The 55,330-nt window shown below is 72.1% G+C and carries 55 protein-coding genes and 1 tRNA gene (1 of these 56 running past the window's edge); 36 read left to right on the top strand and 20 right to left on the bottom strand.

Annotation, left to right across the window (positions count from 1 at the left end; genetic code table 11):
- From AB4Y83_RS04795 to AB4Y83_RS04770, 6 genes are all read left to right on the top strand, one after another.
- Nucleotides 1-602, top strand: partial view of an N-acetylglucosamine-6-phosphate deacetylase gene (locus AB4Y83_RS04795; RefSeq protein WP_442275317.1) — the 3' portion only. The gene continues 577 nt to the left of window position 1, outside the view; only the last 602 of its 1,179 coding nucleotides appear in the window; its start codon lies off the left edge, out of view; the stop codon is at nucleotides 600-602.
- Between the two features lie 9 nt (nucleotides 603-611).
- On the top strand, nucleotides 612-1,259 hold the full coding sequence (locus tag AB4Y83_RS04790; protein WP_442296161.1) for an HAD family hydrolase: 648 nt from the start codon (nucleotides 612-614) through the stop codon (nucleotides 1,257-1,259).
- Between the two features lie 71 nt (nucleotides 1,260-1,330).
- Nucleotides 1,331-2,692 (top strand): pyridoxal phosphate-dependent decarboxylase family protein, encoded by a 1,362-nt coding sequence (locus tag AB4Y83_RS04785; RefSeq protein WP_442296160.1) that lies wholly within the window; start codon nucleotides 1,331-1,333, stop codon nucleotides 2,690-2,692.
- A 272-nt stretch (nucleotides 2,693-2,964) separates the two neighbouring features.
- Nucleotides 2,965-3,264 carry a DUF3263 domain-containing protein gene (locus AB4Y83_RS04780; RefSeq protein ID WP_056771452.1) on the top strand — a complete coding sequence of 100 codons (300 nt, stop codon included), beginning with the start codon at nucleotides 2,965-2,967 and terminating at the stop codon, nucleotides 3,262-3,264.
- A 94-nt stretch (nucleotides 3,265-3,358) separates the two neighbouring features.
- Nucleotides 3,359-3,823: a GNAT family N-acetyltransferase gene (locus AB4Y83_RS04775; RefSeq protein ID WP_020143393.1), complete on the top strand. Its 465-nt coding sequence runs from the start codon at nucleotides 3,359-3,361 to the stop codon at nucleotides 3,821-3,823.
- On the top strand, nucleotides 3,820-4,890 hold the full coding sequence (locus AB4Y83_RS04770; protein ID WP_442296159.1) for a P1 family peptidase: 1,071 nt from the start codon (nucleotides 3,820-3,822) through the stop codon (nucleotides 4,888-4,890). Before AB4Y83_RS04775 ends, AB4Y83_RS04770 begins: the two co-directional genes overlap by 4 nt.
- A 497-nt stretch (nucleotides 4,891-5,387) precedes the next feature.
- Here AB4Y83_RS04770 and AB4Y83_RS04765 read toward each other — a convergent pair whose 3' ends face one another.
- Nucleotides 5,388-5,903 (bottom strand): hypothetical protein, encoded by a 516-nt coding sequence (locus AB4Y83_RS04765; protein ID WP_442296158.1) that lies wholly within the window; start codon nucleotides 5,901-5,903, stop codon nucleotides 5,388-5,390.
- A gap of 322 nt (nucleotides 5,904-6,225) precedes the next feature.
- Nucleotides 6,226-7,119 carry an MBL fold metallo-hydrolase gene (locus AB4Y83_RS04760; protein WP_442296157.1) on the bottom strand — a complete coding sequence of 298 codons (894 nt, stop codon included), beginning with the start codon at nucleotides 7,117-7,119 and terminating at the stop codon, nucleotides 6,226-6,228.
- Nucleotides 7,120-7,223: 104 nt separating this feature from the next.
- Between AB4Y83_RS04760 and AB4Y83_RS04755 the strand changes: the two genes are divergently transcribed.
- The 3 genes from AB4Y83_RS04755 to groL all read left to right on the top strand — a co-directional run bounded on the left by AB4Y83_RS04755 (nucleotide 7,224) and on the right by groL (nucleotide 10,136).
- The gene (locus AB4Y83_RS04755) at nucleotides 7,224-7,793 is read left to right on the top strand and encodes a hypothetical protein (RefSeq protein WP_442296156.1); all 570 of its coding nucleotides are present in this window, start codon (nucleotides 7,224-7,226) and stop codon (nucleotides 7,791-7,793) included.
- 64 nt (nucleotides 7,794-7,857) lie between these two features.
- Nucleotides 7,858-8,283 carry an HIT family protein gene (locus AB4Y83_RS04750; protein ID WP_056771440.1) on the top strand — a complete coding sequence of 142 codons (426 nt, stop codon included), beginning with the start codon at nucleotides 7,858-7,860 and terminating at the stop codon, nucleotides 8,281-8,283.
- A 221-nt stretch (nucleotides 8,284-8,504) separates the two neighbouring features.
- Nucleotides 8,505-10,136, top strand: a complete 1,632-nt coding sequence (gene groL / locus AB4Y83_RS04745) for a chaperonin GroEL (protein WP_056771437.1) — start codon at nucleotides 8,505-8,507, stop codon at nucleotides 10,134-10,136.
- Nucleotides 10,137-10,267: 131 nt separating this feature from the next.
- Here groL and AB4Y83_RS04740 read toward each other — a convergent pair whose 3' ends face one another.
- The gene (locus AB4Y83_RS04740; RefSeq protein WP_057587463.1) at nucleotides 10,268-10,558 is read right to left on the bottom strand and encodes a WXG100 family type VII secretion target; all 291 of its coding nucleotides are present in this window, start codon (nucleotides 10,556-10,558) and stop codon (nucleotides 10,268-10,270) included.
- Nucleotides 10,559-10,697: 139 nt separating this feature from the next.
- On the opposite strand from AB4Y83_RS04740, the gene AB4Y83_RS04735 reads away from it, so the two are divergent.
- Nucleotides 10,698-11,486: a DUF4031 domain-containing protein gene (locus AB4Y83_RS04735; protein WP_442296155.1), complete on the top strand. Its 789-nt coding sequence runs from the start codon at nucleotides 10,698-10,700 to the stop codon at nucleotides 11,484-11,486.
- Between the two features lie 85 nt (nucleotides 11,487-11,571).
- Here the strand turns inward: AB4Y83_RS04735 and AB4Y83_RS04730 are convergent, their stop codons facing one another.
- Nucleotides 11,572-12,066 (bottom strand): YajQ family cyclic di-GMP-binding protein, encoded by a 495-nt coding sequence (locus AB4Y83_RS04730; protein WP_256794589.1) that lies wholly within the window; start codon nucleotides 12,064-12,066, stop codon nucleotides 11,572-11,574.
- A gap of 136 nt (nucleotides 12,067-12,202) precedes the next feature.
- On the opposite strand from AB4Y83_RS04730, the gene AB4Y83_RS04725 reads away from it, so the two are divergent.
- Nucleotides 12,203-12,283 (top strand) — tRNA-Tyr (locus AB4Y83_RS04725).
- Nucleotides 12,284-12,788: 505 nt separating this feature from the next.
- Nucleotides 12,789-13,850, top strand: a complete 1,062-nt coding sequence (locus AB4Y83_RS04720) for an ANTAR domain-containing protein (RefSeq protein WP_442296154.1) — start codon at nucleotides 12,789-12,791, stop codon at nucleotides 13,848-13,850.
- Nucleotides 13,851-13,932: 82 nt separating this feature from the next.
- On the opposite strand, the gene AB4Y83_RS04715 is transcribed toward AB4Y83_RS04720, so the two are convergent.
- The gene (locus AB4Y83_RS04715; protein WP_442275306.1) at nucleotides 13,933-14,217 is read right to left on the bottom strand and encodes a hypothetical protein; all 285 of its coding nucleotides are present in this window, start codon (nucleotides 14,215-14,217) and stop codon (nucleotides 13,933-13,935) included.
- 267 nt (nucleotides 14,218-14,484) lie between these two features.
- Between AB4Y83_RS04715 and AB4Y83_RS04710 the strand changes: the two genes are divergently transcribed.
- Nucleotides 14,485-14,928, top strand: coding sequence for an Hsp20/alpha crystallin family protein (locus tag AB4Y83_RS04710; protein ID WP_442275391.1), 444 nt, complete (start codon nucleotides 14,485-14,487; stop codon nucleotides 14,926-14,928).
- Nucleotides 14,929-14,942: 14 nt separating this feature from the next.
- Nucleotides 14,943-15,212, top strand: a complete 270-nt coding sequence (locus tag AB4Y83_RS04705; protein ID WP_442296153.1) for a hypothetical protein — start codon at nucleotides 14,943-14,945, stop codon at nucleotides 15,210-15,212.
- Between the two features lie 196 nt (nucleotides 15,213-15,408).
- On the opposite strand, the gene AB4Y83_RS04700 is transcribed toward AB4Y83_RS04705, so the two are convergent.
- Nucleotides 15,409-16,461 (bottom strand): LacI family DNA-binding transcriptional regulator, encoded by a 1,053-nt coding sequence (locus AB4Y83_RS04700; protein ID WP_442296152.1) that lies wholly within the window; start codon nucleotides 16,459-16,461, stop codon nucleotides 15,409-15,411.
- 162 nt (nucleotides 16,462-16,623) lie between these two features.
- On the opposite strand from AB4Y83_RS04700, the gene AB4Y83_RS04695 reads away from it, so the two are divergent.
- A complete protein-coding gene (locus tag AB4Y83_RS04695) occupies nucleotides 16,624-17,805 on the top strand; it encodes a phytanoyl-CoA dioxygenase family protein (RefSeq protein WP_442296151.1) in 1,182 nt (393 codons plus the stop codon).
- A gap of 69 nt (nucleotides 17,806-17,874) precedes the next feature.
- Entirely contained in the window at nucleotides 17,875-18,090 is a 216-nt protein-coding gene (locus AB4Y83_RS04690; protein ID WP_056771396.1) for a hypothetical protein, read from the top strand.
- Nucleotides 18,091-18,146: 56 nt separating this feature from the next.
- Here the strand turns inward: AB4Y83_RS04690 and AB4Y83_RS04685 are convergent, their stop codons facing one another.
- Entirely contained in the window at nucleotides 18,147-18,491 is a 345-nt protein-coding gene (locus tag AB4Y83_RS04685) for a histone-like nucleoid-structuring protein Lsr2 (protein ID WP_442296150.1), read from the bottom strand.
- Between the two features lie 132 nt (nucleotides 18,492-18,623).
- Here AB4Y83_RS04685 and AB4Y83_RS04680 point away from each other — a divergent pair, with 132 nt between their 5' ends.
- The 3 genes from AB4Y83_RS04680 to AB4Y83_RS04670 are packed head-to-tail and all read left to right on the top strand — an operon-like array spanning nucleotide 18,624 to nucleotide 22,448.
- Nucleotides 18,624-19,661, top strand: coding sequence for an iron ABC transporter substrate-binding protein (locus tag AB4Y83_RS04680; RefSeq protein ID WP_442296149.1), 1,038 nt, complete (start codon nucleotides 18,624-18,626; stop codon nucleotides 19,659-19,661).
- A gap of 7 nt (nucleotides 19,662-19,668) precedes the next feature.
- Nucleotides 19,669-21,285, top strand: coding sequence for an ABC transporter permease (locus AB4Y83_RS04675; RefSeq protein ID WP_442296148.1), 1,617 nt, complete (start codon nucleotides 19,669-19,671; stop codon nucleotides 21,283-21,285).
- On the top strand, nucleotides 21,282-22,448 hold the full coding sequence (locus AB4Y83_RS04670; protein WP_442275298.1) for an ABC transporter ATP-binding protein: 1,167 nt from the start codon (nucleotides 21,282-21,284) through the stop codon (nucleotides 22,446-22,448). The genes AB4Y83_RS04675 and AB4Y83_RS04670 overlap by 4 nt, the downstream gene beginning before the upstream one ends.
- A 36-nt stretch (nucleotides 22,449-22,484) precedes the next feature.
- Here the strand turns inward: AB4Y83_RS04670 and AB4Y83_RS04665 are convergent, their stop codons facing one another.
- Nucleotides 22,485-23,918 carry an ATP-binding protein gene (locus AB4Y83_RS04665; RefSeq protein WP_442296147.1) on the bottom strand — a complete coding sequence of 478 codons (1,434 nt, stop codon included), beginning with the start codon at nucleotides 23,916-23,918 and terminating at the stop codon, nucleotides 22,485-22,487.
- A gap of 178 nt (nucleotides 23,919-24,096) precedes the next feature.
- On the opposite strand from AB4Y83_RS04665, the gene AB4Y83_RS04660 reads away from it, so the two are divergent.
- A complete protein-coding gene (locus AB4Y83_RS04660; protein ID WP_442296146.1) occupies nucleotides 24,097-26,064 on the top strand; it encodes an alpha/beta-hydrolase family protein in 1,968 nt (655 codons plus the stop codon).
- 68 nt (nucleotides 26,065-26,132) lie between these two features.
- Nucleotides 26,133-26,552 (top strand): DUF7144 family membrane protein, encoded by a 420-nt coding sequence (locus AB4Y83_RS04655; protein ID WP_442275295.1) that lies wholly within the window; start codon nucleotides 26,133-26,135, stop codon nucleotides 26,550-26,552.
- A gap of 10 nt (nucleotides 26,553-26,562) precedes the next feature.
- Here the strand turns inward: AB4Y83_RS04655 and AB4Y83_RS04650 are convergent, their stop codons facing one another.
- Entirely contained in the window at nucleotides 26,563-27,123 is a 561-nt protein-coding gene (locus AB4Y83_RS04650) for a TetR/AcrR family transcriptional regulator (protein ID WP_056771379.1), read from the bottom strand.
- A 211-nt stretch (nucleotides 27,124-27,334) separates the two neighbouring features.
- Here AB4Y83_RS04650 and AB4Y83_RS04645 point away from each other — a divergent pair, with 211 nt between their 5' ends.
- The gene (locus AB4Y83_RS04645) at nucleotides 27,335-29,542 is read left to right on the top strand and encodes an MMPL family transporter (protein WP_442296145.1); all 2,208 of its coding nucleotides are present in this window, start codon (nucleotides 27,335-27,337) and stop codon (nucleotides 29,540-29,542) included.
- Nucleotides 29,543-29,594: 52 nt separating this feature from the next.
- Here the strand turns inward: AB4Y83_RS04645 and AB4Y83_RS04640 are convergent, their stop codons facing one another.
- From AB4Y83_RS04640 to AB4Y83_RS04630, 3 genes are all read right to left on the bottom strand, one after another.
- On the bottom strand, nucleotides 29,595-29,936 hold the full coding sequence (locus tag AB4Y83_RS04640) for a DUF202 domain-containing protein (protein ID WP_442296144.1): 342 nt from the start codon (nucleotides 29,934-29,936) through the stop codon (nucleotides 29,595-29,597).
- Entirely contained in the window at nucleotides 29,933-30,298 is a 366-nt protein-coding gene (locus AB4Y83_RS04635) for a YidH family protein (protein ID WP_056771370.1), read from the bottom strand. Before AB4Y83_RS04635 ends, AB4Y83_RS04640 begins: the two co-directional genes overlap by 4 nt.
- Nucleotides 30,299-30,445: 147 nt before the next feature.
- Nucleotides 30,446-30,940: an SRPBCC family protein gene (locus AB4Y83_RS04630; protein ID WP_442296143.1), complete on the bottom strand. Its 495-nt coding sequence runs from the start codon at nucleotides 30,938-30,940 to the stop codon at nucleotides 30,446-30,448.
- 114 nt (nucleotides 30,941-31,054) lie between these two features.
- Between AB4Y83_RS04630 and AB4Y83_RS04625 the strand changes: the two genes are divergently transcribed.
- The 3 genes from AB4Y83_RS04625 (at nucleotide 31,055) to AB4Y83_RS04615 (ending at nucleotide 33,498) form a co-directional block, all read left to right on the top strand.
- A complete protein-coding gene (locus AB4Y83_RS04625; RefSeq protein ID WP_442275291.1) occupies nucleotides 31,055-31,543 on the top strand; it encodes a winged helix-turn-helix transcriptional regulator in 489 nt (162 codons plus the stop codon).
- 235 nt (nucleotides 31,544-31,778) lie between these two features.
- Complete coding sequence (locus AB4Y83_RS04620; protein ID WP_442296142.1) at nucleotides 31,779-32,588, top strand: SDR family NAD(P)-dependent oxidoreductase; 810 nt, start codon at nucleotides 31,779-31,781, stop codon at nucleotides 32,586-32,588.
- A gap of 70 nt (nucleotides 32,589-32,658) precedes the next feature.
- Entirely contained in the window at nucleotides 32,659-33,498 is an 840-nt protein-coding gene (locus AB4Y83_RS04615; protein WP_442275289.1) for an aldo/keto reductase, read from the top strand.
- Between the two features lie 16 nt (nucleotides 33,499-33,514).
- Here AB4Y83_RS04615 and AB4Y83_RS04610 read toward each other — a convergent pair whose 3' ends face one another.
- Complete coding sequence (locus AB4Y83_RS04610; protein WP_442275288.1) at nucleotides 33,515-33,859, bottom strand: ArsR/SmtB family transcription factor; 345 nt, start codon at nucleotides 33,857-33,859, stop codon at nucleotides 33,515-33,517.
- Between the two features lie 130 nt (nucleotides 33,860-33,989).
- Between AB4Y83_RS04610 and arsB the strand changes: the two genes are divergently transcribed.
- From arsB to AB4Y83_RS04590, 4 genes are all read left to right on the top strand, one after another.
- On the top strand, nucleotides 33,990-35,132 hold the full coding sequence (gene arsB / locus AB4Y83_RS04605; protein WP_442296141.1) for an ACR3 family arsenite efflux transporter: 1,143 nt from the start codon (nucleotides 33,990-33,992) through the stop codon (nucleotides 35,130-35,132).
- A gap of 30 nt (nucleotides 35,133-35,162) precedes the next feature.
- Entirely contained in the window at nucleotides 35,163-36,965 is a 1,803-nt protein-coding gene (gene arsA / locus AB4Y83_RS04600; RefSeq protein ID WP_442296197.1) for an arsenical pump-driving ATPase, read from the top strand.
- 75 nt (nucleotides 36,966-37,040) lie between these two features.
- Nucleotides 37,041-37,457, top strand: a complete 417-nt coding sequence (locus AB4Y83_RS04595; protein WP_442296140.1) for an arsenate reductase ArsC — start codon at nucleotides 37,041-37,043, stop codon at nucleotides 37,455-37,457.
- 82 nt (nucleotides 37,458-37,539) lie between these two features.
- The gene (locus AB4Y83_RS04590; RefSeq protein WP_442296139.1) at nucleotides 37,540-38,073 is read left to right on the top strand and encodes a DinB family protein; all 534 of its coding nucleotides are present in this window, start codon (nucleotides 37,540-37,542) and stop codon (nucleotides 38,071-38,073) included.
- A gap of 46 nt (nucleotides 38,074-38,119) precedes the next feature.
- Here the strand turns inward: AB4Y83_RS04590 and AB4Y83_RS04585 are convergent, their stop codons facing one another.
- Nucleotides 38,120-38,473, bottom strand: coding sequence for an ArsR/SmtB family transcription factor (locus AB4Y83_RS04585; RefSeq protein WP_442275284.1), 354 nt, complete (start codon nucleotides 38,471-38,473; stop codon nucleotides 38,120-38,122).
- Between the two features lie 122 nt (nucleotides 38,474-38,595).
- On the opposite strand from AB4Y83_RS04585, the gene AB4Y83_RS04580 reads away from it, so the two are divergent.
- The 5 genes from AB4Y83_RS04580 to AB4Y83_RS04560 all read left to right on the top strand — a co-directional run bounded on the left by AB4Y83_RS04580 (nucleotide 38,596) and on the right by AB4Y83_RS04560 (nucleotide 46,365).
- Nucleotides 38,596-40,035 carry an FAD-dependent oxidoreductase gene (locus tag AB4Y83_RS04580; protein ID WP_442296138.1) on the top strand — a complete coding sequence of 480 codons (1,440 nt, stop codon included), beginning with the start codon at nucleotides 38,596-38,598 and terminating at the stop codon, nucleotides 40,033-40,035.
- A complete protein-coding gene (locus AB4Y83_RS04575; protein WP_442296137.1) occupies nucleotides 40,029-41,342 on the top strand; it encodes an MFS transporter in 1,314 nt (437 codons plus the stop codon). The genes AB4Y83_RS04580 and AB4Y83_RS04575 overlap by 7 nt, the downstream gene beginning before the upstream one ends.
- A gap of 510 nt (nucleotides 41,343-41,852) precedes the next feature.
- Nucleotides 41,853-44,918 (top strand): LuxR C-terminal-related transcriptional regulator, encoded by a 3,066-nt coding sequence (locus tag AB4Y83_RS04570; RefSeq protein ID WP_442296136.1) that lies wholly within the window; start codon nucleotides 41,853-41,855, stop codon nucleotides 44,916-44,918.
- Nucleotides 44,919-45,028: 110 nt separating this feature from the next.
- Nucleotides 45,029-45,235, top strand: coding sequence for a hypothetical protein (locus AB4Y83_RS04565; RefSeq protein ID WP_056771338.1), 207 nt, complete (start codon nucleotides 45,029-45,031; stop codon nucleotides 45,233-45,235).
- 5 nt (nucleotides 45,236-45,240) lie between these two features.
- Nucleotides 45,241-46,365, top strand: a complete 1,125-nt coding sequence (locus tag AB4Y83_RS04560) for a lysylphosphatidylglycerol synthase transmembrane domain-containing protein (protein ID WP_442275280.1) — start codon at nucleotides 45,241-45,243, stop codon at nucleotides 46,363-46,365.
- Here the strand turns inward: AB4Y83_RS04560 and AB4Y83_RS04555 are convergent.
- Nucleotides 46,340-48,145: an SLC13 family permease gene (locus tag AB4Y83_RS04555; RefSeq protein WP_442296135.1), complete on the bottom strand. Its 1,806-nt coding sequence runs from the start codon at nucleotides 48,143-48,145 to the stop codon at nucleotides 46,340-46,342. The genes AB4Y83_RS04560 and AB4Y83_RS04555 overlap by 26 nt on opposite strands.
- 118 nt (nucleotides 48,146-48,263) lie before the next feature.
- Between AB4Y83_RS04555 and AB4Y83_RS04550 the strand changes: the two genes are divergently transcribed.
- Nucleotides 48,264-49,781 carry a leucyl aminopeptidase family protein gene (locus tag AB4Y83_RS04550; RefSeq protein WP_442296134.1) on the top strand — a complete coding sequence of 506 codons (1,518 nt, stop codon included), beginning with the start codon at nucleotides 48,264-48,266 and terminating at the stop codon, nucleotides 49,779-49,781.
- An 80-nt stretch (nucleotides 49,782-49,861) separates the two neighbouring features.
- Nucleotides 49,862-51,301, top strand: coding sequence for a carboxylesterase/lipase family protein (locus tag AB4Y83_RS04545; RefSeq protein ID WP_442296133.1), 1,440 nt, complete (start codon nucleotides 49,862-49,864; stop codon nucleotides 51,299-51,301).
- A gap of 53 nt (nucleotides 51,302-51,354) precedes the next feature.
- Here AB4Y83_RS04545 and AB4Y83_RS04540 read toward each other — a convergent pair whose 3' ends face one another.
- The 5 genes from AB4Y83_RS04540 to AB4Y83_RS04520 form a co-directional block, all read right to left on the bottom strand.
- On the bottom strand, nucleotides 51,355-51,804 hold the full coding sequence (locus AB4Y83_RS04540) for a hypothetical protein (RefSeq protein WP_442296132.1): 450 nt from the start codon (nucleotides 51,802-51,804) through the stop codon (nucleotides 51,355-51,357).
- Between the two features lie 59 nt (nucleotides 51,805-51,863).
- Complete coding sequence (locus AB4Y83_RS04535) at nucleotides 51,864-52,262, bottom strand: nitroreductase family deazaflavin-dependent oxidoreductase (RefSeq protein ID WP_442296131.1); 399 nt, start codon at nucleotides 52,260-52,262, stop codon at nucleotides 51,864-51,866.
- Nucleotides 52,263-52,317: 55 nt separating this feature from the next.
- Nucleotides 52,318-52,866: a copper chaperone PCu(A)C gene (locus AB4Y83_RS04530; RefSeq protein ID WP_442275274.1), complete on the bottom strand. Its 549-nt coding sequence runs from the start codon at nucleotides 52,864-52,866 to the stop codon at nucleotides 52,318-52,320.
- A 117-nt stretch (nucleotides 52,867-52,983) separates the two neighbouring features.
- Complete coding sequence (locus AB4Y83_RS04525) at nucleotides 52,984-54,603, bottom strand: LCP family protein (RefSeq protein WP_442296130.1); 1,620 nt, start codon at nucleotides 54,601-54,603, stop codon at nucleotides 52,984-52,986.
- A 152-nt stretch (nucleotides 54,604-54,755) separates the two neighbouring features.
- A complete protein-coding gene (locus tag AB4Y83_RS04520) occupies nucleotides 54,756-55,094 on the bottom strand; it encodes an ANTAR domain-containing protein (protein ID WP_442275272.1) in 339 nt (112 codons plus the stop codon).
- Nucleotides 55,095-55,330: the final 236 nt, after the last annotated feature.

Here is a 55,330-nt window from a genome sequence, read left to right as displayed (position 1 = left end):
GCCACACGACGGCCACGTACGCGCAGGTCGAGCAGGCCGTCGCGGCCGGCGCCGACCTCGCCACACACCTCTTCAACGGCATGGACCCGTGGCACCACCGCAAGCCGGGCGCCGTTGCGGCACTGATGCGTTCGGCCGCGCGGGGCCACGTCACCGTCGAGCTCATCGGCGACGGCGCGCACCTCTCGGACGACACCGTGCGCACCGTCCTCGACCTCGTCGGCGCCGACCACGTCGCCTTCGTCTCCGACGCCATGGCCGCGGCGGGGGTGGGGGACGGCGCGTACGTCCTCGGTGGCCTCTCGGTCGTCGTCGACCGCGGCATCGCCCGCCTGGCGCGCGACCCCGACGGCACGAGCCCCGGCTCCATCGCCGGCGGCACGAGCCACGTCGCCGACATCGTCGCCCGCGCCGTCGCCGCCGGCGTCCCGCTCGCGTATGCCGTCCGGCCTGCCACGCGCACGCCCGCCCGCGCGCTCGGGCTGGCCGACCGGGGCTCGATCGCGGTCGGGTCCCGGGCCGACGTGGTCGTCGTCGACACCGCCGGCCGCCCGACCCGGGTCATGAGACGAGGGCGGTGGCTGGAGCCGTCGCTGCCCTAGGCTCGGCCGGTGACTTCTCCCCGCTGGTCCACCGCCGTCTTCGACCTGGACGGCACGTTGGCCGACACGATCAACCTCATCGTCGAGTCCTACCAGCACGCGTTCCGCACGGTCCTCGGGCACGAGGAGGACCCGGACGTGATCCGCTCGTGGATCGGGCGCCCGCTCATCGGAGCCTTCACCGACCACTCGCCCGAGCACGCCGACGAGCTCTACGCGACGTACCTCCAGTGGAACGCCGACAACACCGAGCGGCTCATCCGGGGCTACGACGGCGTCGTCGACGTCCTCGGTGACCTGCGCGCCGCCGGCATCCACGTCGGGGTCGCCACGTCGAAGCGGCGCGAGTCGGCGCAGCAGGCCATGGACATCCTCGGCATCAGCGAGCACGTCGACGTCCTCGTCGCGATGGAGGACACCGAGCGGCACAAGCCCGACCCGACTCCGCTGCTGCTCGCGCTCGACCGGATGGGCCGGGGGTCCAATGACGCCGTCTACGTCGGGGACGCCGTCGTCGACGTCCTCGCCGGGAAGGCCGCGGGCATGGACACCGTGGCGGTGACGTGGGGTGCGGGCCTGCCCGACGCACTCCACGGCGTGCGGCCCACCGCCGTCGTCGCGTCCGCCGACGAGCTGCGCACGGCCCTGCTCGGCTGAGCTCCCGCCCCACCCGTCACGCGGCCCCCGGGCGGTCGGTCGCACCCGACCGCAGGGCCTAGCATCTGTGCGTGCACAGCTTCGACAAGGATGCCGACCACGTCGCCGTCGACAAGGTCCTCAGCTACGCCCGCGAGCGCCTGCTCATGGACCCGATCCCGCTCGACGGAGCGCAGCCGGAGGCCTACCTCCGGGCGGCCGCCGGCCAGACCATCACCGCCGGTGGCCTCGGCTCGACGCGGGCGATGGAGCTCTTCGAGCACACCCTCGCGCCGGCCTGCCTCTCGACCGACCACCGGCGTTACCTCTCCTTCATCCCGTGCGCCCCGACGCGGGAGGCCGCGGCCTTCGACGTCGTCGTCGGCGCCTCGTCGATCTACGGCGGGTCGTGGATGGAGGGCGCGGGCGCGGTCTACGCCGAGAACCAGGCGCTGCGCTGGATCAGCGACCTCGCGGGCCTGCCGGCCGAGGCCGGCGGCGTCTTCGTCCCGGGCGGCACGGTGGGCAACCTGTCGGCGCTCGTCGTGGCTCGGCACACCGCCCGGGCGAAGGCCAAGGAAGCGGGCACGGGCGCGCGTCCCTACCGGATCGCCGCCACGGACAACGCCCACTCGTCCGTCGTCTCCATGGCGGCCGTCATGGACGCCGAGGTCTGCGGCGTGCACGTCGACGACAAGCTGCGCCTGACCGGGTCCGAGCTGCGAAAGACCTTGGAGGAGAACGGTCCCGAGACGTTCTTCGCCGTCGTCGCGACGAGCGGCACGACGAACTTCGGCGTCGTCGACGACCTCGAGTCGGTCGCCGAGGTGTGCCGCGAGTACGGCCTGTGGCTGCACGTCGACGGGGCCTACGGTGGCGCCGGCCTCGCTGCACCGTCGGTGCGACACCTCTTCAACGGCATCGAGCACGCGGACTCCTTCATCGTCGACCCGCACAAGTGGCTCTTCGCGCCGTTCGACTGCTGCGCCCTCATCTACCGCCAGCCGGAGCTGGCGCGGGTCGCGCACACGCAGGAGGCGGGCTACCTCGACGTCATCACGAAGTCGGCCGAGTGGAACCCGACCGACTACTCCATCGGCCTGACGCGACGCGCGCGCGGCCTGCCGCTCTGGTACTCCCTCGCCGCGCACGGCACCGACGCCTACGTCGACGCCATCGAGAGCACCCTCGAGGTGACCCGCTTCGCCGCCGACGAGATCGGGCGCCGCGACTACCTCGAGGCGGTGCGCGAGCCCGACCTGTCGGTCGTCGTCTTCCGCCGCCTCGGCTGGGGGCCCGAGGACTACCAGGCGTGGACCGACCGGCTCCTCGCCCAGGAGTTCGCCTTCGTCGTGCCGACGACCTTCCGCGGGGAGACGCTGACGCGCTTCGCCATCGTCAACCCGCACACCACCAAGGAGGACGTCAACGCCATCCTCGATACGATGTCCTGACCCAGGTGGGTCGTCGGCCTGTCGAGGACGGCCACCTGGCACCGACGCCAGAACGACACCCGACGGGACCGGACGACACCGGACGACGCGATGGGGCGTCACGGGTGGGGCGCACGGGGCTCGTGGGACGCATGTTCCGGGCGGTGCGACAGCCCGCCGACGACATGCCGCGCCACGCCTGAGCTGAATGACACCCTTGTCATTTCGGTCTAGGGTGTGACCGGAGCCAACGCACGACGCGACACGCAGCACGACTGCAGCGAGACGGGGACATGAGCACAGAACACGCTACGGCGCAGCCGCAGCGCCACGAGTCCGAGGACGGCCTCAGCGCGCGCGACCTCGAGATCCTGGCGTTCGAGCGCCAGTGGTGGAAGTACGCCGGCTCCAAGGAGCAGGCCATCAAGGAGCTCTTCGACATGAGCTCCACGCGCTACTACCAGGTGCTCAACGCGCTCCTCGACAGCCCGGAGGCCCTCGAGGCCGACCCGATGCTCATCAAGCGGCTGCGCCGGATGCGCGCGAGCCGCCAGCGGGCGCGCACGAGCCGCCGCCTCGGCATCAACGTCTGAGCGCTCTCGTCTGAGGCGTCCCACCGGCAGGGCATCGCACCCGGCCGAGCCGTGGTTGCGCGCCCTCGCGGCACGCCCGTGGTTCACTTCCCTCATGGCCGAGGTGACGATCCGCCGCGCGTCGGCCGACGACGCCCTCATCGTCGCCGCGCTGCACCTCCAGTTCGCCCGCGAGCTGGGTATGCCGTCCGAGACCGGCTACCTCGACCGTTTCGTCGACGCGTGGCTGGCCGAGCGGCCCGACCGGCCGACATGGATCGCCGAGAGCCGGGGCGACCATGCCGGCATCCTCGAGACCCGGCGCATCCGCGCGCTGCCGTGGCCCGGGCGCAAGGACGTCTCGTGGCTGCACGTCGGCGGCCTCTTCGTCGCGCCGGGCTGTCGTGACCGCGGCGTCGGGCGGGCGCTGACCGAGGCGATGATCGAGTGGTCGCGCACGACCGACGTCAAGTGGATCCGGCTCAACGCTCCCGACGACCGGGCCCAGGAGTTCTACGAGCGGCTCGGCTTCAGCTCGCCGGGGCGCCTCATGGAGTTCGACCTCAGGGACCCGCAGTGAGCGATGCCTCCCTCGTCGTGGCCCCGGGCCCGACGAACTCCCTCGTCGACGTCGCGGGCCTCCGGGTCGGCCACTGCACCCGTGACGAGCCGGGCTGGCTCACCGGCGTGACCGTGGTGCTCTCCCCCGACGGCGGTGCCGTCGCCGGCGTCGACGTGCGCGGCGGCGGGCCGGGCACGCGCGAGACCGACCTGCTGGACCCGCGCAACCTCGTCGACCGCGTCGATGCGATCGTCTTCGGCGGCGGGTCCGCGCTCGGCCTCGCCGCCGCCGACGGAGTCGTGGACGGCCTGCTGGACGACGGGATCGGCTGGCCCATGGGCGAGCCGGGACACGTCGTGCCGATCGTGCCGTCCGCGATCCTCTTCGACTTGGGACGCGCTGGCACGTGGGGCCACCGTCCGCGCGCGGAGGACGGGAGGGCGGCATACGCCAGCGCGACGTCCTCGGCCGTCGCCCAGGGCTGCGTTGGTGCGGGCACCGGCGCCAAGCTCGGTGGCTTCAAGGGCGGGATCGGCTCCGCGAGCGTCGTGCTCGAGTCGGGCACGACGGTCGCGGCGCTCGTCGCCGTCAATGCCGTCGGCTCGGCGGTCGACCCGGCCACCGGGGTGCCGTATGCCGTGGGGCTCGGTCTCGGCGACGAGCTGGCCCACGTGGGTCGGCCGAGTGCCGCCGAGCTCGAGGCTGCGCGGGCCCGGGCCGAGGCGCTGCCCGCGAACACCGGCCGGCCGGGACTGGCCACGACCATCGGGGTCATCGCGACGGACGCCACCCTGTCCAAGGCCCAGTGCCAGAAGATGTCCGGCATCGGGCATGACGGCTATGCACGGGCGCTCAAGCCGGTGCACACGCTCTTCGACGGCGACACCCTCTTCACGCTCGCGACGGGCGATCGTCCGGCGCCGGACCCGATCGAGCAGACCGTGCTCATGGAGGCTGGTGCGGACTGCGTCGCCCGGGCGATCGTGCACGCGCTGCTCGCCGCGACGTCGGTCGACCGGACGGCCGACGGCGGCATCGCGCTGCGCTCCTGGTCCGACGCCTTCCCCTCCGCGCTCTCCGGCTGACTCTCGCACGTCAGGTTTGGCAGGCGTCGGGCCGCACTCGAGGCTGTGTGCCCGCAGTGCGGTGGATTCCCGGCGACTGGTGCCGACGATCCACCGCAGTACGGGGGTGCGGCCGTCGTCACCAGGTTCGTGCGATGAGTATGCGTCGGCTGGTGCCGTCCACATCCCCTGCGGGTTCTCCTCCTCTGTCCACACGTCCGCCGAGTCGCAGGTAGGCGCGGATCGCGACGGGCAAGCTCACGGCATGGGAGCCGAGCATCGACACCATGCTGCGGCTCCAGGACGGCGTGATCTCGCGGCGGCAGGTGCTGGCGGCCGGCCTGGACGACAACGACCTCGAGCGACTCGTGCGCCGCAGGTTGTGGGCCGTCGTCCACCCGGGGGTCTGCGTCGACCACACGGGCCCGTTGCGGTGGATCCAGCGTGCCTGGGCCGCTCTGCTCGCACTGGAACCGGCGGTCCTCGCCGGTACCTCGGCGCTGCGAGCCCATGGGTGGTCACACATCGGTGCCAGGGCCGGGCAGTGCGACGACCATCGCGTCATCTACGTCGCCGTGGACCGCGACCGTCACGTCAAGGCTCCGACAGGCGTTGTGCTGGTTCGACGCACGGGCTTCGGGTGGCGCGGACAGGGCCACCTGTCGCCGCCGCGGCTTCGTATCGAAGAGGCGGTCATCGACGTCGCGGAGCTGGCTGCTCGCGACTCCGAGGCCGTGGCGGTGATCGCCGATGCCTGCCAACAGGGGCTCACCACGCCGGTACGTCTCCTCGAGGCAACTCGCCTGAGGGTCCGGATGAAGCGACGCCGACTGCTCACGGACGTGTTGGACGATGCGGGAAATGGTGTCCGGTCTGTCCTCGAGAGGCGCTACGCCCGGGAGGTGGAGCGTGCGCATGGACTGCCGACGGGCCGCCGCCAGCGGCGGGTGCGGACCCGGCGTGGGGCCACCTACCGCGACGTGGAGTACTCCGAGCAGGCCGTGGTCATCGAGCTGGATGGTCGCCTTGTCCATGCATCGGCGGAAGCGCGGTGGGGCGACGTCGAGCGCGACATCGAGTCGGCCATCGGAGGAGACCTGACCGTACGACTCGGTTGGGGCCAGGTGGTCGAGCCATGTCGTACGGCCGCAGTCATTGCCCGCCTCCTCAGGAGCAGGGGCTGGCTCGACCATCCCCGGCCGTGCTCGCCGAGCTGCCCGGTGTCGAGCCTTGAACGCGAGGACGGTCGACGCGGTGGATCACCGGCGCACGGATGCCAGCGATCCACCGCACCGAGGCCGCTCGTCGTCGTGACGGAAGGCTTCCGGCGCGGCGGGCGCCGGGGCGGGTGTCGCGTCAGGGGGTGGGTGGGGAGAGGTGGTCCCAGCCGCGGCGGATGGCGGAGTCCAGGTGGTCGAGGGGGTAGGGCAGGCGCGGGTCCGGCGCGTTCAACGCCTCCGTGAGCGATGCCGCGCCGAGCCGGCGCTCGCGGATCACGGCGGCGACGACAGCGAGCTCGTCGCGCTGGCGAGCCACGAAGGCGCCGTCCACGGGATGTCCGTGTCCCGGCACGACGACCGTGCGGTCCTCGGCCAGGACGAGGTGCGAGGTGAGGGTGTCGGCCCACTCGAGCGGCCAGCAGTCGTCGCCGAACGACGGGTGGGCGCTCTCCTCGACGAGGTCGCCGAGGAACATCGCGTCGGTGTCGGGCACGAGCACGGCCACGTCTCCGTCGGTGTGGCCGCGGCCGGCGTACGTCATCGTGACGACGCGGTCACCGAGGTCGATCGCCGCGTTCGAGCCGAAGGTGCGGTCGGGCCCGCGGACCACGGTCGCCATCACCTCGGCGGCGTCGCGTGCGGTGTAGCCGTACTCCGGGCCGTCTCCGGGGTCGGCCCGGAAGGCGGCCTTGATCCGCTCGGCATCGGCGTCGATGGTGCGCCCGACGTTGTCGTGGGCGTGGACGATGGCGGTCTCGAAGGCGGTGTTGCCGAAGGTGTGGTCGAAGTGGACGTGCGTGTTGACGACGTGGCGGACCTCGATGTCACGGCCGAGGCGTCGGACGTCGTCGAGGACCTGGCTGCCCTGGATGCCGCTCGCCCGCGTGTCGATGACGACGGCACCGTGACGACCGAGCACGAGGCCGACGTTGACGTCCCACTGCGGGTAGCGGGCGACGAAGACCCGGTCGGCGACCTCGACGAAGCCGGTCGTCGCGGCGGGAGGGTCCCCGGACGGCGGCGCGCTCACCCTGCGTACCTCGGTGTGATCCACGTCTCCCCGAGCATGGGACCACCGTAGCGGCCACCTTCTGAGGAGGCGTCTCCCGCCCGATTCCTCTACGTTTGTGCACCATGTCGACCGAGAACCACACCTCCACTCCCGGCTCGAAGTCCCGACGCAAGGTCCTCGTCGCCGCCGTCCTCGCGGCCGTCGCGCTGCTCTCGACCGGCGCCGTCGCCTATTGGTCGGGCGACAGCTGGAGCGACGAGGCGATGTCGTCCAGCGGCTTCCCCGGACTGCCCGGCGGTGACTGGACGAGCACGACCTCCGACGACGGTTGGGGCTCGGCCGACACCTCCTCTGCCGCGACCGGCACGCCCACCGCCGCGACCGGCACGCCCACCGCCGCGACAGGGACCACCCGCCCCGGGACCACGCGCGCGCCGGCGACCGCTGTCGTCGAGCCGGCCTCCGACCCGACCTCAGCCGTGCCGACCACCTCGGCTCCGGCCCCGTCGTCGAGCCGAGCCACGCCGCCGCCCGCGCCGACCTCGACCGTGGCCCCGAGCCCGTCGTCGACGCCCACGAGGGGCAACCCGAACCCGAAGCCGAAGCCGACCTCGACGAAGAAGCCCACCCCGACGCCGACCCCCTCGCCGACGTCGAGTGAGGGCGGCTGCTTCCTGCTCATCATCTGCTGACGTCCTCGAGCCGGGCGCGAGCTGGGAGCGACACCGCGCGACTGCGGCGTGGGAGCCTGTCGCCATGGACTGCGTCTTCTGCTCGATCGTGGCGGGGGAGGTGCCGGCCGACGTCGTGCTCGACGAGCCGGACCTCGTCGCCTTCCTCGACCGCCGCCCGGTCTTCAAGGGTCACGTCCTGCTCGTGCCGCGACGACACGTCGACACCCTGCTCGACCTCCCGGCCGAGCTGCACGCCACGGTGCTCGGGGCCACCCAGCGCCTCGCCGCGGCCGTCGTCGGTGCGCTCGGCGCACAGGGCACGTTCGTGGCGATGAACAACGTCGTGAGCCAGTCCGTGCCGCACCTGCACGTGCACGTCGTCCCGCGCACCAAGGGCGACGGGCTGCGCGGCTTCTTCTGGCCGCGGACGACCTACGCCTCGGAGCAGGAGTCCGCCGAGCACGCCGCCCGGATCGCCGCCGCGCTGGCGCCGGCCGTGGACGCCTGACCCGAGCGGACGGCATACGCCCTCACTCGGGGGGCCAGACGTTTGCACTCTCACCCCGAGAGTGCCAATAATGGCGTTAGCACTCTCCCTAGGGGAGTGACAGAAATGGGCCGTATGCCGAGGGGCTGGGTTCGCAGCTACATGAAGCTGGGGAGACCGGTCCCGTCCGTCGCGGGCGTCATGCGGGCCACCACCAACGATTCGCGTGGAGGACCACCCGAATGGCCAAGACCATTGCGTTTGACGAAGAGGCGCGTCGCGGGCTCGAGCGAGGAATGAACATCCTCGCCGACGCCGTCCGCGTGACCCTCGGCCCCAAGGGCCGCAACGTCGTCCTGGAGAAGAAGTGGGGCGCCCCCACGATCACCAACGACGGCGTCTCGATCGCCAAGGAGATCGAGCTCGACGACCCGTACGAGAAGATCGGCGCGGAGCTCGTCAAGGAAGTTGCCAAGAAGACCGACGACGTCGCCGGTGACGGCACGACGACGGCGACCGTGCTCGCCCAGGCGATGGTGAAGGAAGGCCTGCGCAACGTGGCCGCCGGCGCCAACCCGATGGCGCTCAAGCGCGGCATCGAGAAGGCCGTCGAGGCCGTCACCGCCCGCCTGCTCGAGCAGGCCAAGGAGATCGAGACCAAGGAGCAGATCGCCTCGACCGCCAGCATCTCGGCGGCCGACGAGGAGATCGGTGCTCTCATCGCCGAGGCGATGGACAAGGTCGGCAAGGAAGGTGTCATCACCGTCGAGGACTCCAACACCATGGGCCTCGAGCTGGAGATGACGGAGGGTATGCGCTTCGACAAGGGCTACATCTCCGCCTACTTCGTCACCGACACCGAGCGCATGGAGGCCGTCCTCGACGACGCCTACGTGCTCGTCGCGAACTCCAAGATCGGCAACATCAAGGACCTCATCCCGCTCCTCGAGAAGGTCATGCAGTCGGGCAAGCCGCTGCTGATCATCGCTGAGGACATCGAGGGTGAGGCGCTCGCGACGCTCGTCGTGAACAAGATCAAGGGCACGTTCAAGTCGGTCGCCGTCAAGGCTCCCGGCTTCGGCGACCGCCGCAAGGCGATGCTCACCGACATCGCCATCCTCACCGGTGGCCAGGTCATCTCCGAGGAGGTCGGTCTCAAGCTCGAGAACGCCACCCTCGACCTGCTCGGCCGCGCTCGCAAGGTCGTCGTCACCAAGGACGAGACGACCATCGTCGAGGACGCCGAGGACCGCTCGCAGATCGAGGGCCGCATCGCCCAGATCAAGGCCGAGATCGAGAAGTCGGACTCCGACTACGACCGCGAGAAGCTCCAGGAGCGCCTCGCCAAGCTCGCCGGCGGCGTCGCCGTCATCAAGGCGGGCGCGGCCACGGAGGTCGAGCTCAAGGAGCGCAAGCACCGCATCGAGGACGCCGTCCGCAACGCGAAGGCTGCCGTCGAGGAGGGCATCGTCGCCGGTGGTGGCGTCGCTCTCATCCAGGCCGCCAAGGCGCTCGACGAGCTCGTGCTCGAGGGTGACGAGGCGACCGGCGCCAACATCGTGCGCGTCGCGACCGAGGCCCCGCTCAAGCAGATCGCGATCAACGCCGGTCTCGAGGGTGGCGTCGTCGCGGAGAAGGTGCGCGGTCTCGAGGCCGGTCACGGTCTCAACGCCGCGTCGGGTGAGTACGTCGACCTGCTCGCCGCCGGCATCATCGACCCGGTCAAGGTGACGCGCTCGGCGCTGCAGAACGCAGCCTCGATCGCGGCGCTCTTCCTCACGACCGAGGCCGTCATCGCCGACAAGCCCGAGAAGCACGCGCCGGCCATGCCCGGTGGCGACGACATGGGTGGCATGGGCGGCATGGGCTTCTGAGCCCACCCGTCTGAGCAGCACCGCAGCACGTCGCAAGGGCGGCTCCTCCTCACGGGGGAGCCGCCCTTCGCCGTCCGCGACCCGACGCCCGGCGGCATCGGGAGGGCGGATGCCGTGCGCCTGGGAGGGGGTCAGCGGGCGAAGAGGGCGCGGGTCGCGTTCTCGTGCTCGGCGTAGGCCGACGACGCCTTGAGGGTGAGGCGACCGACATCGGCCAGGGCCTCGGTCATCTGGGCCTGGATGCGCTGGTAGTCGTGCATGACGCGCTCGAACTCGACCTTGGCCGGGCCCTGCCAGTCCGCGCCCATGCCGGCGAGGCGCCCGCGCAGTTCGGCGGTGCTCGACGTGATGGTGTCGGCGAGCCGGTTGATGTCGCCGGCCGCGGCGGCGATGCGTTCGGTGTCAACGACGGAACGGGACATGGGTGCTCTCCTCGATCGTGGGCCGACCGGACGGTGGCCGCGTTCGTCCGAGGCTAGGTCGGACGGGGGAGAGGCGGCCGGCGTCGTCCACAGGGCACCGGACGGCACGCGTCGGCGGGCCTGGCCTAGGCTTCGAGGCATGACCGTGTGGATCGACCAGCCGATCTGGCCCGCCCACGGTCGGCTCTTCGCCCACCTCGTCAGCGACACCTCCTACGACGAGCTGCACGCCGTCGCACATGCCGCGCAGCTGCACCCGCGGTCGTTCGACGGCGACCACTACGACGTGCCGCAGGGGCGCTGGCAGGACGCCGTCGACGCCGGCGCGACGCCGACGACCGGGGTCGACCTCGCGCGCCGGCTCAACGCGTCCGGCCTGCGGCTGCGCAAGCGCAAACGTGACCGGGGGGTGCGTCGCATCCTCGACGTGTCCTTCCCCAACGGCGCGAGTGATGTCGACCTCGTCGCCTCCGACGACCCGCTGGACCCGGCCCGGGTGCTCGCAGCGATGGTCTTCGTCCGCGACCGGCGGGGCGACTTCGTCGTGGTGCACAGCGTCCGTCGCGGCGAGTGGGGCTCCCCCGGAGGCTGGCGCGAGGACGACGAGACGCCGGTCGAGAACGCCGTGCGCGAGACGTTTGAGGAGACCGGCCTGCGGCTGCGCCATCCGGACGTGCTCCCTTGCGGCTACGAGCGGTTCACGCCGAAGACCGAGGACAACCTCTTCGGTCGCGAGAAGCCGTTCCTCCAGGTCTTCCGCACCCGGCTCGACGACGTGCGACCCGAGCTGACCGACGGCGACGACGGCATCCACGAGACGCGCTGGGTCACGCCGCAGGAGTACGCCGAGCTGTGCGGCCACCTCTTCTGGTGGGCCCTCGCGGTCGAGGTCTTCCCCGACCTGCGCGGTCTCGCCCGCCCGCTCTGAGACGCACGTATGCCGCCCACCGAGGTGGGCGGCATACGTGGCCTGTCGTGGTGGGTTCGCCTGTCACGCAGGCGGACCCGCGCGCTCAGCGCTGGTTGGTGAAGTTCAGCGCGACGTCGAGGTCGGCCTCGCGGAGCATCCGCTGGACGGCCTGGAGGTCGTCGCGCGACTTGCTCGAGACGCGCAGCTCGTCGCCCTGGATCTGGCTCTTGACGCCCTTGGGCCCCTCGTCACGGATCAGCTTGTTGATCTTCTTCGCGTTCTCCTGGGAGATGCCCTCCTTGAGGGGCGCGTCGAGGTGGTACTCCTTGCCGGAGAGGCGCGGGCCGGCCTCGGGGACGTCGAGGTGCTTGAGGCTGACCTTGCGCTTGACGAGGTGCGTCTGCACGACGTCGAGCACTGCGAGGCAGCGCTCCTCGGTGTTGGCCTTCATCTTGATGACCTCGCCGGCGAGGTCGACGGAGGCGCCGACGTTCTTGAAGTCGTAGCGCGTCGCGATCTCCTTGCTGGCGCTGTTGACCGCGTTCGCGATCTCCTGCTTGTCGAACTTGCTGACGATGTCGAACGAGGAGTCGGCCATCGGTGGGGTCCTTCCGGATGCTGTTGTCTGGTCTGTCGGGCGGGTGCGCTGAGGCGGTCCGGACACGACGAAAGCGTCGCCGGAGGCCCGATTTCGGACCGCGCCCGATCTCTTGCTATCCTTCCAGACGCACCAAGGCAGGTTGTCCGAGCGGCCAATGGAAACGGACTGTAAATCCGTCGCGAGAGCTACGAAGGTTCGAATCCTTCACCTGCCACCCAGTGCTCTGAAGGGCCTCTGACCAGCGTAAACGCCGGCCAGAGGCCCTTCTGCCGTGCCCGCCACCGGTCGGGTCCTGCTCGGCACGGTGCGGGTCCGCACCGCCGGCATCCTGGTCGGTGAAGGCAAAGCCATCGTGGATGCCGTGAACCCGGAGCCTCCGCGCTCGGACGCGACACCAACCTCGGAAGGCCTCCCCGGGACGGGACGATCCCTGGAGGGCCCTTCGTGGTTCGTTCCCCCGACGTCGGTCGAGCGCATCCGCGGGGCGACCATCAAAAGTGACGGTCGCCTTGACGGGTCACTGCGGAGTGTCTCAATGCGACCAGGTGGTCGTAGGGTTGAGGCATCGCGGGACTGCTGGCAGCAGGCGACTGCCGCCACCCCCGCTGTGTGGTCGCGTGGGCCGCTTCGCACGCAGAAGTCGGCCCGTTTGCTCCTCCCGGGACTGCCGGGTCGGGCCTGGTGTCGAGCACGGCTCGGCGACGAAGAGGAGCGACCCGATGGATACGCATTCAGTCGAGGTGGAGCGTGGGTGGGCCGCTGAGAAGCGCGACTTCGTCGGTGACCGCCGTGACGAGGTCGCTGATGAGCGAGACGTGGCCGGCGACGTGCGAGACCTGAAGGCCGACGCGCGAGAACGAGCGCTCGACCAGCGGGAACGGGAGCTGGCCGCCAAAGAGGCCGAGCTGGGTCTGGCACGCGACTCCGCTGGGGCAGTGACGAATCGGGACGACGCCGAGGCCCGCGAACGGGCCCGGCAGGACCGAGACGGGTCAAGGGCCGAGCGACATGCCGCGGCTGGAGCGCGCGAGGATGCCACGGATCGACGGTTGGAGGCCACGCCCACGACGCGCCTGGCCTCAGCTTTCGCCGACATCGCCGGGAACCTCTACGCCGCCGACTCATACGACGCGATCCTCCTGCGCATCGCAGAGACGGCAGTCAGCACGGTCGCAGGGTGCCGGATGGCCAGCGTCACGGTCGGTGAGGACGGGACCTATCGCACGGCCTCTACGACGGACGCGAGTGCGTCGGCTGTCGACCAGGCGCAGTACGACGCGCGAGAGGGCCCATGCCTGGACGCCATGGCCGCCCCGATCGTGTACGCGAAGTCATTCCCTGACAACCGCTGGCCCACGCTCTCGTCGCGTCCGGCTGACCTGGGCGCGCACTCGGCCGCGTCGTATCGCTTGGCTACCGTGACTCAGGCAGCACGGAGCAGCGGAGCCTCGCTGAACACCTATGGCGCCGAGCCGGATGCGTTCAGCGAGGAAGCGCAGCAGATCGGGCTGATCCTGGCGGCGCACGCCTCGATGGCGTCAAGGGCGGTCCGCGAAAGAGACGGGCTTGCGGATGTGGCCGAGAACCTGCACAAGGCACTGCTGAACCGGGATGTCATCGGCCAGGCCAAGGGGATCCTCATGGAGCGGCTCAAGCTCACTCCCGAGGACGCCTTCGATGCCCTGCGCCAGGCGTCGAACCTGCTGAACGAAAAGCTTCACAGGGTGGCGCTCACACTTGCAGAGACCGGCGAGCTCCACAGCCCGGACAGCCCCGAGTGACGCCCACCAGTTCTGCGAGCAGTCAAGGCCTCGGCGAGGTGGTCGCGACGGTCGACGCGCAGCGGGTGATGCCGGCGAGGTCCTACCGGGGATCGTTCTCGCTGACGCCGAGCCGGACCTTGCCCTTGCTCGGGCACTCGTCGGAGTGCGCGAGCGCGTCCTTGCGGGCCTTGTCCCGAGCCCGACGGGCCGGGCCCGTCCAGTCGCAGCTCTTGCAGTAGCCCAGCACGAACGAGCCGTCCTCCTGCGTCGAGTCGGCGTCGACGCGTTCGAGCGTCGCCTGGTGCTTGTTGCCCTCGCCGTCCTTGACCGTGAGCTCGTCACCGCGGCGCTTGAGGAACCGCGGACCACCCCCAGACTTCGCCATGGCGACATCGTCGCGTGCTTCGGCGCCGAGGCCAAGTCGCTGCCCAGCGCGCGGATGCCGCCCGAGGGCGCCCGGCTGGCACGAGACACGGATCGACCCGGGGAGGGCTCTGTCCCGGTGAACAGGGTCGGGTCACTGAAATCTGCGAATCATGATCTTGCACAGACGAACTCGTCGGTGCTACAACATTCCTACAGCGCATGCCACGACTCGTGAGATGCGGTCGTGGCCACCATGGAGCATCTGGACATGATGGAGGTGACGACGATGCTGATGCGCACTGACCCCTTCCGTGAGGCCTTCCGGGACCTCGACCGGGTGGCCCAGCTGGCCCTCGGGACCAGCGGCACGCTGGCCAGGCCCTCGGCCATGCCGATGGACGCCTGGCGAGATGGAGACACGTTCCACGTCGAGCTGGACCTGCCGGGCGTGGACCCGCAGTCGATCGACCTCGACGTCGAACGCAACGTGGTGACGGTCAAGGCCGAACGTCCCACCCGCGCGAGCGATGCCGACCTCGTCGCCGCCGAGCGGCCGCGTGGCGTGTTCAGCCGCCAGCTCGTGCTGGGCGACAGCCTCGACACCGAGCACATCCGCGCCAACTACGACGCCGGCGTGCTGCGGCTCGCGATCCCGGTGGCTGAGCGCGCCAAGCCGCGCAGGATCGAGATCTCGCACGACGCCGACGACCGGAAGACCATCACCGCCTGAGGGATGTGACGGTCATGGTCACACGCACCGAGGTGGTCGCCGACGTCGACGAGGTCTTCATGGCCCTCGTCTGCGGCGACGACGAGCTGCTGCGCGCCGAGTTCGAGGCGATCGTCGGCGCCGGGTGGCCGCCCGTCGGCTCGCCCTGCCGACCCGACCGCCCCGGCGGTGCTCCTCGCGAGCGCAGGCGCCTCGAGGACGGCCGCCGGGAGGAGACGCAACGCGCCGTGCGGGGGGACGGCGGTCCCGTCGACCGTGGCCGGGAGCGCGCTCCGCCGCCGTGAGCGGGCGCCCAGGAGCTCGTCCCACTGCCGGCTCACCGGGTGGCCCGCGCCACCCGGTGAGCCGGCGTCACGTCACGAGGTTGGTGCGTGTGTCGTCTCGAGCACGAGGCGGGCGCTGCTGGCGCCCGTCGAAGTGCCTCACCCACCCGGGTGGGCCCGGTGCTCGTCGGAGAGGATCTCGACACCCCCCGGGACGTCAGTGCGCGGGGATGCGCGGGGGGATGTTGTATGCCGTCACGACCTCGACGTTGGCCGCGACCGACGTGGGTGCCCCGGGCACGAGGCGGTGGGCACGCATGACCTGACGCACGCCGGCCCGCATGTCGGCGTGGAGGTCGTGGTGGAGCACGGCGGTGAGCACCCCGGAGCGCAGCAGGTCGAGGTTGTCCTCGTCGAGGTCGTGGCCGATGAAGACACCGGGTGACCGGCCGGCCGCGACGAAGGCCGCCGAGATGGCTCGGTTGCCGCCGCCGACCGAGTAGGCGGCGCGCACCTCCGGCTCCGACCGGAGCACGTCGGAGACGAGCGCGGACATCGTCGCGTCGAGCCCGTCGCTGTCGGTGATCGTGTGGACGCGCCGGTCGGGTGCCAGACGACCGAGGGCGACCGTGAACGCCTCGGCCCGTTCTCGCTCGCCGAAGAAGAACGACCGGCTGAGGCTCAGCAGCACGTCACCGGGCCGGTCGCCGAGCACCTGGGACACCAGGTAGGCGGCGGTGGCGCCGGCCGCGGCGTTGTCGAGCCCCACGTACGCCACCCGAGCGCTGTCGCGGACGTCGGTGACAAGCGTGACGACGGGGATGCCGCGGTCGGTGAGGCGGCCCACGGCCGCGGCCACGGCCGGGTCGTCCGGCGCCTTGAGCACGACGCCGTGGCAGACGCGCCCGCGCCGGCCGAGGCTGTCGAGCACCTCGACGGCGGCCGCGACGTCGGCGTTCTCACGCAGGTGGAAGCGCGCTCGGACCGCGGCCGGGCGCAGCGCGGGCAGCTCCTCCTCGAGCGCCGACCGGACTGCCGTGCTGAAGCGCGTCGGCGCCTGGACGACGACGTCGAGCAGGAGCGTGCGGGCCGCGAGGCGCAGCTGGGTCTGCTGGCGATCGAGGTCGAGCACGGCCTGCTCGACGGCGCGCACGGCGCGCGCGCTCGCCCCAGCCCGGCCGTGGAGCACCCGGTCGATCGTCGCCTCCGACAGCCCCGACTGCTCGGCGATGTCGCGGACGCGGTGCGACCGCGCGCGGTGCTGAACCATCCCCGGAGCGTAGTCCCGAGGGAACGCGCCTGAGGTGTTTCTGAGGTCATCCGGTGGGTCGCCGCCCCCGCCGTGGCCCGCATCCTTGAGGCACGGCCAGCGCTGCTCCGGGCGGCGCACGGTCGGACCCCGATCACCGTCGATCCGCCCGAGGAGGGCACCATGGCCATCACGCCGACCAGCTCACGCACCGGCTGGATCCGTCCCGAGGACGCCCAGCTGTCCGACCTGCTCGAGGTGCTCGTCGAGCGGACCGACCTCGCCGACTACCCGCACGCAGCCCGCGTCGAGCAGGAGGTCCCCGTCTACGACTGGGCCACGCTGCGGCATGAGGCAGCGGACGACGTGACACGGCGTGACATCCAGGCCGAGCTGGCGCGGGCCTTCTCCGTCGGCCCCGGAATCGTCGTCCTGGCAGGCGCTTTCGAGGCCGAGCCCCTCGACCGGGCGACCGCAGCCTTCGAGTGGATGATCGCCGAGCAGCGCGCGAGCGGCACGGCGGCGGGTGACCACTTCGCCAAGCCGGGCGCCAACGACCGCATCTGGAACGCCCTCGAGAAGCTCGCCGTGGCCGACCCCGGGGCGTTCGTCGACTACTACGCCAATGACGCCGTCGCGCTCGCTGCGCAGGCCTGGCTCGGGCCGGGCTACCAAGTCACCTCACAGCTCAACGTCGTCAACCCCGGCGGCGCCGGGCAGACGGTGCACCGCGACTACCACCTCGGCTTCCAGTCCGCCGAGACGTGCGCCCGCTACCCGTCGCACGTGCACGCGCTCTCGCAGGCGCTGACCCTGCAGGGAGCGGTCGCGCACGTCGACATGCCGGTGGAGTCCGGTCCGACGCTCTACCTGCCGCACAGCCAGAAGTACACGCACGGCTACGTCGCCTACCAGCAGCCGGATTTCCAGGCGTACTTCGTGGCCCACCACGTGCAGCTGCCGCTGTCGGCCGGCGACGCCGTCTTCTTCAACCCCGCGCTGCTCCACGCCGCCGGCACGAACCACACGACGGACGTGCGCCGGATGGCCAACCTGCTGCAGGTCAGCTCGGCCTTCGGCCGGGCGATGGAGACCGTCGACCGGGCGCGGGTCGTCGAGGCGATCCACCCGGCGTTGGTTGCTGCGCGCTCTGCCGGGATGCAGCAGCGGGAGATCGGCAACGTCGTCGCCGCGAGCGCGGAGGGGTACGCGTTCCCGACGAACCTCGACCGCGACCAGCCGGTCGACGGTCTGTCGCCGCGGACGCAGGCCGAGCTCGTCACCGAGGCGCTCGCCGCCGACCGGCCTCTCGACGAGCTGCGGGGCGCTCTGACGCGCCAGCTGTCCGGCCGCGAGAGCCACTGACGAGGGGCGCAGTACCCTGAACCCCACGCCCTGACCGTTCGACCCCACAGATCCGGAGACCCCAGCACCGTGACGTCGCAGCCCGACTGGAGAAGCGGAACCCGACACCCCACCGGCGGCTACGACAAGGTGATCGTCGCGCGCGGGGACACCCTCTACTTCATCGCGGCGCGGCTGCACCGGCTCGACGGCCCGGCCGTCGAGGCCGAGGACGGCTCCGTGCAGTACTGGCTCTACGGCAAGCGGGTGACCGAGCAGGAGTTCCACGACCGTCCACAGGCCTAACGGCCGACGGTCCGCCCGCTGGCGAAGCGCAGGGGTCCGGCCGCCCGGACGAGCGGCTAGCGGTGGGCGTCGTCGTACGCGGTGACCACGGCCTGCGGGATCCGGCCACGGGCGGGGGCGTGGTGTCCCGTCTCGGCCGCCCAGGCCCGGATCAGCGCGTTGCGGGACTCGCCCACCGCGGGCAGCACCGTCGTCGACCGCGCGGGCGCCGTGTGCGTCCGGCGCTCGTCCCCGGCCCGCCGAGCCCGGGCCACCCAGTCGTCGAGCGTCGAGCGGAGGGCGTCGGCGTTCGCCTCCGAGAGGTCGATCTCGAAGGAGTCCCCGTCGATGCCGAAGGTGACGGTCTCGGCGGCCTCGGTGCCGTCGAGGTCGTCGACGAGGGAGACGATGGTCCGGCGCATGGGATGAGCCTAGTGGGCGCCCCGGGGGGTGGACGGAGACACTCCCGACCGTGTGTAAGGTAAGGCTTACCTACTCAGGCGCGCCGTCCGACGGGACCGGCGCGCCCCTCCGGATCCACGAAGGCAGCTCACATGACCTCCCGCCCCCGCACCACCATCGGCGTCGCGCTCGCGGCCGTCGGCGCCCTCGCCCTGACGGCCTGCGGCTCCGGCTCGTCCGGCAGCGGCTCGACCGACGGAACGGGCAGCATCACCGTCTACAACGCTCAGCACGAGAGCCTGACGAAGGAATGGGTCGACGCGTTCACGAAGCAGACCGGCATCAAGGTCACCGTCCGCAACGGCGACGACTCGGAGATGTCCAACCAGATCGTCCAGGAGGGCGCGGCGTCGCCGGCCGACGTCTTCCTCACCGAGAACAGCCCCGCCATGACCCAGGTCGAGAACGCCGGCCTCTTCGCCGATGTCGACAAGGCCACCCTCGACCAGGTCCCGGTCGGGTTCCGCCCGTCCACCGGCAAGTGGACCGGGATCGCGGCCCGCTCGACGGTCCTCGTCTACGACAAGCGCAAGCTTCAGGAGAACCAGCTCCCCGCCTCGATGCTCGACCTCGCCAAGCCCGAGTGGAAGGGCCGCTGGGCGGCCTCGCCGTCGGGCGCCGACTTCCAGGCCATCGTCTCGGCGCTGCTCGAGCTCAAGGGCGAGACCGTGACGAACGACTGGCTCACCGCGATGAAGACCAACGCCAAGGCCTACAAGGGCAACAGCACCGCGATGAAGGCGGTCAACTCCGGCGAGGTCGAGACCGCGCTGATCTACCACTACTACTACTACGGGGACCAGGCGAAGACCGGCGAGAACTCGGCCAACGTCGGCACCCACTACTTCAAGAACGAGGACCCGGGCGCCTTCGTCTCCGTCTCCGGTGGTGGCGTGCTCAAGGCGTCGAAGAACGCCGCGGCCGCCCAGTCCTTCCTGAAGTTCGTCACCGGCAAGGCCGGGCAGGAGGTCCTGCAGAAGGGCACCTCCTTCGAGTACGCCATCGGCTCCGACGTGCCCTCCAACCCGGCGCTCGTGCCCCTGAAGGACCTCCAGGCCCCGACGGTCGACCCCGCCAAGCTCAACTCCGCCACGGTCACCGATCTGATGACCAAGGCGGGTCTGCTGTAGTTCTCGGGTGACCACCGACCTCACCGCACCCGGCGCGCCCCGCGCGACCGGCACCGGCACGGCTCCCACGCCGGGCCCGGGCACCCGCCCGGGCCCGGCGTCCGGGCGTCGGCGACCACCCGCCCTCGCGGTCATCGCCGTGCTCATCGCGCTCTTCTCGCTCGTGCCCCTCGGCTACGTCATCGCGATGACGGTCGCCACCGGGTGGGACACCGCGGTCAGTCTCATCTTCCGGGCGCGCGTCGGTGAGCTGCTGCTCAACACCATCCTGCTCATGGCCGTCTCGGTGCCGCTGTGCCTCGTCCTCGGCGTCGGTGGCGCCTGGCTCGTCGAGCGGACCGCCTTGCGCGGCAACAGCTTCTGGGCCCTCGCGCTGGCCGCGCCGCTCGCCATCCCCGCGTTCGTCAACAGCTACGGCTGGGTCTCGGCCGTGCCGTCGCTCGCCGGCCTGTGGTCGGGCGTGCTCATCTCGGTGCTGTCGTACTTCCCGCTCGTCTACATCCCGGCCGCGGCGACCCTGAGCCGCCTCGACCCGTCGCTCGAGGAGTCCGCGGCCTCCCTCGGGCTCGGCCCGTGGCAGGTCTTCCGCCGGGTCGTGCTGCCCCAGCTGCGGCTCGCGATGACGGGCGGCGCGCTGCTCGTCGGACTGCACCTGCTCGCCGAGTACGGCGCCTTCGCGATGATCCGCTTCGACACCTTCACGACGGCGATCATGGTGCAGTACCAGTCGACCTTCAACGGCGCCGCCGGCAACATGCTCGCCAGCGTCCTCGTCGTCCTGTGTCTCCTGCTGCTCGTCGCCGAGGTCCGCAGCCGCGGTACCGCGCGCTACGCCCGCGTCGGCTCCGGCGGCCAGGCGGCCCCGGGGCGTCTGCCGCTCCGCCGGCTCCACGTGCCGGCTCAGCTCGCGCTCCTGCTCCTCGTCGTGCTCGCCGTCGGCGTCCCGATGTGGTTCGTGCTCCGGTGGGTCGTGCTCGGCGGATCGGAGATCTGGGCGCCCGACGAGCTCGTCCCGGCCCTGCTCCAGACGCTGCTCTACGGCGTGGCCGGCGCGGCGGCGACGACGCTCGTCGCCTTCCCGATGGCCTTCCTCGCCGTGCGGCGACCGAGCTGGTTCACCCGCTCCCTCGAGCTGTCCAACTACATCACGAGCTCGATGCCCGGCATCGTCGTCGGCCTCGCCTTCGTCACCGTGAGCATCCGCTTCCTGCCGGCGTTCTACCAGACGGCCGTCGTCCTGGTCGCTGCCTACGTGCTGCTCTTCCTGCCGCGTGCCCTCGTCAGTCTCCGCTCGGGGCTCGCGCAGGCGCCGCGGGAGCTCGAGGAGGCCGCGCAGGCGCTCGGGGTGCGTCCCCTCGGTGCCTTCGTCCGGGTCACGCTGCGGCTCACGGCGCCGGCCGCGGCCGGGGGAGCGGCCCTCGTCTTCCTCGCCATCGTCAACGAGCTGACGGCGACCCTCCTGCTCGCCCCGAACGGCACGCGTACCCTCGCGACGGAGTTCTGGGCCAAGAGCAGCGAGATCGACTACGCCGGCGCCGCACCCTACGCCCTGCTCATGGTCGTGCTCTCGGCGCCGATGACCTACCTGCTCTTCCAGCAGTCGAAGAAAGCGGCCGGACAATGACCACGACCCCCCCGTCGACCTCCCCGCACGCGGCGGTCGACTACCACGACCCGTCGGCCCGGGGCCGTCTCGAGGTCACGGGACTGACGAAGAGCTTCGGCCCGCAGCAGGTGCTGCGCGGCGTCACGCTGTCGGTCGACCCGGGCAGCACGACGGCCATCGTCGGTCCGTCGGGCTCGGGCAAGACGACCCTGTTGCGGCTCATCGCCGGCTTCGAGCGCGCCGACGCGGGCTCGGTCACCCTGAGCGGGCGCGCGCTCGCCGGTGAGGAGGCCTGGGTGCCCGCGCACCACCGCGACGTCGGCTACGTCGCCCAGGACGGCGCCCTCTTCCCGCACCTCACCGTCGGCCAGAACATCGCCTTCGGCATCGACGCCTCCGACCTCACCGGGGGGCGCAAGGCCGTGCAGGCGCGGGTCGCGGAGCTGCTCGAGATGGTCTCGCTCGACAGCGGTCTGGCGGCGCGGCGACCCCACGAGATCTCGGGCGGGCAGCAGCAGCGGGTGGCGCTCGCCCGGGCGCTCGCCCGCGAACCCGAGCTCATGCTCCTCGACGAGTCCTTCTCGGCCCTCGATGCGGGTCTGCGGGTCGCGACCCGGCGCACCGTGGCCAAGGTGCTGCACGACGCCGGCATCACGACCGTCCTCGTGACCCACGACCAGGCCGAGGCCCTGAGCTTCGCCGACCAGGTCGCCGTGATGCGCGACGGTCTGCTCGCGCAGGTCGACAGCCCCCTCGAGGTCTACACGCGACCCGTCGACCGGGCCACGGCCGAGTTCCTCGGCGACGCCGTGATGCTCGAGGCGTGGGTCGACGGCGACACGGCGACGTGCTCGCTCGGGGCCGTCCCGCTCGCGGCGACGACCCTCCGCGGCCGGGTGCAGCTCATGCTCCGACCGGAGCAGATCCGCGTCGACGAGCACGGTCCGATCCGCGGCGTCGTCGTCGACACCGACTACTTCGGTCCCGAGAGCACGGTCCGTCTCGAGCTGACCTCGAGCCGCGAACCAGGTTGTGAGACATCGGCGCTCGCGCGAGAGGGCGAGATCATCAGCATCCGCCACTCCAACGCGTTCATCGCCGCCAAGGGCACCGAGCTCCGGCTGCGCATCGAGGGCGAGGCCATCGCCTTCCCGGCACTGGCACCTCCGCCCCCGGCCTGACGCGTCGGTGCCGGGCCGGCGCCCGAGGTCGTGCGCTCAGGGCATCGGCACCGGGACGTCGGTGCCGCCCTGGGGGGTGATGCGTCCACGGACCTGCACCACGCTCGGCATCGGGACGAAGCCACCGGCGAGCAGGGCCTCACCCTGACGGAAGCGGGCGGCCTGGGCGAGCAGCCCGCGAGGCACGAACCCGAAGACCGACGCCAGCTGGTCGAGGTCGTCCCGCGAGTTCATCCGCATCAGTGTCAGGTTGTCGCACTGGGACACGACGCCCGGGTGCACCTTCGAGGGACGCTGGGTCGACAGGAGCAGCCAGAGACCGTACTTGCGGCCCTCCGCGGCGATCTGGATGAGCCGGTCGCGCACCGCGACTCCGAGGGGGGTCTCGGGCTCCGGTGGGCAGAGGTTGTGCGCCTCGTCGACGACGATGAGGAGGGGGCGGCGTTCGGTGCGCCGGGCCCACAGGTCGTCGAGGACGGCGAGCGCCACGGTGAGCTGCTCCTCGGGACGATCGTAGCCACCGAGGTCGACGACCGTCGCGGCCGGTCGGCGCTCGATGACGTCCGTGACGGCCGTGGCGCCGAACGCCCAGGTCCTCGTCCACTCGGTGAGGCCGAGGTTCTCGAGGCGCTGCGCCAGGGCTTCGGCGTCCGGGTCGCCGAGCGAGCGCAGGTACGGGACGATCTGACCCGCGTCCACGGTCTGGAAGTCTCCTCCGAAGAGGCGCAGCAGCGCGTTGTACTCGGCCCGGTCGACGACCGGGTCGAGACGCAGGACCGCGGCCTTGGCCCGGGACGTGAGCTCGGTGAAGCGCACCCGCAGCGGGTTCTGCTCGTCGTCAGGCCGCAGGATGACGACCTCACGGTCATGGAGTGCGTCGGCCTGCTCGTCCTCCGCGCCGGCCTGGACGGCCTGCTCGTGGAGGCGCACGAAGTCGCTGTTGGGGTCGAAGACGACCATGGGGAGGCGGGTCGTCAGGAGAATCCGCTCGAGCAGCACGCCGAGGGCGTACGTCTTGCCGGAGCCGCTCTGTCCGCACCAGAACGTGTGTCGGTTGAGGCGGTTGGGCACGAGCGCGACGCCCACCGACTCCTGGCCCGCGAGGTGGCCGAGGTGCAGCCGGGGGTCGCCGCCCGACAGCAGCCGCTGCACGGTGTCGGGCCGGGTCGGCCGGACCGGGACCTCGTGCCGCGGCGAGTCCGCGGGTCGCCGCGAACCGGAGCCACTCCCGACCTGCACCAGCGTGCCGGTGGCGGCGAAGCCGACGCCCGACGCCTCGTCCGTGACCTCCTCGACGAACGCGAGGATGCCGTCCTCGTCGTCGAGCTCGAGGTAGTCACCCGGCAGCGGGCGCTCGCTCCCGGGGCCGCGGGCGACGAAGGACCGGCCGTCCGTGGACTCCAGATGGGTCAGCGCCGCAGGCACGGAGGTCGGAGCGGTGGGCGGGTCGACCTCGACGTTCGCAGTCATGGATCCATGATGCTCACGCCTGAGGCCCGTTGGGCACCCGTTGGCGCAGAAGGCCGCCCGACGCGCCGGAAGATCACCCTGGAGGGGTGAGCGCAACCAGTCCCCACGTGACCATGCTCGAAGGTGGGCGGGTGCGACGTCAGGTCCACCTGCAGCTGGTCAGTGCCGGGGAGGGCTCATGGAGCAGTCGGACTTCGTCCACACCGGGCAGAAGGTCGGCCTCGTCATGGCCTCCTTCGTCACCCCGTCGACGCTCGCGCCGTCGCTGTCGAAGCGCTCCTGGCAGGACCAGKGGATCATCACCGGCTTGTCGACGGGCGCCCACTACCTCGTCGCGCTCTCCTCCCAGGACGTCATCGACGTCGTGGCGAGCGCCGCCGCCACGTGGGCGGTCTTCCCCGACAGCTGGTCCGTCGAACGCCGCCGGTCGGCCGCAACCCTCGGGTGCGAGCTGGTCATGGCGCCGTTGGGACTCGGTCTCGCGGCGTATCTCGACCGGCGCGGCGTCGCGACGGCGAAGGACGGCCTGCTACGGCAGGGCGCCTGGCGGATGGGCGCCACGGGCCTGTGCGGATCGGTGCTCATCGGGGCGACGGCCGGGGTGCGTCGGCTCGACCGCGCCGTCGGTGCCGACGGGCGCCTCGCGGCCCTCCCGCTGTCGATCCCCGTGGGTCTGGCCACGTCGGCCCTCATCGAGCGCGTCCAGCGCGAGTCCGGCTCGGAGGCCGGACTCGACACCGGGGAAGACGTGCCCACCCTCCGGGGGCTCGCAGCCGGCGGCGGGGTCCTCGCGGTGCTCTACGGAGCAGGCTGGGTCGAGCGGTGGACCGCCGAGCAGGTGCGCCGGCTCGCCCCCGGGCAGACACCGGGCGCCGGGCTCGCCTGGCAGCTCGTCTCGCACGCCGCCTTCATGGCCGGCGCCGGCATCGCCGTCAGCGCCCTCTGGACGCGCGTCATGCAGCGGATCGAGGCCGTGACGACGACGGTGGACCCGTGGATGCAGGCGGCACCCGGCGTCTGGACCGATCCGATGACGAGCGGTGACCCGGCGAGCCTCGTGTCGTGGGAGTCCTTGGGGCGGGAGGGCCGCCGGCACGCCGTCACCTATGTGCGCCCCGCACCCGTCGCGCACCCGCTGGCGCTCCCGGACGGCAGGACCCCGCCGGACCTGTCGATCGCGACGGTGATGGGCGAGCCCGCCCGCGCGCACCCCGTGCAGGTCTTCGTCGGCCTCGACAGTGCGGCGACCCCGACCGAGCGCGTCGAGCTCGCGATCGCCGAGATGGACCGCACCGACGCCTGGTCGCGCTCGCTGCTCATGCTCGTGTCGCCCACCGGGACGGGCTACGTCAACTACGTCGCGATCGCCGCCGCCCAGTACCTCACCCGCGGCGACGTCGCGAGCGTCACGATGCAGTACTCCAAGCGCCCGTCGCCGCTGTCGCTCGGCAAGGTCCGCGACGCGCGCGAGCAGAACCGGTTGCTGTGGTTGCACATCCTCCAGCGAGTGCGCGCCATGGCCCCCGACGAGCGGCCCGAGGTCGTGCTCTTCGGCGAGTCGCTCGGTGCGCACACGAGCCAGGACGTGCTGCTCGGCTGGGGGACCCTGGGGCCCCAGGCGCTCGGGATCGACCGGGCCCTGTGGATCGGCACCCCGGGGGCCAGCAAGTGGATGCACGAGGTCACCGGGGCGCCGCGCCCCGACGTCGACGCGAGCCTCGTCACCGTCGTCAACGACCACGAGCAGCTCGTCGCTCTCGGACAGGAGACCCGGGACCGGCTGCGCTACGTGCTGCTCAGCCACGACAACGACGGCGTGACGAAGTTCGGCCCCGACCTGCTCAACCGCAGGCCCGCCTGGCTGGGACCCGACCGACCGCGCCGCGAGGACGTGCCGATGCGGTCGCCACGCGGCATACCCGCGGGGATGCGGTGGCGTCCCGTCACGACCTTCTTCCAGACGCTCATCGACATGAAGAACGCGCAGGTGCCGGGCTCGTTCAGGGCCTGGGCGCACGACTACCGGGCCGACCTGCCTGAGTTCATCCGCGACGTCTACGACCTCGAGTGCACGGACGAGCAGATGCAGGCCATCCAGGACGCGGTGCGTGTGCGCGAGGAGCTGCGCGAGGGGGTCTTCGCCTGAGCGGCCCTCAGCACCACCAGCATCCGTCCGATCCTGACCGCGAGAAAGCAACCTGAACGGAGGACGCCATGGCAGGCGCCAGTCCCACCGCCCCCACCCGCCGTGCCCGCACGCTGTGGGCCGCCGGCGCGAGCACCTTCGCCGCGACGATCATGCTCGTCGTCGGCCTGTTCCAGTTCGTCGAGGGGCTCGTCGCCGTCGTCAACGGCCCAGAGTTCTACGTCAGCACGCCGAGCTACGTCTTCACCTTCAACGCGACCGCGTGGGGCTGGTTCCACATGGTCATCGGCCTGTCGGCGGCCGTCGCGGGCGGCTTCATCTTCACCGGCAGCCTGCTGGCCCGGTCGGTCGGCGTCGCGCTCGCGGTGCTGTCGGCACTCGCGAACTTCCTGTGGCTGCCGCACTATCCGCTCTGGGGGATCATCATCATCGCCCTCGACGTGCTCGTCATCTGGGGCCTGACCGCGGTCGACCTCAGCGACCTCTGAGCCGCCGGCATCAGTCGTGGGGGAGCATCGCCGGCCCGAGTCGGAGCAGCTCGGCGCGCAGCGTCTCGTCGTCGACGTCGGCGAGCATCGGGTCGATCCCGGCCTGGGCGACGCCGGCCCCGACGACGGAGACGGCGATCCGCCGGCGCAGGTCGGGCGAGGGCCCGAGCAGCAGGGAGGTCAGCCGTCCGATGAGCGAGTTGAGGTCGTCGTGGCCGGCCATGATGCGCTCGACCTCGGGGTCGCGCATCAGTGCGGCGACGACCTGGCGGTGGCCGATCATGAGGTCGACGAGCCCCCGCAGCGCTGCGGTCGCGGCCGCGTCGGGGGTCGCCTCCGCCTCTGCGGCCGAGACGAAGGCCGTCATGTCGACGAGCGCCTCCTCGAGGACGGCCAGGACGATGTCCTCCTTGGCGTGGAACTGGTAGTAGACGGCCGCCTTGGTGACCCCGAGGTGGTCGGCGATCATCTGCAACGACGTCCCCGTCACGCCGTGCTCGGCGAAGAGCTCGACGGCAGCCTCGATGACGCGCCGGCGGCCGTGGCCCCGCGGGGCCTGGGGTCGCGCCATGGTCGCCTCCTCGTCGGTCGTCCACGCGGGTGTAGGCCGTCGGCTGCGAGGTCGCGGTCGGCGTCCCGTCGACGGGCGTGGCGTGGTGGGCGTCACCCTAGCGGAGCTAGCCGATCGGCTTGTCATCGAGTTAGCCGAACGGTTAACTTGAGGAACGCTGGTCAGTGACGCCCGGCACCGAAGCACCTCGAGACCCCTTGGAGTCACCCCGATGGCCACCCTGCTCTACCGGATCGGACGCTTCGCGTTCGGTCGTCGCGGCGTCGTCACGTCCGCCTGGTTCGTCCTGCTCGCCGTGCTCGCCGGTGTGCTGCTGACCCTCGGCAGCGCCCCGACCTCGAGCGTCACGATCCCCGGCACGGAGTCCCAGCGGGCGCTCGAGGCGCTGGCCAAGGAGTTCCCGCAGGCGAGCGGGGCCTCGGGCACCGTCGTCGTCCGGGCACCCGATGGCCAGACCGTCCTCGCCCCGGGCGGCAAAGCGGTCGTCGACGACGTCGTCGCGAGGGCCGGAAAGGTCCCGGGATTCGTCGGTGCCCTGAGCCCCTTCGACACCAAGGCGCTCAGCCCGGACGGCCGCTACGGCCTCGTCACGGTCCAGTTCGACCGGACGGCCGACGAGCTGACCGCCGAACAGCGCTCTGCCTATGAGGCGCTCGGCGACGGCGCCCCGAGCGGCTGGGCCGTGGCCGCCGGCGGGGAGCCCTTGCTCGCGACGCCCGAGATCGGCTCGACCGAGGGCATCGGTGTCCTCGTCGCGCTCGTCGTGCTCGTCATCACCTTCGGCTCGCTCGTCGCGGCGGGCATGACGATGGTCAACGCGCTCATCGGGGTGGGCGTCGGCATGATCGGGCTGCTCATCGTCGGACATGCCGTCGAGCTCTCGAGCGTGACCCCGGTGCTCGCCCTCATGCTCGGTCTCGCGGTCGGCATCGACTACTCGCTCTTCATCACCTCGCGCTACCGGCACAACCTCGCCCTCGGCCTCGAGCACCAGGAGGCGGCAGCGCGTGCCGTCGGCACCGCCGGCACCGCCGTCGTCTTCGCCGGCCTGACCGTCATCATCGCCCTCGCGGGCCTGTCGGTCGTTGGCATCCCGTTCCTCACCGCGATGGGCCTCGCCGCGGCCGGGACCGTGCTCGTCGCCGTCCTCGTGGCCGTGACGCTGCTGCCCGCGCTGCTCGGCTTCGCGGGCGACCGGGTGCTCTCGCGCCGGCAGCGCCGGGCCGACGCCGCCGGCACGGACCTCGACGAGAGGGCCGGCAACCGCGGCTTCGCCTGGGGACGCTTCACGGTCCGTCACCGTGTGCCGGTGCTCGTCGCGGGCGTCGTGCTCCTCGGCGCGATCGCCCTCCCGGCCGCCAGCATGCGCCTCGCCCTGCCCGACGACGGCACCGCCCCCGTCACGAGCAGCAAGCGCGTGGCGTACGACCTCATCTCCGAGGGCTTCGGCGAGGGCTTCAACGGTCGGCTCGTCATGGTCGTCCACGGCGACACCCCGCAGCAGGCCCAGCAGGCCACGGCCGGTGCGGCCAAGGCGGCGACCGGCCTGTCCGACGTGCTCGCCGTGGCACCCGGGCAGACGAGTGCCGACGGGCGCACGACGATCCTCGCCGTCATCCCGAAGTCCGGCCCCACGGCTGAGGCGACCTTCGACCTCGTCCGCGACCTGCGCTCGGCTCTCGCCGTGACGGCCGGCGCGACCGGAGCCGAGATCTCGGTCACCGGTGTCACGGCGGTCGGCGTCGACGTGTCCGACAAGCTTTCCGCGGCCCTACCCGTCTACCTGCTCGTCGTCGTCGGCCTCGGCTTTGTCCTGCTCATGCTGATGTTCCGGTCGCTGCTCGTGCCGCTCAAGGCGACCCTCGGCTTCCTCCTGACGATCGGCGCCGCGTTCGGGGCGACCGTCGCGATCTTCCAGTGGGGCTGGCTGTCCTCGCTCGTGGGGCTCGACACCGCGGGGCCGCTCGTCAGCTTCCTGCCGATCCTGCTCATCGGCATCCTCTTCGGCCTCGCCATGGACTACGAGGTCTTCCTCGTCTCGCGCATGCGCGAGGACTTCGTGCACGGCGAGACCGCGCGCGAGGCGGTCGTCGCGGGCGTGGGCCACGGTGCGCGGGTCGTCGTCGCCGCGGCGCTCATCATGATGTCGGTCTTCGCCGGCTTCGTCCTCGTCGATGACCCGATCATCAAGTCGATGGGCTTCGCCCTGGCCTTCGGTGTCGCGGTCGACGCCTTCGTCGTGCGCCTGTCGCTCGTGCCGGCGGTCATGTCGTTCCTCGGTGAGAAGGCGTGGTGGCTGCCGCGGTGGCTCGACCGGGCGATGCCAGACGTCGACATCGAGGGCGAGAAGCTCCGTCCCGCAGGCGGATCCGGTGGCCATGAGGATGCCGAGCGACCGGCGGTCCAGACCGCTCCCTGACGTCGCCGACCCCGTATGCCGCGTGTCGGAGGGGACACGGCATACGGGGTCGTCAGCGGCTCGCGATGACGACGACGAGGACGAGGGCCGCGACCGCGAGGACCCCGGCGACCACGGCCGTCCTCGCCAGGGTCGCCGCGGCGACCGCGCGACCGTCCGGGTCGTCGTTGGTGCGCACGAGGCGGCTGCCGTCGCGGTAGCGGCGTCGTGCCGTCAGCGCCAGGTCGAGGCTCCACACCAGGCCGAGGATCGCGACGGCATACCCGAGCGGGCCGAGCTGTGGTGGGAGCACGCGCAGCGCGACGAGCGAGCCGACGGCCACCGAGAGCGCCGTGCGACGCCACGCGAGCGAGGTGCGCTCGGCCTGCAGCCCGGGGTCGGCCGGGGAGGTCACAGCAGCAGGCCCACGACGACGGCGAGCGCGACGAGCCCGAGCAGCAGGGCGATGGGCAGCTTGAGGCCCGACGAGGGCAGTGGGGCGAGTCGGCGCATGGCGCGTTCGGTGCGCACCCACGAGAGCCACGCCTGCGCCGTGGCGGCGATCCCGGCGAGGACGAGCAGGAGCGAGATGGTCACCCGCAGCCACTCGGTGAGCGGCACCTGCAGGGCCTCGACGGCGAGCCCGGCCGCGACGAAGGCCAGTCCGGTCCGGATCCAGGCGAGGAAGGTGCGCTCGTTGGCGAGGCTGAAGCGGGGATCGGGGTCCTCGCCGTGCTCGAAGACGGATCGTGGGAAGCGTCCGCGGTCCTGCGGCATGGGTGGGTCGCCCTCCTCGTCGTCGACAACCCCGCTGGGTAGCCGGGGTCGCTCCCGATCATCCTCCAGGGGCGAGCGGCCCGCCTCCGCCGGCACGCCCCAGCCCGCTCCCGGTGGGGGAGCGGACCGGCGTGTCGTGGGTGGGTTTCAGCGAGGAAGGGGGACCGTGCCGGCGAGCGCGGCCTCGAGCTCGGCCTGCCCCTCGAACGAGTTCGGCCGTCCGGCCCCGGACTCGATGAGCGAGCGCAGGCTGCCGAGGACGTACTGGCCCCAGGCCGTGTGACACACCTCGTAGCACTCCTGCTCGGTCGAGAGCCCGACGTGCGTGAAGCGGACGAGGGTCCGGCCCTCGACCTCGGAGAGGTCGAAGGTGACCGTCGTGCCGGCCCACTCCTCGGGGTCCTCGGTGAACGAGAGCCACGCGTCGAGCACGAGCCAGCTGACCCTGCGGGCCGGCTCGAGCTCGGTGATCCGGAAGGTCGACCGGTGGATGTCGGGCACGGAGTAGGAGAACTCCGCCCCGAGCCGGTCGGTGGGCCCCTCGATCGTGCCCGACCACCAGGCGCGGACGTCGGTGATCGCAGCGAAGGCCTCCTCGGGACTCTGGTCGACGGTGAACGACAACGTGAGGTCGGTGCTCATGGTCCTGCTCCCATCCATCGGCGTCGTCATCGGGCGATGACGACCACTTGCATCATGCAAGTGACGATAGGACCAGACGCTTTCATGATGCAAGCACCTGGGTAGGATGGGTGCGTGCTCGGACGGACGTATGACCAGCAGGTGTGCTCCATCGCCCGCGCCCTCGAGGTGGTGGGTGAGCGCTGGAGCCTGCTCATCGTCCGCGACGCGCTGTTCGCCGGCGTGACCCGCTTCGGCGACTTCCAGCACAACCTCGGCATCGCCACCAACGTCCTGGGGGCGCGCCTCGAGGCGTTCGTCGAGGCCGGCATCATGGAGCGCCGTCGCTACTCCGAACGCCCCGAACAGTTCGAGTACGTCCTCACCGACAAGGGCCGGGACCTGGCGCCAGCCCTCGTCGCGCTGACGCGCTGGGGCGACCGCTGGGCCGCTCCCGACGGGCCACCGATCCTCTACCGCCACCGCACGTGCGGCGACGCGGTCGCCGAGGTCCTCGTGTGCGCGACGTGCGGTCCCGTCGACGCCGCCGAGATCACGGTGGCGCCGGGCCCCGGTATGCCGCCCGAGTACCTCGCCCAGCGCCGCCCGCGCCCGACCGACTGAGCGCCGCGGTCGGCTGCTCCTCGTCGGCGCCGTGCTCGCGGCGCTCGAGTTCGGGTGTCGACGCCCGGCTTCACGGCGTCCCGCCCCAGCCATTCGGGGTGGTGGGCGCGGGTGCGTCACAGTTGCCCGCCGAGAGGCGGGGCGTGGAGGAGGATCGAAGGGGACCGGACCGAGGCGCCGCCGGCGGTCGGCCGGGTGAGTGGGCCACCGGCGCGTGGCCGGAGGGGTGAGGGTCATGCAGGTCGAGGGAAGGGTCTTCGTCGTGACCGGAGGTGGCAACGGCGTCGGTCGCGAGGTCGTGCTGGGTCTGCTCGCTCGCGGGGCGCGCGTCGCGGCCGTCGACCTGCGCGCCGACGGGCTCGCCGAGACCGTGGAAGCGGCCCGGGGTGGTGACCGGCTGAGCACCCACGTCGTCGACGTGACCGACCGTGCCGCCGTCGAGGCGCTCGCGGTCGCAGTCATCGACGAGTACGACCGGGTCGACGGGCTGATCAACGTCGCGGGCGTCATCCCGCCTTTCCTGCCCTTCTCCGAGCTCGACCTCGCCACGATGGAGGAGGTCATGGCGGTCAACTTCTGGGGCGTCGTCCACACCGTCAAGGCGTTCCTCCCGCACCTCGTGACCCGTCCGCAGGCATGCGTCGTCAACGTCTCGAGCATGGGCGCCTTCGCACCGGTGCCGGGCCAGGCGGTCTACGGCGCGAGCAAGGCCGCCGTCATGCTCCTCACCGAAGGGCTCTGGGCCGAGCAGCGCGGCACGTCGGTGGCGGTGACGTGCGTCTTCCCGGGTGGGGTCGCCTCCGACATCGGCGGGCACAGCGCAGTGCCGATGCCGGACGTCGCCTCCGCGGACGAGGACACCCCGACGTCGATGACGTCACCGGCCGAGGTGGCCCGCCGGATCATCGTCGGCGGGGTCGAGGAGGGGCGCTTCCGCGTCGTCATCGGCAGGGACGCGCGGATGCTCGACCGGCTGACCCGACTCGCACCCCGGCGCGCCACGGAGCTCGCCGCCAGGAGGACGGCGTCCCTGCTCGACCGCTGACTCCCGACGGATCTCTCCCACCGGTCGGCCGACCCTCGCCCCGGGGTCGCCGAGTGCCTAGGTTGGACCCATGACCCAGGTTCCGACACGCACCCTCGGCGACGGCACGACCCTCCCCGCCACCGGCTTCGGCACGTACCCGCTCACGGGCGAGGACGGCATACGCGCCATCGTGTCGGCGCTCGAGGCCGGCTACCGTCTGCTCGACACGGCGGTCAACTACGGCAACGAGGCGGAGGTCGGCGAGGCCATCCGCCGGTCGGGGGTGCCCCGCGACGAGATCGTCGTCCAGACGAAGGTGCCGGGGCGCGACCACGCGTACGACCGTGCCATCGCCTCCGTCGAGGGGTCGCTCGAGCGCCTCGGCCTCGAGCAGGTGGACGTCGCCGTCATCCACTGGCCCAACCCGAGCGTCGGGCTCTACGGCGACGCGTACCGCGCTCTCCTCGAGTGCCGCGAGCGAGGCCTCGTGCGGTCCGTCGGTGTCAGCAACTTCACCGAGCAGCATCTCGCCGACGTCATCGAGGCGACGGGTGTCACGCCGGTGCTCAACCAGGTCGAGCTGCACCCGCTCTTCCCGCAGGAGCGTCTGCGAGCGGTCCACGAGCGGCTCGGGATCGTCACCGAGGCGTGGAGCCCGCTCGGCAAGCGGAACGCCCCCTTCGGCGCCGACCCGGTGGCTGCTGCCGCGGAGGCGCACGGCGTCACTCCGGCCCAGGCGATCCTGCGCTGGCACGTGCAGCTCGGCGTCGTGCCGCTGCCGAAGTCGTCGGACGCCCAGCGGCAGCGCGCCAACCTCGACGTCTTCGGCTTCGAGCTGTCCCAGGCCGAGGTCACCGCGATCTCGGCACTCGCGCGCGCGGACGGGCGCCTCTTCGGGGGCGACCCGGACACGCACGAGGAGATGTGACGCTCGACCCGTCGCGCTAGGCCAGGAAGCCGCGCACGGCAGCGAGCTGCTCGACGTCGAGCCGGAACCATGCCCAGCTGCCCCGGCGCTCGCGGGTGAGGATGCCCGCGTCGACGAGGGTCTTGAGGTGGTGGCTGACGGTCGGCTGGGAGACCTGCACGGCCTCGGTCATGTCGCACACGCAGGCCTCGCGGCCGGGGGCGGCGCTGATGATGCTGAGCAGCTGGAGGCGCACGGGGTCGGCGAGGGCCTTGAGCAGCGCGGCCCGGCGGTCGGCCTCCGCGCGGTCGAGGACGTCGACGGGGGAGGTGCCACAGGCGGAGACCTCCTGGGGGGTCGTGCTCAGCGTGGTCACGCTCACGGGTTCACCTTCCGTTCACCGACATCGACGATGGTCCATATTGACACATGCCGATGCGGCTGCCAACGTTGACGGATCGACCGTGGTCGATGCAGGCCAGCGACCACGACCCAGCGTTCGAAGGACACCGGTGACCGACCCGACCAGCCACTCTGCACGCCGGGCATCCTCCGCCCACGATCCGGTCGCCGCACGGCTCTCGACCCTCGACCGGTTCCTGCCGGTGTGGATCGGGCTCGCCATGCTGACCGGCCTGCTGCTCGGGCGTCTCGTGACCGGGCTCGGCGACGGCCTGGCGCGCGTGGAGGTCGACGGCGTCTCGCTGCCCATCGCCCTCGGTCTGCTCGTGATGATGTATCCCGTCCTCGCCAAGGTCCGCTACGACCGGCTCGACTCGGTGACCGGCGACACGCGCCTCCTGCTCAGCTCGCTGCTGCTCAACTGGGTCCTCGGGCCGGCCCTGATGTTCGCCCTGGCGTGGATCTTCCTGCCCGACCTGCCCGCCTACCGCACCGGCCTGATCGTCGTCGGGCTCGCTCGTTGCATCGCCATGGTCATCATCTGGAACGACCTCGCGTGCGGGGACCGGGAGGCGGCCGCGGTGCTCGTGGCGATCAACTCCGTCTTCCAGGTCGTCGCCTTCGCCGGGCTCGGGTGGTTCTACCTCTCCGTCCTGCCCGGGTGGCTCGGCCTCGAGCAGACCGGCATCGACGCGTCGACGTGGGACATCGCCCGGTCCGTGCTCATCTTCCTCGGCATCCCGCTGCTGGCCGGTTTCCTGTCCCGCCGCATCGGAGAGAAGCGTCGCGGGCGGGACTGGTACGAGACGAAGTTCATCCCGAGGGTCGCTCCCTGGGCGCTGTACGGCCTGCTCTTCACGATCGTCATCCTCTTCGCGCTCCAGGGCGAGGCCATCACCTCGCGGCCGCTCGACGTCGTGCGCATCGCGCTCCCGCTGCTCGTCTACTTCGCCCTCATGTGGGGCGGCGGGTTCGGGCTCGGAGCGGGTCTCGGACTCGGCTACGAGCGCACGGCGACCCTCGCCTTCACGGCGGCGGGCAACAACTTCGAGCTCGCGATCGCGGTGGCCATCGCCACCTTCGGCGCGGCCTCCGGACAGGCTCTCGCCGGCGTCGTCGGTCCCCTCATCGAGGTGCCGGCCCTCGTCGCGCTCGTCTACGTGAGTCTGGCGCTGCGCAAGCGGTTCACTGCTCGATCCGGTGGTCCCGGCGTGCCCCTCGAGTCGCAGGCCGCCGGGTCCCGCCGTGCCTGACCTCGGGGTCCAGGAGCCGGCACCGTGCTGATGCAGCGCGTGCCGTTTCTCGACGACCTGCCGCGGTTCCTCTTCTTCACCGGCAAGGGCGGCGTCGGCAAGACCTCGCTGGCCTGCGCGACCGCGGTACGCCTCGCGGGGCAGGGCCGGCGGATCCTGCTGACGAGCACCGACCCCGCCTCGAACGTCGGGCAGGTCTTCGGGGTCAGCGTCGGCAACACCATCACGCCGGTGCCGACCGTCCCCGGCCTCGATGCCCTCGAGATCGACCCGCAGCAGGCGGCTGACGCCTACCGTGCCACGATCATCGACCCGGTCCGCGACCTCCTGCCGGCGGCGGAGGTCTCCGCGATGACGGAGCAGCTGTCCGGGGCGTGCACGACCGAGATCGCCTCCTTCAACGAGTTCACGTCGCTGCTGGCCGACGGGACCGCGACGGCGGCCTACGACCACGTCCTGTTCGACACCGCGCCGACGGGCCACACCGTCCGCCTGCTCCAGCTGCCGGGGGAGTGGACCACCTACCTCTCCGACGGCAAGGGCGACGTGTCGTGCCTCGGGCCGGTGGCGGGCCTTGACCGGCTGCGCCACGACTACGCGGGCGCCCTGGCCGCGCTGACGGACCCGACGCGTACCCGACTCGTCCTCGTCACCCGACCGCAAGGGTCCTCGCTCCGTGAGGCCGCGAGGACGTACGGCGAGCTGCGCGAGCCGGGCATGACGAACGCCCACCTCGTCGTCAACGGCGTCCTGCCGGCGTATGCCGTCACGAGCACGCCCGGGGACGAGCTGGCCCACGCGGTCGGCGCGCGTGAGGACGCCGCCCTCGACGCCGTCCCCGGGGTCCTGGCCGCCCTACCCCGGACCACCCTGCCGCTGCTGGCCGTCAACACCGTCGGCGTGCCCGCCCTCCGGGCGCTGCTCGGTCCGGAGGTCCCGTCGCTACCGGAACCTGCCGCCGAGATCGCCACGCTCCCGGACGGATTCACGGATCTGGGTGGTCTCGTCGACGAGCTGGAGGCCGGCGGGCACGGACTCGTCATGTGCATGGGCAAGGGCGGGGTCGGCAAGACCACGGTCGCTGCGGCCATCGCGCTCGAGCTCGCCTCCCGAGGCCACGAGACGCTGCTCACGACCACCGACCCGGCGGCACACCTCAACGAGACCCTGCAGGCCGAGGCCCCGCACCTCACCGTCGAGCGCATCGACCCCCAGGTGGCGATCACGGGGTACCGCGAGCGGGTCATGGCCGGCAAGGGCAAGGCTCTGGACGACGCCGGCCGGGCCGTCCTCGCCGAGGACCTCAAGTCGCCGTGCACCGACGAGGTCGCCGTCTTCCAGCAGTTCTCCCACGTCGTCTTCCGGGCCCGGAAGCAGTTCGTCGTCCTCGACACGGCGCCGACCGGGCACACCCTGCTCCTGCTCGACGCGACCGGTTCGTACCACCGTGAGATCACCCGTCAGATGAGCGAGGGTGCACACTTCGTGACCCCGCTCATGCGGCTGCAGGACCCGGCGCAGACCAGGGTCGTCATCGTCACCCTTCCCGAGACGACCCCCGTCCTCGAGGCCGAGGAGCTGCAGGGCGACCTCGCCCGGGCCGGCATCACGCCGTGGGCGTGGGTCGTCAACGGCAGCCTGACCGCAGCAGCGCCGAGCTCGCCGTTCCTGCGGGCCCGCGCCCACGCCGAGGCGGAGCCGCTGACCCGCGTGAAGGGGCTCTGCCGTCGCGTGGCCGTCCTGCCGCTGCTGGCCCGCGAACCCGTCGGCGCCGCAGCGCTGTCCGAGCTCACCCGTGCCTTCACGGAAGACACGTCGGTCGATGCGTACTGACACTCGGGCCGCGTCACCCGGCTGCTGCACGACCTCGGAAGCCGACCCTCCTCAACCATCGACCCAGGAGCACCCATGACCGACAAGCCCTCCGTCCTCTTCGTCTGCATCCACAACGCCGGCCGCTCCCAGATGGCCGCCGCCTACCTCGCCCACCTCTCCGGCGGTGCCGTCGAGGTGCGCTCCGCCGGATCTGCGCCCGCCGACGAGGTCAACCCCTCCGCCGTCGCGGCCATGGCGGAGGAGGGCATCGACATCACCGCCGAGACCCCCAAGATCCTCACGACCGAGGCGGTCAAGGAGTCCGACGTCGTCGTCACCATGGGGTGCGGCGACACGTGCCCGATCTTCCCCGGCAAGCGCTACGAGGACTGGGAGCTCGCCGACCCGGCGGGCAAGGGCGTCGAGGCGGTGCGCCCGATCCGCGACGAGATCAGGCAGCGCATCCTCGGCCTGCTGGAGTCGCTCGACGTCACCGCCGTCAACGCCTGACGCCGCTCGCATCCACTGATCGGTGCGCCGCGCATCGGGAGGGATTCGCCGCGCGGCGGCGATCGTCGCGGGACACTGGGGCATGGCCACCGTGGCGTCCGTCGATCGGCAACGCCTCCACGATGATCTGGAGAGAGTCCGCGCCGACCTTCACCAGATCGTCGCCGCCGCGGGCGCCCGGGAGCTCCGACGGCGCAGCAACGGAACCCGTTGGACCAACGGGCAGCTGTTGTGGCACATGGTCTTCGGGTTCCTCATCGTGTCCAGGCTGCTCCCGCTGGTCAGGCTTTTCGGCCGGCTGCCGGACGGCTTGAGCCGGGCCTTCGCAGCGGTGCTCGACGCGGGGACCCGACCGTTCCACTCCGTCAACTACCTCGGGTCTGTCGGTGGCGCGCTCGTCTTCCGCGGCCCACGGTTGACCCGCCGGCTCGACCACACCATCGCGCGACTGCACCGCCGGCTCGACGCCGAGTCAGCCGAAGCGCTCGGCAGGCGGATGCACTTCCCGCTCGGATGGGATCCCTTCTTCCGGGACACGATGACGCTGGCCGACGTGTACGCGTACGGCATGCAGCACTACGACTTCCACCGGAAGCAGCTCACGATCGACGGGTAGCGGTGCCCGTGCGCGACCGGAGGGTCATCGAGCGCCCCGGGTCGGATCAGGTGTTGACCGGTGAGAGCAGGTCCGACATGACCCTGAGCGCCGACGGGGCGAGGCGGTAGTAGACCCAGCTGCCCCGTCGCTCTGACTCGAGCAGGCCCGCCTCGCGCAGCTTCTTGAGGTGGTGCGACACCGTCGGCTGGGAGACGCCGACATCCTGGATGTCGCAGACGCAGGCCTCGCCGCCCTCGGCCGAGGCGACGTTGGAGAAGAGCCTCAGACGCACCGGGTCGCCCAGGGCCTTGAACATCGCAGCCACGCGCTCCGCATCCGACTCTCCGATCGGGGAACGGGTCAGCGGCGCGCAGCAGGCTGTCGCGGTGACGTCGAGGACGGGCAGCGGATTTGACATACGTCTATGTTGACATCTGTCTATGCCGGTTGCAAGATGGGCGATGTCGACATCGACAACCATCGAAACAGCGTGGGTCCCGCTCAGCTCGGGACGTCATCTACCGAACCGGAGGCCGTCCCGTGACCAGCACCGCGCACGCACCCACCGACACCGCCGGCGCCTCGTCCCCGGTCGGCGCGACGGTCGCCGTCATCGGCGCCGGCCCGATCGGTCTGGCCGCCGCAGCGCACCTTCTCGAGCGAGCGCTCGAGCCGGTCGTGTTCGAGCGCGGAGACCGCGCGGGCGCCTCGGTGGCGTCATGGGGTCACGTGCGGCTCTTCTCCCGCTGGTCCGAGCTCATCGACCCGGCCGCCCGGCGACTGCTGGCCGGCCGGGGCTGGGTCGAGCCCGACCCGAACCGCTGTCCGACCGGCGCCGAGTGGGCGCAGGAGTACCTCCAGCCGCTGGCCGAGGCCCTCGGTGACCGGATCCGCTACGAGACCACGGTGACCGGAGTCGCCCGGCAGGGTCGGGACCGGGTCGTCGACTCCGGTCGCGAGGACCAGCCGTTCACGGTCCACGTGCGTCACGAGGACGGGCGCACGGGCCGGGTCACAGCCGACGCCGTCGTCGACGCCTCCGGTACGTGGACGAGCCCCAACCCGCTCGGCAGCGACGGCTACCCGGCAGACGGAGAGCACGAGGCCGCCGTCGCAGCCCACGTCTCCTACCGCGTCCCCGACGTCAGCACCGCAGACGACGTGGCGCGTTTCGGGGGACGGCGCACGGCAGTCGTCGGGTCGGGCCACTCCGCCCTGACGGCCCTGGTCGCCCTGGCCACGCTCGCCGAGAAGGCGCCCGGGACGACGGCCGTCTGGGTCCTGCGCCGAGGGGCCGTCGGCAGCGCCTACGGCGGTGGGGACGCGGACCAGCTGCCGGCTCGAGGCGCCCTCGGCCTGCGCGCGCGCGACGCTGTCGCGACCGGGCACATCGAGGTCGTCACCGGCTTCCGGACGCAGGCCCTCGAGCACGTCGCCGGCGGTGCCTTGGCGCTGGTCAGCGAGGACGGGCGCCGCGTCGACGGCCTCGACGAGGTCGTCGGACTCACCGGGTTCCGTCCGGACCACTCGATCATGTCGGAGCTGCGCCTGCGCCTGGACGACCGGCTCGAGGCGCCACGCGGACTCGCGCCGCTCATCGACCCCAACGTCCACTCGTGCGGCACCGTCTACCCGCACGGTGCCGGCGAGCTGGCCCATGACGAGCAAGGGGTCTACGTCGTCGGGATGAAGGCGTACGGCCGTGCGCCGACGTTCCTGGCGCTCACCGGTTACGAGCAGGTCCGCTCCGTGGCGGCTGCGCTGGCCGGTGATCACGAGGCGGCCTCCCGGGTCGAGCTGGCGCTCCCGGAGACCGGGGTCTGTGGCGGGGCGGGGCTGTTCGACGAGCCGGCCGCCGCCACGGCAGGCGCCGACGGCGAGGAAGCCGTCGGCGGCTGCTGCGCCCCCGCTGTGCCGCAGCTCGTCCAGATCGGCGCCCCGTCGGGCAGCGGGGGAGCGTGCGGACCCACCGGATGCTGAAGCCTCTCGCCGGCCACGGCGTCGAGGTGAGCGCGGTGAGCGCGGTGAGCGCGGTGAGCGCGGTGAGCGCTGTGAGCGCGGTGTCGTCGGGGGCCCACGCCGACGACGCCGTCCACGTCGCCACGCCCTCGGGCCCTCCGCACCGTCCCCGCTGGGCGCTCCCGGCGCTGTGCGTCACCCAGGTCGTCGGCTGGGGCGTGCTCTACTACGCCTTCCCCGTCATGCTGCCCGCCCTCACTCGCGAGACCGGATGGCCCGCCACGACCACGACGGCAGCCTTCTCCGCCGCGCTCGTGGTCTCGGCCCTCGTCGGCCTACCGGTCGGACGCCTCATCGACGCAGCCGGACCCCGCCGGCTCATGACGGCAGGCTCCGTGCTCGGCGCGGCCGGGTTCGCCGCCATCGCCGTCGCCCCGAACCTGCCGGTGTTCACGGTCGGATGGATGCTGACCGGTGTCGCGATGGCAGCGACCTTCTACCAGCCTGCCTTCGCCGCCCTCACACGCTGGTACGGCCGTGACCGGGTCCGGGCCCTGACCATCCTCACCCTCGCGGGCGGCCTCGCCAGCACCGTGTTCGCCCCGATCACGGCAACACTCACGGACCACCTCGGGTGGCGTCACGCCACCCTCGTGCTTGCCGGTGTCGTCCTGGTCATCGCTGCACCGCTGCACGCCGTGGGTCTCCGGGGCCCGTGGCCGCCGCACCCTCCCGACCAGACGTCGGAGCCGATCGCCTTCGCGGCACCCAGTGCTCGCGCCATCACGACGAGCAGGCGCTTCCTCCAGCTGGCCGTCGCGCTGACCCTGTCCGGCTTCGCGATGTATGCCGTCGTGTTCGGGCTCATCCCGCTGCTCACCGAACGCGGCGCCTCCACGTCCCAGGCCGCATGGGCACTCGGTCTCGGAGGCCTCGGCCAGACCATGGGCCGCCTGCTCTACACGACTCTTGCGGCACGGACCAGCGCCCGGACGCGCACCGCAGTCCTCGTCCTCGCCGGGGGCGTGACGACCGCGCTCCTCGCATCCCTCGCCGGGCCGATCTGGCTCGTCACCGTCGTGGCGATGGGCGCCGGAATGGTCCGCGGCAACCTCACCCTCCTGCAGGCGACCGCCGTCACGGACCGCTGGGGCACCCACGCCTACGGACGTCTGACCGCGACCCTGGCCGCCCCCGTCACCATCGCCGGGGCGCTGGCTCCGTGGGTCGGAGCCGCCCTCGCCGGACCGCTCGGCGGGTATGCCGCCCTCTTCTCGTTGATGGCTGCGGTCTCAGCCGTCGCCGCGGGTGTCGCCGTGACGGCCTGACCGACGTCTCCACTGTGACGACGGCGCGTCAGTCGCGCGGCTCGTCGTCGTCGTCCCAGTGACACGCGCACGAGCAGGTGTGGTCCACCGTTCCGTTCGCCGGGCACCTCTTGTGCCAGCCGTTCTCGCACTCCGCACTCATGGACATCTGCTCACCCCTGTGAGGTCTCCACTCTGCACCGCCCGCGCCACCGAGGGCAGTCTGCTCCCGGTGGGTGCGTCCCGGCCGCACGGCCCGGCAGCCGGTGGTCAACCGGTGGACGCACCCACGAGCAAACGCCTGAATCCTGAACGACGGCTGTGGGCAGGGGTACGGTGAAGCCGGGCCGAGCGGCCGGTCACCGCGGTAGCCGGCGGTCGAGCGGTCGGCCCGAACGTGTCGCAGGCGTGACCCCTCACGAAAGTGCACCGTGATGACCCTCCCAGCACGTCCTCCCTCCCACCGACAGGCCACCGACCCCCCGGAGACCTCCGGGCGACCTCCAGCGTCCTCCGGCCAGGGCTGACGCCGTGCACTCGGGGACTGCGCGCACGACCGACGGCCACATCGACGGGCGCGGCTCCGCCGCCCTCCGCCGCGCGCCCAAGCACCGACCGCCCGGCCTCACGGTTCGCACGGTGCGACGTGCCACGATCCCGCCGCCGCTCCCGCTGGACTCGGCGACCGAGCGTGCCAGCGGCACGGTCGTGCTCGTCGCCGGCTCCGTCGGCACGGGCAAGACGACGTTGCTCGCCGACTGGTCGGGCGCGTTGGAGCAGCGCGGCGACCTCGTCGGCTGGGCCTCCCTCGACCGTGAGGACAACGACCCCCAGGTCATGGGCGAGACGCTGCTCGGCGCCCTCCGGGCGGCCGTCGCCGCCGACGTCCCTGCCGTCGACGCGGAGACCGTCCCGAGCCGGGTCGGGCACGCGTTCGTGTCCCGTCTCGTCCAGCTCGCGGGTGAGGCTCCGGCGGACACGTGGCTCGTCCTCGACGACCTGCACCTCGTCCGCGACCCGCGGTGCGTCGAGCTCGTCGAGCTGATCGTCCGCTGGGCCCCGGCGCACCTGCACGTCGTGGTCGGCACGCGTGCCGACCCGGGACTGCACCTGGCCCGCCTGCGGCTCGAGGAGCGGCTCCTCGAGGTGCGCGAGCACCAGCTGCGCTTCTCGGTCGACGACACCCGTGAGCTGCTGTCCCGGCACGACGTCGCCCTCGACGACGGCCAGGTGCGCCACCTGCAGGAGCTCACGGAGGGGTGGGCGGCCGGGGTGGCCCTGGCGGCCGTCTCACTGGCGCGCGGTCGCGACGCCGACGCCTTCCTCCGCGAGTTCGCACGGAGCCATCGCGCGATGTCGGGCTACCTCGTCGAGGAGGTGCTGGCGAGCCTCGACGAGGAGGTGCGTGACTTCCTCGTCTCGACCTCGGTCCTCGAGGACCTCACGCCCGACCTCGCCGCCGCCGTGACCGGGCGCGACGACGCGGGTGCGCTGCTCGAGGCGCTCTCGTCGGACAGCGCCATGGTCACCGCCGACCGGGTCGGGCCGCCGACCTATCGCTACCACGTGCTGCTGCGCAGCTACCTCGGCGCGATGCTCGAGTCCCGCAGCCTCCGAGGTGCCCGGGAGGTCCACGCCCGCGCCGCACGGTGGTATGCCGCCCACGACGTCCCGGGACAGGCGCTGCGTCACGCCGAGGCGGCGGGGGATCTCGACCTCATGAGCGACGTGATCCACCACCACGCGCTCCACCTGCTGCTCGACGGCCGGGCCGCCGACATCGATGCCGCCGTGCGCACGGTCCCGATCGGTGACCCCGTCATGACCGCGGTCGCAGCCCTCGCGAGCCTCGACCTGTCGGACCCGGAGGCCGCCCGGATCCAGCTCGTGTCCCTCGCGACGCAGCCCGACACATGGCTCGTGGGCGAGGCAGATGGTGCCCAGGCCGACGTCGAGCCGCCGCCCGACGGCACCGGGCTCGACGATCCCGGTGCGCTGCCCCTCGAGCGTCTGCTGGCGGTCGGCCTCCGCTGGCTCTCCTTCGTCGGTGACGACGTGGGCCGACGCTCGGTCGCTGACCCGGCCGCGCGCCTCGGCGCCCAGCCCAGCGGCGACGAGAGGGTCGCCGACGGGCTGGCCGCCGAGCTGTCCTCCACCTTCCGGACGTGGTCGGGCAGCCGGTCCGCACGCGCCCACGTCGTGCCTCCCCTCGACGATCCCGTCGCGAGCCCTCTTGTGGGAGAGGGGCTCTCGGAGCGAAGTCGGCAGATGGGTCGCCTGCCCCATGAGCATGCCCGGGCCGACCTCGACCTGCTCGACGAGCTGACGAGCGGTGGCGTCCTCTTCGGCGCCGGACGTCTCGACGACGCCCAGACGGCCTACGGTGCGGCCCTCGGGACCGCCCGCCGTGCCGGGCACCTGCTGTCCGCCCTTCAGGCCATGGTCGGGCTCGCGTCGGTCGCGGCCGGCAAGGAGGACCTCGTCGAGATGACGGCATGGTCCGAGCGCGTGCTCGCCGAGGCGCAAGGCACGCCGTGGGCTCGGTCGCCCCGGCTGCTGCCCGCCCATGTCTTCGCGGCGTGGGGCGCCCATCAGGTCCTCGACATCGCGACCGCGCGGGACCGCAACGTGACCGCCCTCGCGCTGATCGCCGAGGTCTCGTCGATGATGCCCGCGCCCGCGCCCGCGCCCGCGCCCGCGCCCGCGCCCGCGCTCGCGCCCGTGCCCGGGGACGGGGAGTCCGGCGACGACGCCTACACGACCGCGGCACGCGGCCTCGAGCAGCTGGGTCGGCTCGCGCGGATGCTCGAGGCCGACCTCGATCTCGAGGAGGCCGCGGACGAGCCCGGTGCCCGGCAGGACGTGGTCACCCGGGTCATGACGGGAGCCAGGGACGTGTCGCGACTGTCGATGACCCCGGACCTCGCCGTGGGCGAGCTGTCCCGGGCGCATCGGATCGTGCTGCTCGCAGGCTTCCCGAGACTCGCCCTCGAGGTCGAGCAGCTGAGTGCCGGGCTGCCCGGGTGCGAGGTCGAGGTCGCCGTCATGTCGGGGGTGCGCCACCTGTGGGACGGCGACGACGCCGCTGCCAGATCGGCGGTCGCGCCCCTGCTCGCGGTCGACCCGGCGATGCTGCCCCTGCGCGCGGCGGTCACGGCGCACCTCGTCAAGGCGGTGGTGGCCCACCGCAACGCCCAGGCGACCGTCGCGCACGAGGGACTCGTCGTCGCCCTCACCCGAGCCGCTCCCCAGCACGCGCTCCGGACCGTGCTCGAGGTCGCGCCGGAGGTCGCCGAGGTCCTCGCCGTCGGTGCGGGCCGGTTCGGCGAGCTCGAGCCGTTCGCGCTCGAGCTGCGCGAGCACTCCCGTCAGGCTGCGGACCTGCGGCCGGAGCCGCTGCTCGACATCGCCCTCAGCGCCCGCGAGCTGAGCCTGCTCCGCGAGCTGCCGTCGCTGCTCACCGTCGCCGAGATCGCCGACGCGCGGGCCGTGAGCCGCAACACCGTCAAGACGCAGATGCGCTCGCTCTTCCAGAAGCTCGGCGTCGGGTCGCGCCGTGACGCGGTGGCCGCAGCGCGCCGCCTCGGGCTCCTCTAGGTCGCCGGCAGGTCGAGGTCACCCGCCCGGGGTGACGCCACGACGCACCCGGAACGGCACGATCGGATCAAGAGCCTTCGGCATCCGGTCCGACCCGCGAAGGGGGCGGCGTGCGCTACGAGTTCATCCTGGCCGAGCAGATCCCCGAGGTCGCCCGCGCGGCCTTCCCGGAGCTTGACGAGTCGACCGTCCAGGTCGGCGCGTTGGGCTCGGTCATGTACGGCGACGTCGTCGACGCACCGCACCTGCACGGCATCCTCGACCGCTTCCAGGATCTCGGCTTCACGCTCCTCGAGCTGCGGCGCCTCCCGGACTAGCGCCGGTGACCCAGGAGCCCGTGGGGGACTCTGCGGTTGGCCCGCCATGGCGGGCCGGACAGCCGCAGGAGCCGCCGTCGCGAGCCGAGCGGTCGCTACGGTCGACGCGGCGACGGGCGCTGCTCGTCGGTGCCCTGCGGATCGGCCTGACGCTCGTCGCGCTGTGGTGGTTCTCCCGCGTCGTGCGACGGGTCAACTGGTCGGCCGTGTGGGACGCCGTCACCGGCCTGGCTCCGGTCCAGCTCGTGGCGTTGCTGTGCGTCGTCGCGCTGCGCCAGTGTCTCAACGCCGGCCCGCTCGCGGTCTTCGTGCCGTCCCTCGGACTGCGTCGGGCCGTGTCGAACGACCTGTCGGCCAACCTCGTCGCGACGGTCGCACCCCCACCGGGCGACGTCGTGCTGCGCATCGCGATGCTCCGATCGTGGGGGATCCCGTCCGCCGAAGGCCTCGCCGGCATCTCGCTCAACACCCTGACCTACTACGTCGCGCGCTTCGGCGCGCCCGTCCTCGGGCTGGGACTGGCCGCGGTCGCGGGACAGGCCGAGCCGGCATACGTCTGGACTGCTGTCTCGAGCGGCGCGGTCAGCCTCGTCGTCGTCGCGGGGCTCGTGATCGCGTCGCGCGGTGAGCGGCCCGCCGCGCGTGCCGCTGGATGGGTCGGCCACCAGCTGAGGCGCGTCACCCCGCGGGTCGATCCCGCGGCGTGGTCGACCCGCGCCACCGAGTTCGTCCGGCAGGCCGGCGACGTGCTGCGCCGCGGCTGGGGCCGGGCCATGGCCTGTCAGGTCGGGCTGGTCCTCAGCGAGGCGCTGCTGCTCGTGCTGTCGCTGCGCTTCACGGGCGTGCCGGCGCTCGTGGCCCCGACCGTGACCATCGTCGTGGCCCTGCTTGTCAGCTATCCCCTCACGGCGCTGCCCTTCGGCGGCGTCGGGGTGCTCGACGCCGCCGTCATCGCCATCCTCGGCCTGGAGCAGGGACCGTTCGAGACGAAGGCCGTCGCCGGGCTCGTCGTCTTCCGCGTGTGCTGGATGCTCGTTCCGCTCGCACTCGGAGCCGTGACGGTCACGCGGTGGCGGCGCGCCCACGTCGCCGAGGCGGCGGCCGTCAGAAGCGCCACACGAGGGGAATGACGGTGACGGCCACGACCAGCCACAGGAGCAGGAGCGGCAGCCCGAGGCGCCAGTAGTCGCCGAAGCGGTAGCCGCCCGGGCCCATGATCATCATGTTGGCGGGCGTCGCGATCGGGGTGAGCAGCGACGCGGCCCCGGCGACCGCGACGAGCATGAGGACCGGGAGCACCGAGACGCCGGTCTCCTGGGCCGCTGCGACCGCGATCGGCACGACGATGAGCACCGTCGCGGTGTTGCTGACGACCTGCCCGACCACCGCGGTGAGGGCGAAGAGCGCGACGAGGAGGAGGTAGGGCCGGCCCTCGCCCACGACGTCGATGAGCCCCCTGGCCACGAGATCGGCCGCGCCGCTCGTCTCGATCGCGGTCGACAGCGGGATGAGGCCGCCGATGAGCACGACGGTCTGCCACGAGACGGCGCGGTAGGCCTGGTTGACGCTGACGACCCTCATCAGCACCATCGCGGTGGCCGCGGCGAGGCCCGCGATCGCCGGCGGCACGAGTCCCAGTGCGAGCAGGACGACCATGACGAGGAGGACCGCGATCGCCCGGCCCGACCGTGGACCGAGCGGAACTGCTTGTCGCCGAACGAGATCCGGGGAGTCGACCAACAGCACGTCACGGTCGTGCACGAGCTCCTCGATCGACGTCCACGTGCCGTGCAGCAGGAGACTGTCCCCGGCGGTCAGCTCGTGCGGCGTCGCACCCAGGTCCTTCCCGAGCCGGCGGATCCCGAGCACGACGAGGTCGCTGCCACGCATCTGGCCGGGGAAGGACGTCTCACCGACGAGTGGCGAACGTGGCGGGACGACGACCTCGGCCACGCCCACCTCGCGGTTCATGATGCCGGCCGACTCGACCGTGATCGGTCGCATCGCGACGGCGAGGCGCAGCTCGGGCACGAGGCGGCTCACGGCATCGCTCGCCCCGCTGACGACGACGACGTCGTCGTCCCCCACCGGGGTCGCCCCCGTCACGGCGTGACCGCCGGCACTCTGCACGCCGATGAGGGTCACTCCCGGGTATGCCGTGAGGTCGAGTCTCGACGCGGGCACCCCGACGACGGCCGACCCGCGGCGCACCCGGAGGCGGTAGAAGCCGTCGTGGAGCTCGTAGTAGGCGGCGAGCCGGCTCGCGTGCCGACCGAGGTCACGGACCGGCTGGGAGGAGGACCGGCGGGGCAGCACCCGTGGCCCGAGCAGGACCCCCAGCGTCACGGTGCCGATGACGAGGGGCAGGCCGACGACGGCGAAGTCGAAGAAGCCGAACGGCTCGACACCGGCGTCGACGGCAGCGTTGGAGACGATGACGTTGACCGGGCTGCCCGTCAGGGCGAGGAGGGATCCGGCGCTCCCGGCGAAGGCCATCGGCATGAGCATGAGCGAGGGCGACCGCCGGATCCGGGTGGCGAGGACGAGAACCATGGGCAGGAGGGCGGCAACCGAGCCGTTGAGGGTGATGACGGCGGTCAGGACCGCACACAGACCGAGCACTGCGACCATGAGGCGCACCGCTCCGTCACCGACGACGTCGATGAGCCGCTGGCCCGCCCACGTCGTCACACCGGCCGAGTCGATGGCCTCGCTGACGACGAAGAGGGAGGCGATGAAGACGACGACCGGGTCGCCGAACCCGGACAGGGCCGTGTCCGCGTCGACGAGTCCCGTCGCGTAGAGCGCGAGGCAGGTGAGGACGGCCACCCCGCCCACCGGCAGGCGGTTCCAGATGAAGAGGACGACGGTTGCCGCGAGGACCACCAAGCTCGTCGTCGCGGGGCTCATCGCCCCATCGTCCGTGCCGGGGGGCGTGGTGCGGTCACCCCCGACGGGTGAATCGGTCGCGGGGGCGGCGCGGCCATGCTCGGAAGGACCAAGACCATCGTCTCCGGAAGGAGTCGGCGTGAGCACTCCTGCGATGCGCACTCTGGATCCCATCCCGTCCACCCGGTCGTCCGTCACGGTCGACGTCGTGGCCGACCTGCCCGGAGCCGACGAGGTCGGGGCGGTCGCGGTGCCGGTGGCGGAGGGCGCCGAGYCGCCGGCCGACCTCGGGCAGGACGCGGCCGCCCTCGCCGCCGCCGGCTTCACCGGCAAGCGCGGGCAGACGATCGTGATCCCCAGTGGTGGCCGAGCCCTCGTCGCCGTCGGCATCGGGGCGGTCGACGACGTCGACGAGGCTGCGGTGCGTGACCTCGCCGCGACGTTCGCCCGGGCCGTGCCCCTGCACACCCGCCTCGCGGTCGAGCTGCCCGACCGGGAGATCGGCCTGTCGCCGGCCGACTTCGCCCGCGCCGCCACCGAGGGAGTCCTCCTCGCCCGATGGCGCTTCCGGATCAGCGAGACCGACGACGAACCGGTCCTCGAACGGCTCGTCCTCGTCGCCCCCGCCGAGCACTCCGAGGCCGTCGTCGAGGGCGTCCGCCGTGGTGAGGTGCTCGCGCGAGCGGCAGCGATCGGCCGCGACCTCGCCAACTGTCCCGCCGCGGCGCTCACCGCGACCCGCATGGGTGAGGTGGCGCAGGATCTCGGCCCCGACGCCGGACTGGATGTCGACGTCGTCGGCCTGGACGAGCTCGTCGAGCTGGGGTGCGGGGGGCTGCTCGGCGTCAACCTCGGCAGTGTCGAGGAGCCACGCATGGTGCGTCTGCACTACGTGCCGGAGGGCGAGTCGCGCGGGCACCTCGCCCTCGTGGGCAAGGGCATCATGTACGACTCCGGCGGCATCAGCCTCAAGCCGAGCGACGAGTCGCACGCGCAGATGAAGAACGACATGACCGGTGCCGCCACGGTGCTCGCCGCCATGACCGCGCTGCGTGCCGTCGGCTGCCAGACCGAGGTGACCGGCTACCTCATGTGCACCGACAACATGCCCTCCGGCTCGGCGCTCAAGCTCGGCGACGTGCTCCGGATGCGCAACGGCAAGACCGTCGAGGTGCTCAACACCGATGCCGAGGGACGTCTCGTCATGGCGGACGCGCTCGCCCTCGCCGTCGAGCTCGACGTCGACGCCATCGTCGACATCGCCACCCTGACCGGTGCGTGCCTGCGCGCGCTCGGTGTCGACATCGCCGGTGTCATGGGCAACTCGGACGCGCTCGTCGACCAGGTCCGGGCGGCGGGGGAGGTGGTCGACGAGCCCGTCTGGCCGCTGCCGCTGCATCGCCGCTACCGGTCGCAGCTCGACTCGCCGATCGCCGACATGACCAACCTCGGCGGCCCGAACGCCGGCCAGATCACGGCGGCCCTCTTCCTCGAGGAGTTCGTCGGCGACAAGCCGTGGGCCCACATCGACATCGCGGGCACGGCACAGCTGCCGGAGGCGAGGGGCTGGCGCAACAAGGGCGCCACCGGCTTCGGGAGCCGGCTGCTCATCGAGCTCGCCTGCGCGTTCGAGAGACCGGCCACGCCCGGCACGTGAACGCCGTCGGTGCCCCGCGGTGCGGACCGACCCCGGCGAAATGGCTGGCCCGCGGCCGGGGACGCGGCGACAATCGTCGGGTGGACATCGACGTCGAGGTCACGGGTGGCGTCGTGCGCGGCGCCACCGAGGACGGCCTCGCCGTCTTCCGCGGCATCCCGTACGCCGCCCCGCCCGCTCCCTTCGCCGCCCCCGAACCGGTGCGGCCCTGGACCGGAACCCGCCCGGCCCGCGCGTTCGGTCCGCCGCCGCCGCAGTCGGCCGCCTTCGGCATGGACGCCCTGACCGACGAGGGCGACGACTGGCTGACCGTCAACGTCTGGTCGCCGGGGCTGGGGCGCCGGTCACCCGTCATGGTCTGGATCCAGGGGGGCGCCTACCTCTTCGGCACGTCCGGCCTGCCTGAGTACGACGGGGGCCTCCTCGCGCACGGCGGGGTCGTCGTCGTGACCTTCAACTACCGGGTCGGCCTGGACGGTTTCGGCTGGGTCGACGGCACGCCCGCGAACCGTGGCCTGCTGGACCAGGTCGCCGCGCTCGAGTGGGTGCGCGACAACATCGGCGCCTTCGGCGGCGACCCCGAGCGGGTCACGGTCTTCGGCCAGTCCGCGGGTGGCGGTTCGGTGGCGGCGCTGCTCGCCATGCCCCGCGCCGCCGGGCTCTTCCACCGGGCCGTCGCGCAGAGCCTGCCCGGCACGTTCTTCACCCCTCGGTTGGCCGCCGACATCACCCGGGCCTGCGCGGCCGAGCTCGGTCTGGACCCCTCCGAGCTGCCGGCGGCCGACCCCCGGACCCTGCCCGCAGCCGCCGACGCAGTGGCGGCGACGATGGGGCTGCACGCGGACCGCTGGGGGCGCGCGGCTCACGCACACGTCCCCCTGGCGCCGGTCGTCGACGGTGACGTGCTCCCGACGACCCCGTGGCTCGGGCTCACCGGGCGGGTCGAGCTGATGGTCGGCCACACGCGCCATGAGCAGCGGCTGCTCACGGCGCTGAGCGGGCAGCTGGGCGCGATCACCGAGGAACAGGCCGCCGAGGCGGCCGAGATCTTCGGCCCCGACCCGGGGCGCTACCGCGCGAGCTTCCCCGACCCCGAGGAGCTCTACGACGTGGTGCGGTCGGACTGGCTCTTCCGGATGCCGTCCCTGCACCTCGCCGAGGCCCAGCTTGCCGCGGGCGGGCGGGTCCACCTCTACGAGCTGACCTGGCCGGCACCCGGCATGGGCGGGGTCCTCGGGGCCTGCCACGGGCTGGACGTGCCGCTGGTGTTCGGCACCCTCACGGCCGGTCAGCCGGCCCTGCTCATCGGCCACCCCACGGCGGAGGCCGAGGCGGTGTCCGAGCAGATGCGGAGCGCGTGGACGGCGTTCGCGACGAACGGCGACCCCGGGTGGCCCTCCTACGACACCGGAGCGACGCGACTGTTCGACGCCGAGCCGGAGGTCACGAGCTATCCCGAGCAGGTCTCCCGCCTGATCTGGAGCGAGCCGCCTCAGGTGCTCGACCTGGCCCAGGTGTAGTCGGGTCCGGCGGGGCACGCCTGGGGCCCGTGGGTCACGTCGCCGTCACCCGGTCACGCCGGCGGAGGTGCCTTCCACCGTCGGCGGACGGGCATCTCCTCGTCGGTGTACTCCGTGGCCACGGCCTCCGCGACCGAGCACGCATAGTGGACCAGGCCGTATGCCGTCTGGCTCGGGCGCGCCACCACTGCGGGGTGCGAGGGAGCAAGCTCTTCCAGCGAGCCGCCTGCCATGAAATCCCCGTGGTCGCCCGCGTGGTCGTCCCACGGCTGCGCCGTGTGCAACGCGTACCGCGGGTCACGTCCCACCTCGCGGAGCTTCGGGCTGGCGTCGCGGAACGACACACACAGCAGTCCGGCCGCGAGCCACGGGGACACCGGGTGCACGCGGGGGCCACCGTCGAGCCGCAGCGTGGCCAGGTAGACGATCCGACCCGCCATCCGCTCCCGAGCGAAGGCCGCGAGATCTGGTTCGGCGTCGGCGAACTCAGCCCACGTGGCCATGGCGGTCGCCTGCCCCTTCGTCGGTCCGCAACACGACGGTCAGTCGCCGACTCGTCGGATCAGCGGTCGGCGGAGTCATCGACCGTGAGCACGATGAGCGGGCTGTGCCGGAGCATCTCCGGCACGTCCGTGCGCCGCCAACGTCTGGCGGCAGCCTCGATGAAGGGCCGGCGCTCGTCAGGGTCCGTGACGACGCGCGCCGTGGCGGGCACGTCGACGACGACCGACTGCTTCAGGTGGACCACGACGTGGGGGTCGGCCTCGATGTTGTGGATCCAGTCGCGCGTCCGGTCGGCCCGGGGCATCCCGGTGATGAAGAGCTGCCCGTTGTCGTGGTGCAGAAAGATCTCGATACGTCGTCGTCGACCGGTGCGCCGGCCTGTCGTCGTGAGGTCGATGAGCTGGCTGTGGCTCAATGCGGCCCGGGTGGCCGCACCCGGTGAGTTCTCGGGGTCCATGGCGCGATCCTCTCGACTGAGCTCGGCGCTCGCAGGTCTGGCGGGTCGGCTCCCGTCAGCTCGTCGCCGGTGCCACGGGGGAGACGGGCGAGACGGTCGGCAGACCGAAGCCGTCGACGAAGACGTTGACCGTGACGCTCCCGGCCTTCTCGAAGCGGAAGGTCACGGGCAGGAGCCGACCGGCGCGCACGTCGAGCTCGAGGTCGACCATCTCGAGGTGGAGGCCGCCGGGGTACTGCAGCGAGACCACCCCGTTGGCGGGGACGTCGACCTTGACGGGGGCCTCGGGCCCGTCGGTGCCCTGGCGCATGATGACCTGCCTGGCGTAGGCGGTGCTCACTGCCACGAGACGGTCCGCCGTGGCGCCGTCGTTGGCGAGCGTCGTGAAGAGTCCCGTGTTCGACCCGGTGAGCAGCTTCCGGTCCTCCGGGGCGTCGATCCTCGTCGCAAGGAGCCGGAGGGAACCGACTTCGGCGTTGACGCTCGTGCCACGCGCCGGGTTGGTGATGCGCGCCTGGACGGGGTCCGGCTGCGAGGTGCACGCAGCGAGCGGGACGACGCTGACCGACAGGAGCGCGGCGACGACGATCGGGCTGGTCCTCATGGCCGCCACGCTAGGCGGGACGCGCATCGGGCGATTCCCCCGTCGAGGGTGATCCTCAGGCGGTGGAGGTGGTCGCCGGGGCGGGCCGACCCGGAGCCGCGGGCTCCGGCTCGTCCCTCAGCACTGCGCGTACGGCGTCGTCGTCGGGCTCGGCGTCGCGGGGGTGCGCGGCGTCCGGGTCGCCGAGCCCGTGCCGCCCGTCGAACCGGGCGTCGTGGACGTCGGCGTCGGTGTCTTCGCGGGCTTCGGCGCGGCGATCCCCTTCCTGACGAGGGCGCGGACCTTCGCGTAGTCGGGGTCCCACGGCTTGATGCCGTCGTCGAGGGTCAGCGTCACGCTGTTGACCTTGGCCTTCTGCACCCGCTCGACGAGGTCGACGAAGGCAGGCAGGCTCCGGGCCGGGATGTCGGTGTAGATGTTGTCGCGCGCGATGCGCGCCAGCTGGGGGTACTGCCCCACCATCTGGGCCGGGTTCACCTGCCCGACGATCGCCTGGACGACGCACCGCTGCCGGGCCTGCCGGAACGTGTCGCTGTCGGCGGCACGCGAGCGGGCGTACCAGAGCGAGTGCCACCCGTCGAGGTGCTGGCGCCCGGGCCTGAACCACGCCTTGACGTCGACGATGCGCTGGTCGGCGGTCACGCGCCCACCGATCGGCAGCGGCCCGCCCGTGCCGGCGTTCTTGACGTTGATGTCGAGCCCGCCCATGGCGTCGATGAGCAGCGAGAATCCCTTGAGGTCGATGACGACGACGTGGTCGATCGTGAGCCCGACGATCTGCTGGACGGTGCCGCGGATCTCCTCCCGGCCCGGCACGACACCCTTGGGGTAGGCGCCCGGGTGGTCGACGGCATACGCCTCCGCCTCGCTGTAGAGGTTGGTGAGCAGGCACTGGCCGGTCACGCCGGGCTCGTTCTGGGCGCAGGACCGCTCGGGCGAGCCGAAGTGGCCGGACGGGTAGCGGGCACGGAGGGGGCTGCCGGGGGCGAGCGGTGCCTTGAGCAGGTTGCGGGGCATCGAGATGAGCGTCGTGCGCCCGGAGTGCGTGTCGATGCTCGCGACGATCATCGAGTCGGTGCGGGTGCCGATGCGGTCGGAGCCCGCGTCGGAGCCGAGCAGCAGGATGTTGACCCGAGCCTGCTCGGCCCACGGGTCGTCGCCCTCGACGACCTTCGCGCCCACGCCCGGTCGCGACGGCGGCGCCGAGAAGACGACCTCGACGGTGTCCTGGGTGATGAGGGCGTAGTCCGCGGCGGTGAAGGCCCCGCCGCCGACGACGAGCACCATGAGTGTCGTGAAGGCGGCGAGCAGGCCGGTGCGGCCGCGGTCGAGCGTGCCCGGTCGCGCCTGGACGGCCGTGAGGACGATCGACGCGCACCAGACGAGTCCCCAGAGCGCGATGACGACGACGGCGCCGCGGAGCAGTTCGGGCCGGGCGACGACCGTGAGAGCAGCACTCGTGACACCCTGGGTCAGCACGGCGTAGGCCGCGCCGGCGCTCGCGGCGAGGGTGATGCCGAGGATGGTCCAGCCGACCCAGCGGCTGCGGGTCTGCGTCAGCCCGGCGCCCGGCAGGACGGTGCCGAGGACGGTGAGACCGAGTGCGCGGCGGAAGCCGGACCCGCGCTCACGGCGCACCTGGCTGCGACCCCGCTCACCCGGCGCACCCGGCCCGGCCGCGGCCGGTTCCGGCGCGTCCTGCGGCCGCGGCTCGTGCGCAGCGCCGTCCGGCTGCATCGTGCTCCTCCCGGCCTGGCCACGTGCGCAGGTCACCGATCTACATCATGTCTCTCGGAGGCGCCGAGCAGAAGCACCACGACGAAAGGACCATCCCGAGGCAGGGACGGGGACGTGCCGGGGGGGGGTCGGCGGGGCGGCGGCCCCGCGGGTCACGACTGATCGATGCGCCCCGTCTCGACGACCTCGAGCGCGAGCACGTGCAGCTTGACGTTGCGCGCCATGCTGGCCCGCCTGAGCTCGTCGAACGCCTGCCCCCGCGTCATGCGACGCAGCGCCATCAGGATGCCGATGGCGGCGCCGATGTCACGGCTGTGGGCGAGGGCGGCCTCGAGGTGGAGGGCGCGCGACTCGGCGGCGTCGAGACGCTCGAGCGCCTCGAGGAGGTAGGTCTCGACCGGGGTCAGCTGCTCGTCGGCGTCGTCGGACGCCCCGAAGACCGTGTCGACCCCGTCTCTGGGCGAGGTGCCCGCCACGACGTGTGGCTCCATGCGAAAACTCCTACTGGTACCCCGCCGGCGGCCTTTGCTCGACCGCGATTGGCGCGCGTCAAGCCTAGGGGACCGGTCCGACGGATGGTGCCGAGCGGGTGGGGCGTCCGGTTCGTCCGGTACGGCGGGACACGAGGCGGGCGACTGACGCGGCTCTCGCTGGGTACTCGTCACCCGGCGCCATCGTCGCCCTTCAACCAGCCAGGGGCGGCGGTGACGTCGCCGGCGGGACCGAC

Source organism: Terrabacter sp. RAF57, from assembly GCF_052113925.1.
Lineage (GTDB): Bacteria > Actinomycetota > Actinomycetes > Actinomycetales > Dermatophilaceae > Terrabacter.
Note: the sequence above shows the minus strand (reverse complement) of the source record. Positions and strands in the feature narration are given on the sequence as shown.

Bases quoted from the DNA above. Each gene is read 5' to 3' on its own strand.
- groL (WP_056771437.1), top strand. From the start codon at position 8,505: ATGGCCAAGACCATTGCGTTTGACGAAGAGGCGCGTCGCGGGCTCGAG.
- AB4Y83_RS04740 (WP_057587463.1), bottom strand. From the start codon at position 10,558: ATGTCCCGTTCCGTCGTTGACACCGAACGCATCGCCGCCGCGGCCGGC.
- AB4Y83_RS04635 (WP_056771370.1), bottom strand. From the start codon at position 30,298: ATGCCGCAGGACCGCGGACGCTTCCCACGATCCGTCTTCGAGCACGGC.
- AB4Y83_RS04650 (WP_056771379.1), bottom strand. From the start codon at position 27,123: ATGGCGCGACCCCAGGCCCCGCGGGGCCACGGCCGCCGGCGCGTCATC.
- AB4Y83_RS04655 (WP_442275295.1), top strand. From the start codon at position 26,133: ATGGCAGGCGCCAGTCCCACCGCCCCCACCCGCCGTGCCCGCACGCTG.
- AB4Y83_RS04585 (WP_442275284.1), bottom strand. From the start codon at position 38,473: ATGTCAAATCCGCTGCCCGTCCTCGACGTCACCGCGACAGCCTGCTGC.
- AB4Y83_RS04630 (WP_442296143.1), bottom strand. From the start codon at position 30,940: ATGAGCACCGACCTCACGTTGTCGTTCACCGTCGACCAGAGTCCCGAG.
- AB4Y83_RS04535 (WP_442296131.1), bottom strand. From the start codon at position 52,262: ATGGACCCCGAGAACTCACCGGGTGCGGCCACCCGGGCCGCATTGAGC.
- AB4Y83_RS04685 (WP_442296150.1), bottom strand. From the start codon at position 18,491: ATGCGCCGGACCATCGTCTCCCTCGTCGACGACCTCGACGGCACCGAG.
- AB4Y83_RS04730 (WP_256794589.1), bottom strand. From the start codon at position 12,066: ATGGCCGACTCCTCGTTCGACATCGTCAGCAAGTTCGACAAGCAGGAG.
- AB4Y83_RS04530 (WP_442275274.1), bottom strand. From the start codon at position 52,866: ATGAGGACCAGCCCGATCGTCGTCGCCGCGCTCCTGTCGGTCAGCGTC.
- AB4Y83_RS04700 (WP_442296152.1), bottom strand. From the start codon at position 16,461: ATGGTTCAGCACCGCGCGCGGTCGCACCGCGTCCGCGACATCGCCGAG.
- AB4Y83_RS04765 (WP_442296158.1), bottom strand. From the start codon at position 5,903: ATGGACAAGGCGACCATCCAGCTCGATGACCACGGCCTGCTCGGAGTA.
- AB4Y83_RS04665 (WP_442296147.1), bottom strand. From the start codon at position 23,918: ATGACTGCGAACGTCGAGGTCGACCCGCCCACCGCTCCGACCTCCGTG.
- AB4Y83_RS04750 (WP_056771440.1), top strand. From the start codon at position 7,858: ATGGACTGCGTCTTCTGCTCGATCGTGGCGGGGGAGGTGCCGGCCGAC.
- AB4Y83_RS04575 (WP_442296137.1), top strand. From the start codon at position 40,029: ATGCTGAAGCCTCTCGCCGGCCACGGCGTCGAGGTGAGCGCGGTGAGC.
- AB4Y83_RS04695 (WP_442296151.1), top strand. From the start codon at position 16,624: ATGGCCATCACGCCGACCAGCTCACGCACCGGCTGGATCCGTCCCGAG.
- AB4Y83_RS04780 (WP_056771452.1), top strand. From the start codon at position 2,965: ATGAGCACAGAACACGCTACGGCGCAGCCGCAGCGCCACGAGTCCGAG.
- AB4Y83_RS04705 (WP_442296153.1), top strand. From the start codon at position 14,943: ATGGTCACACGCACCGAGGTGGTCGCCGACGTCGACGAGGTCTTCATG.
- AB4Y83_RS04680 (WP_442296149.1), top strand. From the start codon at position 18,624: ATGACCTCCCGCCCCCGCACCACCATCGGCGTCGCGCTCGCGGCCGTC.
- AB4Y83_RS04670 (WP_442275298.1), top strand. From the start codon at position 21,282: ATGACCACGACCCCCCCGTCGACCTCCCCGCACGCGGCGGTCGACTAC.
- AB4Y83_RS04590 (WP_442296139.1), top strand. From the start codon at position 37,540: ATGGCCACCGTGGCGTCCGTCGATCGGCAACGCCTCCACGATGATCTG.
- AB4Y83_RS04620 (WP_442296142.1), top strand. From the start codon at position 31,779: ATGCAGGTCGAGGGAAGGGTCTTCGTCGTGACCGGAGGTGGCAACGGC.
- AB4Y83_RS04645 (WP_442296145.1), top strand. From the start codon at position 27,335: ATGGCCACCCTGCTCTACCGGATCGGACGCTTCGCGTTCGGTCGTCGC.
- AB4Y83_RS04710 (WP_442275391.1), top strand. From the start codon at position 14,485: ATGCTGATGCGCACTGACCCCTTCCGTGAGGCCTTCCGGGACCTCGAC.
- AB4Y83_RS04735 (WP_442296155.1), top strand. From the start codon at position 10,698: ATGACCGTGTGGATCGACCAGCCGATCTGGCCCGCCCACGGTCGGCTC.
- AB4Y83_RS04720 (WP_442296154.1), top strand. From the start codon at position 12,789: ATGGATACGCATTCAGTCGAGGTGGAGCGTGGGTGGGCCGCTGAGAAG.
- AB4Y83_RS04715 (WP_442275306.1), bottom strand. From the start codon at position 14,217: ATGGCGAAGTCTGGGGGTGGTCCGCGGTTCCTCAAGCGCCGCGGTGAC.
- arsA (WP_442296197.1), top strand. From the start codon at position 35,163: ATGCAGCGCGTGCCGTTTCTCGACGACCTGCCGCGGTTCCTCTTCTTC.
- AB4Y83_RS04525 (WP_442296130.1), bottom strand. From the start codon at position 54,603: ATGCAGCCGGACGGCGCTGCGCACGAGCCGCGGCCGCAGGACGCGCCG.
- AB4Y83_RS04555 (WP_442296135.1), bottom strand. From the start codon at position 48,145: ATGAGCCCCGCGACGACGAGCTTGGTGGTCCTCGCGGCAACCGTCGTC.
- AB4Y83_RS04755 (WP_442296156.1), top strand. From the start codon at position 7,224: ATGTCGACCGAGAACCACACCTCCACTCCCGGCTCGAAGTCCCGACGC.
- AB4Y83_RS04540 (WP_442296132.1), bottom strand. From the start codon at position 51,804: ATGGCCACGTGGGCTGAGTTCGCCGACGCCGAACCAGATCTCGCGGCC.
- AB4Y83_RS04520 (WP_442275272.1), bottom strand. From the start codon at position 55,094: ATGGAGCCACACGTCGTGGCGGGCACCTCGCCCAGAGACGGGGTCGAC.
- AB4Y83_RS04775 (WP_020143393.1), top strand. From the start codon at position 3,359: ATGGCCGAGGTGACGATCCGCCGCGCGTCGGCCGACGACGCCCTCATC.
- AB4Y83_RS04595 (WP_442296140.1), top strand. From the start codon at position 37,041: ATGACCGACAAGCCCTCCGTCCTCTTCGTCTGCATCCACAACGCCGGC.
- AB4Y83_RS04615 (WP_442275289.1), top strand. From the start codon at position 32,659: ATGACCCAGGTTCCGACACGCACCCTCGGCGACGGCACGACCCTCCCC.